The organism is Proteus faecis, from assembly GCF_003144395.1.
Taxonomy (GTDB): Bacteria; Pseudomonadota; Gammaproteobacteria; order Enterobacterales; family Enterobacteriaceae; genus Proteus; species Proteus faecis.
Genome location: NZ_PENZ01000042.1, coordinates 1 through 40957, shown reverse-complemented (window position 1 = coordinate 40957; position 40957 = coordinate 1). Strand labels below are relative to the sequence as shown.

General features: G+C 36.3%; 34 protein-coding genes. 23 read left to right on the top strand and 11 right to left on the bottom strand.

The window, feature by feature from the left end:
- Window positions 1–326 precede the first annotated feature (326 nt).
- The 10 genes from dnaX (at window position 327) to yjiA (ending at window position 12710) form a co-directional block, all read left to right on the top strand.
- Window positions 327–2300: a DNA polymerase III subunit gamma/tau gene (gene dnaX / locus DK858_RS13840; RefSeq protein ID WP_109397917.1), complete on the top strand. Its 1974-nt coding sequence runs from the start codon at window positions 327–329 to the stop codon at window positions 2298–2300.
- Between the two features lie 54 nt (window positions 2301–2354).
- A complete protein-coding gene (locus DK858_RS13835; RefSeq protein WP_023580840.1) occupies window positions 2355–2684 on the top strand; it encodes a YbaB/EbfC family nucleoid-associated protein in 330 nt (109 codons plus the stop codon).
- Window positions 2684–3289, top strand: coding sequence for a recombination mediator RecR (recR, locus tag DK858_RS13830; RefSeq protein WP_069368552.1), 606 nt, complete (start codon window positions 2684–2686; stop codon window positions 3287–3289). The genes DK858_RS13835 and recR overlap by 1 nt, the downstream gene beginning before the upstream one ends.
- 246 nt (window positions 3290–3535) lie before the next feature.
- Window positions 3536–4204: a vWA domain-containing protein gene (locus tag DK858_RS13825; RefSeq protein ID WP_196543904.1), complete on the top strand. Its 669-nt coding sequence runs from the start codon at window positions 3536–3538 to the stop codon at window positions 4202–4204.
- On the top strand, window positions 4204–4959 hold the full coding sequence (locus tag DK858_RS13820; RefSeq protein WP_109397916.1) for a PP2C family serine/threonine-protein phosphatase: 756 nt from the start codon (window positions 4204–4206) through the stop codon (window positions 4957–4959). Before DK858_RS13825 ends, DK858_RS13820 begins: the two co-directional genes overlap by 1 nt.
- Window positions 4953–6428, top strand: a complete 1476-nt coding sequence (locus tag DK858_RS13815; protein WP_109397915.1) for a DNA-binding protein — start codon at window positions 4953–4955, stop codon at window positions 6426–6428. Before DK858_RS13820 ends, DK858_RS13815 begins: the two co-directional genes overlap by 7 nt.
- Window positions 6429–6443: 15 nt before the next feature.
- Window positions 6444–8951 carry a TonB family protein gene (locus DK858_RS13810; RefSeq protein ID WP_109397914.1) on the top strand — a complete coding sequence of 836 codons (2508 nt, stop codon included), beginning with the start codon at window positions 6444–6446 and terminating at the stop codon, window positions 8949–8951.
- A gap of 338 nt (window positions 8952–9289) precedes the next feature.
- Complete coding sequence (locus tag DK858_RS13805; protein ID WP_109397913.1) at window positions 9290–11440, top strand: carbon starvation CstA family protein; 2151 nt, start codon at window positions 9290–9292, stop codon at window positions 11438–11440.
- A 60-nt stretch (window positions 11441–11500) separates the two neighbouring features.
- The gene (locus DK858_RS13800; protein WP_004245057.1) at window positions 11501–11707 is read left to right on the top strand and encodes a YbdD/YjiX family protein; all 207 of its coding nucleotides are present in this window, start codon (window positions 11501–11503) and stop codon (window positions 11705–11707) included.
- A 22-nt stretch (window positions 11708–11729) separates the two neighbouring features.
- Complete coding sequence (gene yjiA, locus DK858_RS13795) at window positions 11730–12710, top strand: GTPase (protein ID WP_109397912.1); 981 nt, start codon at window positions 11730–11732, stop codon at window positions 12708–12710.
- 170 nt (window positions 12711–12880) lie between these two features.
- Here yjiA and DK858_RS13790 read toward each other — a convergent pair whose 3' ends face one another.
- From DK858_RS13790 to pepT, 3 genes are all read right to left on the bottom strand, one after another.
- Window positions 12881–14203 (bottom strand): L-cysteine desulfidase family protein, encoded by a 1323-nt coding sequence (locus DK858_RS13790; RefSeq protein WP_109397911.1) that lies wholly within the window; start codon window positions 14201–14203, stop codon window positions 12881–12883.
- A gap of 692 nt (window positions 14204–14895) precedes the next feature.
- On the bottom strand, window positions 14896–16263 hold the full coding sequence (gene dcuC, locus DK858_RS13785) for a C4-dicarboxylate transporter DcuC (RefSeq protein ID WP_109397910.1): 1368 nt from the start codon (window positions 16261–16263) through the stop codon (window positions 14896–14898).
- Window positions 16260–17513: a peptidase T gene (pepT, locus tag DK858_RS13780; protein WP_109397909.1), complete on the bottom strand. Its 1254-nt coding sequence runs from the start codon at window positions 17511–17513 to the stop codon at window positions 16260–16262. The genes dcuC and pepT overlap by 4 nt, the downstream gene beginning before the upstream one ends.
- Window positions 17514–17954: 441 nt before the next feature.
- Between pepT and DK858_RS13775 the strand changes: the two genes are divergently transcribed.
- Entirely contained in the window at window positions 17955–19319 is a 1365-nt protein-coding gene (locus DK858_RS13775) for a hypothetical protein (protein ID WP_109397908.1), read from the top strand.
- Window positions 19320–19640: 321 nt separating this feature from the next.
- Here the strand turns inward: DK858_RS13775 and DK858_RS13770 are convergent, their stop codons facing one another.
- Window positions 19641–20981 carry an MATE family efflux transporter gene (locus DK858_RS13770; RefSeq protein WP_109397907.1) on the bottom strand — a complete coding sequence of 447 codons (1341 nt, stop codon included), beginning with the start codon at window positions 20979–20981 and terminating at the stop codon, window positions 19641–19643.
- Window positions 20982–21180: 199 nt separating this feature from the next.
- On the opposite strand from DK858_RS13770, the gene DK858_RS13765 reads away from it, so the two are divergent.
- Complete coding sequence (locus DK858_RS13765; RefSeq protein WP_109397906.1) at window positions 21181–22080, top strand: diaminopimelate dehydrogenase; 900 nt, start codon at window positions 21181–21183, stop codon at window positions 22078–22080.
- An 86-nt stretch (window positions 22081–22166) separates the two neighbouring features.
- On the opposite strand, the gene DK858_RS13760 is transcribed toward DK858_RS13765, so the two are convergent.
- A complete protein-coding gene (locus DK858_RS13760; protein ID WP_072063635.1) occupies window positions 22167–22994 on the bottom strand; it encodes a phosphoenolpyruvate hydrolase family protein in 828 nt (275 codons plus the stop codon).
- 16 nt (window positions 22995–23010) lie between these two features.
- The gene (locus tag DK858_RS13755; protein ID WP_109397905.1) at window positions 23011–24222 is read right to left on the bottom strand and encodes a Tm-1-like ATP-binding domain-containing protein; all 1212 of its coding nucleotides are present in this window, start codon (window positions 24220–24222) and stop codon (window positions 23011–23013) included.
- Window positions 24223–24454: 232 nt separating this feature from the next.
- Between DK858_RS13755 and DK858_RS13750 the strand changes: the two genes are divergently transcribed.
- The 4 genes from DK858_RS13750 to DK858_RS13735 all read left to right on the top strand — a co-directional run bounded on the left by DK858_RS13750 (window position 24455) and on the right by DK858_RS13735 (window position 29339).
- Window positions 24455–25087, top strand: a complete 633-nt coding sequence (locus DK858_RS13750) for a TetR/AcrR family transcriptional regulator (protein ID WP_109397904.1) — start codon at window positions 24455–24457, stop codon at window positions 25085–25087.
- 64 nt (window positions 25088–25151) lie between these two features.
- Window positions 25152–25784 (top strand): helix-turn-helix transcriptional regulator, encoded by a 633-nt coding sequence (locus tag DK858_RS13745; RefSeq protein WP_006535016.1) that lies wholly within the window; start codon window positions 25152–25154, stop codon window positions 25782–25784.
- 223 nt (window positions 25785–26007) lie between these two features.
- Window positions 26008–28083 (top strand): transcriptional regulator, encoded by a 2076-nt coding sequence (locus DK858_RS18370; RefSeq protein ID WP_109397903.1) that lies wholly within the window; start codon window positions 26008–26010, stop codon window positions 28081–28083.
- 74 nt (window positions 28084–28157) lie between these two features.
- On the top strand, window positions 28158–29339 hold the full coding sequence (locus tag DK858_RS13735) for a hypothetical protein (protein WP_109397902.1): 1182 nt from the start codon (window positions 28158–28160) through the stop codon (window positions 29337–29339).
- A gap of 143 nt (window positions 29340–29482) precedes the next feature.
- On the opposite strand, the gene DK858_RS13730 is transcribed toward DK858_RS13735, so the two are convergent.
- Window positions 29483–29821, bottom strand: coding sequence for a GNAT family N-acetyltransferase (locus DK858_RS13730; RefSeq protein ID WP_228407326.1), 339 nt, complete (start codon window positions 29819–29821; stop codon window positions 29483–29485).
- A gap of 113 nt (window positions 29822–29934) precedes the next feature.
- Between DK858_RS13730 and DK858_RS13725 the strand changes: the two genes are divergently transcribed.
- Entirely contained in the window at window positions 29935–30972 is a 1038-nt protein-coding gene (locus tag DK858_RS13725) for an AbrB family transcriptional regulator (RefSeq protein WP_109397901.1), read from the top strand.
- Window positions 30973–31085: 113 nt separating this feature from the next.
- Here DK858_RS13725 and DK858_RS13720 read toward each other — a convergent pair whose 3' ends face one another.
- Complete coding sequence (locus tag DK858_RS13720; protein ID WP_109397900.1) at window positions 31086–31436, bottom strand: YacC family pilotin-like protein; 351 nt, start codon at window positions 31434–31436, stop codon at window positions 31086–31088.
- Between the two features lie 213 nt (window positions 31437–31649).
- On the opposite strand from DK858_RS13720, the gene cueO reads away from it, so the two are divergent.
- Window positions 31650–33230, top strand: a complete 1581-nt coding sequence (cueO, locus tag DK858_RS13715; protein WP_109397899.1) for a multicopper oxidase CueO — start codon at window positions 31650–31652, stop codon at window positions 33228–33230.
- Window positions 33231–33389: 159 nt separating this feature from the next.
- Window positions 33390–33932 carry a hypoxanthine phosphoribosyltransferase gene (hpt, locus tag DK858_RS13710; protein WP_109397898.1) on the top strand — a complete coding sequence of 181 codons (543 nt, stop codon included), beginning with the start codon at window positions 33390–33392 and terminating at the stop codon, window positions 33930–33932.
- 103 nt (window positions 33933–34035) lie between these two features.
- Here hpt and can read toward each other — a convergent pair whose 3' ends face one another.
- On the bottom strand, window positions 34036–34689 hold the full coding sequence (can, locus tag DK858_RS13705; RefSeq protein ID WP_036932822.1) for a carbonate dehydratase: 654 nt from the start codon (window positions 34687–34689) through the stop codon (window positions 34036–34038).
- Window positions 34690–35475: 786 nt separating this feature from the next.
- Here can and DK858_RS13700 point away from each other — a divergent pair.
- The 4 genes from DK858_RS13700 to DK858_RS13685 all read left to right on the top strand — a co-directional run bounded on the left by DK858_RS13700 (window position 35476) and on the right by DK858_RS13685 (window position 38866).
- Complete coding sequence (locus tag DK858_RS13700) at window positions 35476–36411, top strand: ABC transporter ATP-binding protein (protein ID WP_109397897.1); 936 nt, start codon at window positions 35476–35478, stop codon at window positions 36409–36411.
- The gene (locus DK858_RS13695; protein WP_109397896.1) at window positions 36408–37178 is read left to right on the top strand and encodes an ABC transporter permease; all 771 of its coding nucleotides are present in this window, start codon (window positions 36408–36410) and stop codon (window positions 37176–37178) included. Before DK858_RS13700 ends, DK858_RS13695 begins: the two co-directional genes overlap by 4 nt.
- 186 nt (window positions 37179–37364) lie before the next feature.
- The gene (locus tag DK858_RS13690; RefSeq protein WP_109397895.1) at window positions 37365–38597 is read left to right on the top strand and encodes an MFS transporter; all 1233 of its coding nucleotides are present in this window, start codon (window positions 37365–37367) and stop codon (window positions 38595–38597) included.
- 86 nt (window positions 38598–38683) lie between these two features.
- A complete protein-coding gene (locus tag DK858_RS13685) occupies window positions 38684–38866 on the top strand; it encodes a DUF2526 family protein (RefSeq protein ID WP_109397894.1) in 183 nt (60 codons plus the stop codon).
- Between the two features lie 102 nt (window positions 38867–38968).
- On the opposite strand, the gene htpX is transcribed toward DK858_RS13685, so the two are convergent.
- Complete coding sequence (gene htpX, locus DK858_RS13680; RefSeq protein ID WP_109397893.1) at window positions 38969–39934, bottom strand: zinc metalloprotease HtpX; 966 nt, start codon at window positions 39932–39934, stop codon at window positions 38969–38971.
- A 76-nt stretch (window positions 39935–40010) separates the two neighbouring features.
- A complete protein-coding gene (locus DK858_RS13675; RefSeq protein ID WP_109397892.1) occupies window positions 40011–40571 on the bottom strand; it encodes a LemA family protein in 561 nt (186 codons plus the stop codon).
- Window positions 40572–40957: the final 386 nt, after the last annotated feature.

The window sequence follows — 40957 nt, the reverse complement described above, 5'->3', positions numbered from 1 at the left end:
GCCCATGGAGGCCAGCGTAAATCCGTCACACAGACGGTTGCGGTCTAAGAAGTGGGAAGCCTCGCCCGACAGGGCTGGGAGCAGTCACAGAAGGGCGAATTAAGCTCTTATCGTAAACACAAGTAAGAGTGCGGGTGTTTATATATCGTTTATAAGTTTTTCTATTTTTATAAATGTATATTGCCCGCACAATTGTTACCGTTTACCTTATCTTTAATTTCAGCGGGTTCTCTCATCAATATCTCATTTGTTTCTTACAGATCTCGCTCAATAGGTCGCCCCTGTGTTAGCATAGAGACAAATCTTGTTCAAATTTAGCGGAATCAATGAGCTATCAGGTACTTGCCCGTAAGTGGCGCCCACAAACTTTTAACGATGTTGTCGGTCAACGTCATGTGTTGACTGCTTTAGCTAATGGTCTTGATCATCAGCGACTTCATCACGCCTATCTTTTTTCTGGCACAAGAGGCGTCGGAAAAACGACGATTGCTCGCTTATTTGCCAAAGGGCTTAATTGTGAAACTGGTATTACGAGTAAACCTTGTGGTCAATGTGCAAATTGCCTTGAAATAGAACAAGGGCGTTTCGTTGATTTAATTGAAATCGATGCTGCATCTCGAACCAAGGTAGAAGATACTCGTGAATTGCTGGATAATGTGCAATATGCACCAGCTCGCGGACGTTTTAAGGTCTACTTGATTGACGAAGTTCACATGCTTTCTCGTCATAGCTTTAATGCGTTACTAAAAACATTAGAAGAGCCGCCCGAGCACGTTAAGTTCTTATTAGCGACGACTGATCCACAAAAATTACCTGTCACGATTTTATCACGTTGCTTGCAATTTCATTTGCGAGCATTAGATATTGATCAAATTGCGACGCAACTCGAAAAAGTGCTTTTAGCAGAACATATTGAAAATGATATAAGAGCACGTCAACTTATTGCACGCGCTGCTGATGGTAGTATGCGAGATGCGTTAAGTTTAACAGACCAAGCTATTGCAAGTGGTGAAGGTGTCGTCAGTACGGAAGTGGTTAGCCAAATGCTTGGCACTATTGATGACGCTCAACCTTTAGCACTGATTGAAGCCTTGGTAAAAGCGGATGGTCAACAGGTCATGTCGCTGGTGAATGAAGTTGCTTCAAGAGGGACTGACTGGGAAAATTTTCTGGTAGAAACCCTCTCATTATTGCATCAAATTGCTATGTTGCAGTTATTGCCTAGTGAAGAAAATCCTCAAGAACAATTTACTCAAGAACGTTTACGCTTATTGGCTAAGTCTGTTTCTCCACAAGATTTACAACTCTATTATCAAACCTTATTAGTTGGGCGAAAAGAACTGGCTTATGCACCAGATAGACGCATGGGGGTTGAAATGACTCTGCTACGTGCGCTTGCTTTTCATCCTAAAACAGTGGTTGATGAAATACCTTCAGCACCATTAGCACAAACACTACCTTCAGCATCCTTGCCTACGAATAGAATGTCTGAACATTATGCTCCGCAAACTGTGCAGACTCACTCGTCTAAAATGGTTAATCAATCTTCTTCACCCATAGAAAAGAGTGCGTCATTAGGTAATAGTCCGGCAGCACAACTTTTAAGAGCAAGGCAGGCAATCAAGGGGACGGAACAACAAACCCCGCCAAAAAAGTCTGAACCGGCGACGCCTAATCGGGCTAAGCCGGCTGCTAGTGCATTAGAGCGGCTAGCAGCCGTGAGTGAAAAACGTCAGCAAGTTGCCAAGCGTCAGACTAATGCGCCTGAAAAAAAGAAAAAAGAAGAGTATCAGTGGCGTCCGCAAAATCCTGAACTAATGTCAACGGAACAGGTTGTTTCTTCACCCAAAGAGATCAAAGAGGTTCTCGAATATGAAAAAACACCTGAATTAGCAGCGAAAATTGCTAAAGAGTCGCAAGAAAGAGATGCTTGGGCGGCTGAAATAAACAAAATGCCACTACCCAAATTAGTGCAACAATTGGCCTTAAATGCGTATAAAGAGACAGTAAGCGAAGAAAACGTTATTCTGCATTTACGAACTAAACAGAAACATTTAAATTCAGCAAATGCGTTACGCACGCTTACTAATGCGTTAAGTGAATTGCATGGAAAAGCAATTTCACTCACAATTATAGAAGATGATGATCCAGCGGTAAAAACACCGTTGGAGTGGCGACAAGCCATTTATGATGAAAAATTGGCGTTATCGCGTCAATCGATTATTACGGATAAAACGATTCAAACATTACAGCAATATTTTGATGCTGAATTGGATGAAGAGAGTATCCGACCTGTTTAATCGCAACATGTTGTATGACTTCATACTGTGTGGCTTTTACAAAGAGAGACAATTATGTTCGGAAAAGGTGGTTTGGGTAATCTGATGAAGCAAGCCCAACAAATGCAAGAAAAAATGCAACAAATGCAAGAAGAGATCGCAAACTTAGAAGTGACAGGTGAATCTGGCGCTGGCTTAGTTAAGATCACTATCAATGGTGCTCATAATTGCCGTCGTGTTGAAATCGATCCTAGCCTGCTAGAAGATGACAAAGAGATGCTAGAAGATTTGATTGCTGCTGCCTTTAATGATGCTGCACGTCGTATTGATGAAACACAAAAAGAAAGAATGGCTTCTGTTTCTAACGGTATGCAACTGCCACCAGGCTTTAAGATGCCATTCTAATGCAAACCAGCCCACTTCTTGAATCATTAATGGAAGCGTTGCGTTGTTTACCCGGCGTCGGGCCTAAATCAGCGCAACGGATGGCTTTCCAACTACTTCAACGCGATAGAAGCGGTGGTATGCGACTTGCACAAGCACTCACACGAGCAATGTCTGAAATTGGTCATTGCTGTGATTGTCGAACGTTTACTGAAGAAGAGCGTTGTACTATTTGTGCCAATGTTCGCCGTCAGCAAAATGGGCAAATTTGTGTTGTCGAAAGTCCTGCGGATATTCATGCTATCGAGCAGACAGGGCAGTTTGCGGGCCGATACTTTGTTTTAATGGGGCATTTATCCCCTTTAGATGGTATTGGGCCTATGGATATTGGTTTAGATAGACTTGAAGAGCGCTTAAGCCAAGAGACTATTTCAGAAGTGATCTTGGCGACAAACCCGACTGTTGAAGGTGAAGCAACAGCCAATTACATTGCTGAAATTTGTGCTCAGTATGATATTGCTGCCAGCCGAATTGCCCATGGCGTTCCTGTGGGCGGTGAGCTTGAAATGGTCGATGGTACAACGCTTTCACACTCTATTGCTGGACGCCAAAAAATCCACTATTAACATCATAAATAGTTTATTAAAAAGGTACCTCTTTACTTAATGTCATGAGGTGCCTTTTTTTTATCTTAACCTTCGAAAAAATTTGCCATTTTCGCTAAAAATTAGTCCATTAAGCTTTAAGACGGTTTTTTTTAAGAAATATCTTTTATCTTCACTTTATCGCTTTTTTCTTTCTGATGAATTTTGCGTCTTTATGTTACATTAACCATTATCATGAAAAATAATAACTGAATGATGGAGCATCTTATGATCCCTGACGTAGCCTTGGTTGATAATAGTGAACAAAGAACCCCTCTGATCTTAGTGTTAGATAGCTCTGGTAGTATGTATGGGCAGCCTATTCAACAACTTAATGAAGGCCTTAAGTTACTTGAACAAGAATTAAAAAATGACGTTATTGCGGCAAAGCGTGTGCGTATTTTAGTGATTGAATATGGCGGATATGACCAATGTACTATTCATGGTGATTGGAAAGATGCGATGGATTTTACGGCACCTGTTTTAGAGGCGAATGGCACAACGCCAATGGGACAAGCTATTACGCTAGCACTTGAAGAAATTGAAGCTGAAAAACAGCGTTTTAAACAAGCGGGTGTTGCTTATACTCGTCCTTGGCTATTTTTAATGTCTGATGGTGTTCCGACAGACCAATGGGAACAGGCCGCACAGCTTTGTCGTCAAGCAGAAGAAAGCCAAAAAACAGCGGTATTTCCTATCATGGTTGATGGTGCATCAGCAGAGGTAATGGGAAGCTTTAGCCGTAATGGTGTTAATGGGGTGAAAATGCTTAAAGGCCTACAATTTAAAGAGTTGTTCTTGTGGCTAAGTGCTAGCATGCAGGTGGTTTCTCAATCAACACCGGGCGGCACAGCACAATTACCTTCTACTGATTCTTGGGCGAGTGTACCTGTTTGATGAATGATTGGTTAGCTTATGGGGCATCTGTGACAGGTATTGCCCATCAAGAACGTCAAATTCCCTGTCAGGATGCTTATTTTATTCGCCGTAAAGGCGAATATCTTATCGCCGCTGTTTGTGATGGTGCTGGCTCCTCTCGTTATAGTGAACAAGGTGCTCAGCTTGTTGCTCGGTTATTTACGCTACGCATTACAGAGTGGCCAAACATTGATTTGTTAACCGAAAAACAGATAACACAAGGGGCTAAACAGCTTATTGAAGATATTCGCCACCAACTGGCTGAATATGCAGAAATAAAACAGTGTGCACTTAATGAATATGCATCAACACTGGTTGCCTGTTGGGTAGGTGATGATTGTGGTTATTTGTTCCATTTGGGTGATGGTATTGCGGTGGTGGAATATTGTGATGGCACCCGTTATGTATCACAGCCTGAAAATGGAGAATATGCGAATCAAACTTGGTTTGTGACGTCAGAAAATTGGGAAGCGCATTTACGCGTTATTCCCCTAAATAAACCGGTAAAACAAGTTATTTTGATGTCTGATGGTGTACAGCCTTTTGCCATGAATAAAGCGTGTGATGCACTTTATGAACCGTTTATCACTCCTGTGATCCGTTATTTAAAAACAGTATCAGAAGATAGCGGAAGTGAGGCATTAGCAGGGACTTTAGCTGATCCTCGAACGCATTCAATCACAGGCGATGATAAAACCTTAGTTATTTGCATCAGGGATGAAGAGTTGTGGTAAAAGCAAGAAAGAAAGGAATAGCTCAATCAGTATCTAGGCAATTACAAGATGAAAACGGTAAGATTTATCAAATAGGTAATTTGATAAAAAGCGGTGGTGCAGGTAGCGTTAGTCATATTAATAATGCCCCATCCCAAGTCTCAAAAGTTTATCATGATAAAATTGATAAAGCCTATTATCTGAAAAAAATCACGGCAATGCAGAAGTTAGAACCTGCATTAAAGCCCGTTTCTGTTAACGGTACGCCTATTATCCAACTCGCATGGCCTCAAGCACGTTTATATAATAGCCAAAAGCAATTTGTTGGCTTTGTGATGCCGGAACTTGATGTCAAAAATACTATTGAGTTGGAATACATTCTTCAAGAACGCCAAGCCAAAGCTCATGGTTTACCCACAGGGATGGGGGCGAAAGTGAGTCTTGCATATAACCTTTGCTCATTGATTGACGCTTTACATCAGCAAGGACACCGTATTATTGATATGAAACCGTTGAATTTGCGGTTTTATAAATCAAGCTTGTATATGTCTCTTCTTGATTGTGATGGATTTAGTATACAAGGAGAGAATACTCGTTATCCGGCAGGGCAATTTACCGTTGAATATTTAGCGCCAGAATTTCAAGCCAAGCAAACTATTCCAGAAACAGAAGAAGAGTGGCAAGACCGATTTGCTTTAGCGGTAATTATTTTTCAGTTGCTTAATTTTGGTATCCACCCTTTTAGTGGTCGCCCTAAAAATGACACGGTACCTACAGATATTCCAAGGCGTATTGCTGGGCGTTTTTATGGCTATGGCATAAAAGCACATAATTTAATTACACCCAGTGTGGCGAGTGGGCATAAACAATTACCTGATGCATTAAGAATACTCTTTGATAAAGCGTTTTCAGGAGCTCCTTCATTAAGACCCAGTGCTAAAACATGGGCTACAGCGCTTTATGAATATGCTCAACCTGAAAAACAGCAAATGTTGGTTTGCCAGAAAGACAAAAATCATCAGCATTTTGCGGGTAAAGCTTGTGCAGCATGTGCAAGGCAAGCTCAGTTACAGCAAGTAGCAACGACTCAAAAACAAAATCAAACGCAACAAGAACAGGTACGCCAAACAAGGGTACAAAATACTATTGCTAGACAAGCGACAATACGTACAGCGCCGTCTAAACCGATGCAACCTCCTGCAATTTTTGTTGCGATAAAACAAGCAATAAACAAAGTACCTAAAGTCATTTTACATACCGCTATTGCCATGATTGTTCCTGTGGTTTTGGGGTTATTACTGATGAACTTTATTCCACAAGGCGTCAGCGGTAGTTTAGGTTCTAGTTGGATCGCTGATTTAATCAAAGCGGATTATATTGAACAAATACTAATAACGATGTTGAGTGTGATGTTTTTAATGGTTTCAGCCATTATCTTGTTAGTTATTTTTGTTTTCCCTTCAATGCATATTTTGAAAAAAAAACCATAATTTAGGGAAAATAACATGAAAAAAAGAATAAAGCTGATCCTCATTATTATTGGCGTTATAACGTTACTGTTCCCTTTTTGGTTGCCAGCCTTCTTAGTTTCAACTTTTAGCTTGATTGATGGTTTTAATAGTAAAATTCTCCCCTCATCTGTTCGCTTTGATGAGCGTAATTTCTTACTGGGATTATGGCTAGGCTCTCTCATTATGACGATTGTAATGTTATTGCAATCATGGAGAGCTAAAAATATTTACTATTTGTTCGGCGGGGGGCTAGTGCTTTTAATGGCGCTGGGCGTGTCATTTTCAGTGATCCCAACGAATGAACTAGAAGATCGTCGTCGTTTTGTTTTACAAAACATCGAGCAGTCAGAATGGCAAAATTATCATTATTTTGTTGTTAATAGTGAAGATGATATTCGTAAAGTTATTCGGTCTAATCAAGCTAAAGCATTGGCATCGCTTAGCGCTATTGAAAAAGCACGAATAGCTTTACCAGGATTAGACTATTTTAGTGATGATGTGGCTGCTGCGACAAAAGCGAAAGACGCTTATTTAGTTCATGCAAAAGGAACACCAGAACGCGTAGACGCTTTAAAAACACTCAATTTTTATGGTGACTGGCTATTAAATCAACCTGAGATTATGGTTGCTCAGGCGTTAGCTTCCCTTTCAAATAGTCATGATGCTCAATTAACGCAATCTGGTATTAATGTTATTGCGGTTGCCCCCTTATCACCCGAGGCATGGCAAGTGTTAGCATTGACTTATATAGCTCATCGCTCTCCTGATGCTCAAGTTGAAAAAGCGATGTTAGCGTTAATGGTGGCCGATACGTTGAAACAGGCTAAGCAAAGTCATGATGATATTTCAGCACAACAATTGTTGAAAAAAGCGATTTCGGAGCTTACTGAAAACCAGCGTCAGATTTATCAGATATTACAAGCGCGTGTTATTGAAGATCGTTATTATCGACAAAATAGCTCTCCTCCTGAAGATGTCACAACGTTGGCAAATCAACGATTACCAGTGAGTAACGCAATAAATAGTGATTTAACCACTTATCTTGAAATGCAATCAATGATGGAAAAACAGTATCCCGGAGAAGTGATAGTTGAATCACCTCATGAAGTGAAAAACTTAACTGAGATCCGTTATCCAACAATCAGAAGATACATCCCTCAAGCAGAGGTTATTTTATCCATTGATGTCGATCCTCAAGGGCGCATTTCAGGACTTTGGGTACAAAACAGTAGTGGTGTTGATGCTTTTGATGATCAAGCTGTGAGTGCTGCTCGTCATTGGCGCTTTATGCCAAATAAAGACGGATATCGTCAACGTGTAACAGTGCGTTTTGAAAGTACTCGCCTTGGTTGGAAAGAGTATGCTGTTAAGTTGCAATCAACATTGATAAAACTGGTTAAAGCTTACGCAAGACAAGAAACTAAAGGGATAACACTTACCGAAAATATTTATTCAGAATTGAAAAAACAAGCGCCAGAATTAGACGATGAAAGAGAAGTCACTCGCTCTAGTTATGATCCTTATGCTTCGTATTACCCTAGACTATCGCAAAAACAGCAAGAAAAACGTGCGGCCTTACAAGCAATCTTAAAAGAGTTGCAGGCATTGCCTAATAGCGAGAATAATCATGAAAATTGGCATAACAGTATTCGCTTTTTAAATGAAAAGCTCGCTCTTCATCAAGATAATGCCGATATTGTGAGAACAGTGGCGCGTTTTGAATTGCAATATTACAACATAGGAACAAATAATTTAGCAACATCGCCTAATATTTATCCTCAAGAGAAAAAATATTGGCAAACCTTATTACTTAATGCGCGTACACATTTTGAACAGGCTATTGCATTAGATCCTGATCGTGAAGATGTTTGGTTAGGCTGGGGAATAACATGGCTTGATGAAGATCCTGAAATTGCAGCAGGTGCATTTGCCAAAGCCTCACAGCAGAAGTCGAAAGAAAGTATTGGCTCTCTTATGCAACTGTTAGAAATGCGTATGGTGATGGATACACTTGAGGGCGCGCGTTTAGAGCGTTATCAGACCTTGCGCGCAAGAATGGATATGCGTTACTTACCAGAAGATATCGAAATCAAGCCAGAAGATGATTATCTCAGTATTGATTTAACTCAGATTCAATTAGCTCAACGTGCAATACCAGCATCAGATCCGAATAGCAAAGTTGTTCGCTTACCATTGAATACCGATAAAATTGAGCAATCAAATCGGACATTTAGTATTGATTTCTCATCAGCCAATATCAATGACCGTGATCAGGTATTGCCGAAAGTGAAAGCACCTAATACAGCACCTAAAACAGGGGATATGATCTTACAACTTGATGTTGATCCCCAAGGTGTTCCTACTGTGGTGTTATTGAAATCTGGCAGTGGTGACATGAGCATAGATAATGCTGTTATTGATGCTGCATATCAATGGCGTTTTAATGGTTCACCAGCTCGAAAAGGTAGTGTGCTTTTGATATCAGTTCAATTTAGCCAATAATTACCATTTAATGAAATAATGTTATAAAAAACCGCCTTTTTTGTTAGTGAAAAGGTGGTTTTTTTTCTATTTAGTGATTTCCTAACTTATTGAAAGTCATAAATTTGTTACCTTGATCACAAAAAAATCATCATTTAAAAATAGCAGAACCACTTAACTGAGAAAACAGACCGCTTAATTCGTTATACAACCGCTAAGAGATTTAGTCACCCCATTCCTTTATAAGAATTCTTATTATGTAGCAGCGGGTAGTTATCTTTCAGATTCGCTCAAATAATTCTCTGTTGTCCCGCATTACTCTTTGGCTGTTCGGTCTTGCCTGAAAAAAAAGGTGTCTCATGAACAAAAATGCATTTTTAAAGCACGTACCTTGGGTGATCCTCGGGATTATCGGTGCTTTTTGTCTTTCAGTGGTTGCACTTCGCCGTGGTGAACACGTCAGTGCACTATGGATAGTTGTTGCTTCTGTTGCTGTCTACTTAGTTGCTTATCGTTACTATAGTCTTTATATCGCTCAAAAAGTAATGAAGTTAGATCCAACTCGAGCGACACCTTCTGTTGTCAACAATGACGGTTTGAACTACGTTCCAACTAACCGTTATGTTTTATTTGGTCACCACTTTGCAGCTATCGCGGGTGCGGGTCCTTTAGTTGGCCCCGTTCTTGCTGCTCAAATGGGGTACTTACCAGGTACACTTTGGCTATTAGCTGGGGTTGTGCTTGCTGGTGCTGTTCAAGACTTTATGGTGTTGTTTATTTCAACACGCCGTAATGGTAACTCACTAGGTGAGATGATAAAGAAAGAGATGGGTCCAGTTCCGGGTACTATCGCTTTATTCGGCTGTTTCCTTATCATGATCATCATTCTTGCTGTGCTTGCACTTATCGTTGTTAAAGCATTAGCAGAAAGCCCATGGGGTGTGTTTACTGTTTGTTCAACAGTGCCTATTGCCCTGTTTATGGGTATCTACATGCGCTATATCCGTCCAGGTCGTGTCGGTGAAGTCTCTGTTATCGGTATCGTTTTACTGATCGCGGCGATTTGGTTTGGTGGCGTTATTGCGAGTGACCCATATTGGGGTCCTGCATTAACCTTCAAAGATACCACAATCACTTTCGGCTTGATTGGTTATGCTTTTGTTTCGGCATTACTGCCAGTTTGGTTGATCCTTGCTCCTCGTGATTATTTAGCTACGTTCCTGAAAATTGGGGTTATCGTTGGTTTAGCTATCGGGATTGTTATCCTAAATCCTGAACTGAAAATGCCTGCGGTTACTCAATATGTCGATGGTACTGGTCCATTATGGAAAGGGGCTTTATTCCCATTCTTATTTATTACTATCGCTTGTGGTGCCGTTTCTGGTTTCCACGCACTGATTGCTTCAGGTACAACACCTAAACTTATCGCAAATGAAATGGATGCGCGTTTTATCGGTTATGGTGCAATGTTAATGGAGTCATTCGTTGCGATCATGGCGTTAGTGGCTGCATCTATCATTGAACCGGGTCTGTATTTTGCAATGAATACACCACCAGCAGGTTTAGGTATTACTATGCCAAACCTTCATGAATTAGGTGGTGAAAATACAGCTGTTATTATGGAGCAGTTAAGAGAAGTTACTGTACATACTGCTGCAACTGTGAGTTCATGGGGCTTTGTTATTTCACCAGAAGAAATTCTACAAACGGCGAAAGATATCGGTGAGCCTTCTGTCTTAAACCGTGCTGGTGGTGCGCCTACCTTAGCTGTTGGTATCGCGATGGTATTCCATAAAATCATTCCAGCTGCGGATATGGGCTTCTGGTATCACTTCGGTATCTTGTTTGAAGCGCTCTTTATTTTAACGGCGCTAGACGCAGGTACACGTTCTGGTCGCTTTATGTTCCAAGACTTGTTAGGTAACTTTATCCCTTATCTGAAGAAAACAAACTCGTTCATTCCAGGTGTGATTGGTACCGCGGGTTGCGTAGGATTATGGGGATATCTGTTATACCAAGGCGTTGTTGACCCATTAGGCGGTGTTAAGAGCTTGTGGCCACTGTTTGGTATTTCAAACCAAATGTTAGCGGCGGTTGCGCTGGTATTAGGTACGGTTATCTTAATTAAGATGAAACGTACTAAATATATCTGGGTGACAGTTGTTCCTGCAGTATGGTTATTAATTTGTACAACATGGGCATTAGGTCTGAAACTTCTCAGCGATGATCCACAAATGGAAGGTTTCTTCTACTTAGCAAATGAATACAAAGCTAAGATTTTAGCGGGTGGTGCCGACTTAACTGCGGCTGAAATTAACAATATGAATCATATTGTAATTAATAACTACACCAATGCTGGTTTAAGTATTCTATTCTTATTGGTTGTTTACAGCATCATTTTCTACGGTTTCCGTACCGCAATGAAAGCACGTAAAAATCCAGAAGAAACAGCACAAGAAACACCATATGTTCCTATGCCAAAAGATGTAAAAGTGTCCTCAGGTCACTAATTTAGGTAGATAGGTTAAACCCCCGCGCTGGCTTGCCGGTGCGGGGCTTAGGAGAAACTTATGTTTGGTAATTTAGGACAAGCTGGAAAATATCTAGGACAAGCAGCACGTATGCTAATAGGTATTCCTGATTACGATAATTATGTGCAACATATGAAAGATAACCATCCAGATAAGCCTGTTATGACCTATAACGAGTTTTTCCGTGAACGTCAGGAAGCCCGTTATGGCGGTGGTGATGGTAAAGGCGGTTTTCGCTGTTGCTAATGATCCGTAAAGGAGATAAATGATGGAACCTATTGCAGTGACAATACTGACCGGTTTTTTAGGTTCAGGTAAGACAACACTTTTACGTCATATGCTCAATGAAGAGCATGGATATAAAATTGCCGTTATTGAAAATGAATTTGGTGAAGTACCTATCGATGATGAAATCATTGGTGATAGAGCCACGCAAATTAAAACACTGACCAATGGTTGTATTTGTTGTAGTAAATCGAATGAATTAGAAAACACACTATTAGACTTATGTGACAGTCTAGATCGCGGTGAAATTAAGTTTGATAGATTAGTTATTGAATGTACTGGCATGGCAGATCCTGGTCCTATTAGCCAAACATTCTTTTCTCATGAAATCATCTGCCAGCGCTACTTATTAGATGGCATTATCACACTTGTTGATAATGTTCATGCTCAGCAACAACTGGATCAATTTACGATTGCACAATCACAAATTGGTTATGCTGACCGTATTTTGTTAACAAAAACAGATGTCACTCCAGCCTCTCCTGAATTAATGGCACGATTAAGACGTATAAATGCCAGAGCACCTGTACATACCGTTATTCATGGACAAATTGATTTAGGGTTATTGTTTAACGTAAAAGGTTTTATGTTGAACGATAATCTCGATGTCAAACAACCTCTGTTTCGTTATCAGGCAGAGAAGCAAGATGACATCAATTCGATTGTGTTAACTTTTGATTATCCCGTTGAGTTACAAGAAGTTTCAGACGTAATGGAAAAATTATTATTAAGCTTTGCTGATAATCTTTTACGTTATAAAGGGATATTAAATATTAAAGACCAACCTAATCGCTTGTTATTCCAAGGTGTACAACGTCTTTATAGTGCGGATTGGGATAGACCGTGGAATGAAGATGAAACTCGTCAAAGCACATTGGTCTTTATTGGTATTCAATTACCAGAAGAAGAGATAAGAGCTAATTTTGATGCATTAATGCCTAACACAGAAAAGAAGGCTCATTAACCTAATACCCTGTAGTGAGTGTTAGAAAGCAGTAAGAAGTAGAGTAGTAACCGTAAATAGCAGTAACGAATATTGATAAGCTCCTGACTTGAGGAGGATCCTGTTCCTAGGATCTTATGTTTCACCCCATAATAACCAACATTATGGGGTGTTTTTTTTAAACGTTCCAATTAGCCATTGGCAACAGCTTTATATTCCATGATCTCAATAATTTGAACATCGGTATGTTGCATTGCACGACTTGCTAGTGCACATAGATTTTCAATTGTAGAATCAACATCATGAGCGACAATACCGTCATTACCTGTCACGTAAGTGTTGTCTAGAGCCATTAACACAGCTTTATAAGCTGCACTCGCACCAGTTGAAACTTTCATCGCACAGCTATTTGAAGCGCCATCACAAATTACACCGCTGATATCACCAATCATGCTACTAATTGCCATAGCCATAGATTCGTAACGTTCATCCATTAACCATGCGATTGCGCCAGCCGCGCCCATTGATGCTGTTGTTGCTGCGCATAATGCAGATAGCGCAGGGAATTTATGGTGAATATAGATAGCCAGTAAATGAGAAAGCATTAATGCTCTTGCCATTTTCGCTTCGCCAACTTGTAAATATTCAGCAACCACTACAACAGGCATCGTTGCGGCAATCCCTTGGTTACCTGAGCCAGAGTTACTCATTGCAGGTAAAACGGCACCACCCATACGTGCATCAGACGCAGCAGAAGTGCGGATCATGATTTCTGATAATAAATCTTTTGCTAATAAACCACGCTGTTGCTGGCGTTGTAAAGTTTGCCCAATATGTAAACCATAAGTATTGTTCAAACCTTCCTTTGATAGAGCATCGTTTAAGTGTGCTGACTCAAGAATAAAAGAAATTTCTTCTACTGGCGTTTGGGTAACAAACTGGTAAATTTCTTGAGTATTGGTTTGGGTTAACGTTTCTTTTATTTCGCAAGGCGATGTAGACCGCTCTGAACCAGCACAAGTGTTATCAAGAACAACATGACCGTTATGAATAATTTTAACAATATGAGTGTGGTTACCCGCAATAATTACTGTTGCACTGTTTTCACCATCTTCTACAGTCACTTCGCTATATAGAACTTCTTGGCACGCTTTTTTAATCGAAACATTCACAATGCCAGCCGCTAATAGTGCTTTACTTTGCTCAATGTGCTCTGGTGTGGCATTCTTTAATACTTCAAGACCTGCTTTACAATCACCCCCCACAGCACCTAAGCTTGCGGCAATAGATAATCCCACCATACCTGTGCCCGGTACGGTTACGCCCATGCCATTCTTCATTAAATTAGGAGAGACTTCTGCATTAATGCGGGTAATAGCATGTTGTAAGTAACTTGCCGCTGTTGCTGCTGCTAATGCAAGTGAAATAGGCTCTGTACAACCTAAAGCGGGTTTTACTTGTTGTTTAACTGCTGCTATTAATATTTTCCAACGAGCAGATAATTGTTCTTTCATTGCATACATCCAATAAACAGTATGAGAATTCAAAGGGATATTCTATTTTTAATATCAACATCATACTGAATTTATTGGAGAAAGTTTTTTCTGAATTTACTATCACTATACAAAATTTTAGAAAATATTACCCTTTGTAGCTTCTATGTTGGTAATTTTTTCTACATAAAATGAAAGCAAACATTTTGGCTCTTTAATGTGATTTATCGCTACAGAGGTGATGCTTTTGTATTCAAATATATAAATGAGAGAGGATGAAAAAATGTAAATGAGAGAGGATGAAAAAATGTAAATAAGAGAGTTTAAGAAATTAACGGTGAAATTAAATAAAAATGCAATAGAACGAATACACAATTCTATTGCTAGTATAATCATCATACTTAATGTGGGCTAACTCAGGATTGCTAAAATAATGGGTGAATCATTTCAATATCACATTTTTATTTTAACAGAATAGATGATAATCTCATTTCTTTTGAGTGTATAAGAATAATGCTTTGTTATTTTGTTAATATTTTCATGATGATAGTTTTAATTTTTTATTTAAAAAATAAACAGTTAAATATTTATTTATAAAAATAGATATTCGTTTTTTTATTTATAAAGATTACAATAAAATATCTCTATTTATTTTTAATATGTTTATTATTTAAAAATAACCTGAAGCAAGAATATTGCTTCAGGTATATTTATCAATAATAGAAGATAGCAATAATAGCACTGTGGAATATAAAACCTACCATAAGCGGTATTGCAGTCCTTTTTACAACATCAAACGGTTGTAATTTTGCACCACTAGATACAGCAATGATAACACCAGCTACAGGAGACATACCTCGTCCCATATGTGAAGCTTGTTGCATTGGTAAAATCATCGCAATTGGGTTTACACCCATGCTATGAGCAATTTGTGGGATCAATTCAACGAATGCAAGGAAAGGTGCATTACCTGAACCCATAATAATCGCTGCCGCTAATGTTACGATAGCGAAGACCAATGCCATTGCAAATGGTGGTAGGCCAACAGATTCCGCCATAACGATCAGGCTGTCTATTGCACCACTCACTTTAATACCATGAGCAAAAACACCCGCAGCGACTAATAATCCAACAACATTACTAAATGCAGAACCCATGCCTTTTAAGAAATGCTGGAAGCCCGCACAGACCGATTTAAAATCACGTAAGCGTAATGTTTCAATCAGCATACAGATCGCCATTGAAATCAATACAATTGTGACTACATCAAGGTGAATGTCTTCAACAAATAGGCTTGATGAACTTACTGCCATAATGATAGGTAACATTGGCAGTAAGGCATAAAAGCCAGGCACATTTTTATCACTCTTTGCTTCTTCAGATATTTTACCTAATTGAGGCACAAATCCGGCCTTGCGGTCACAATGGCGTTGCCAGAAGATATGTGTAATACCAACCGCTAATACAGTTGCAATTGCTGCAGGCCCTTGGTAATAAAGCACATATTCAACAACTCCTAAGTCAACTGCTTTTGCACCACGTATGGCATCAATGGCAGTTGGTGTGTAAGCAACGCCTAATGAAGTTGCAATTACACCTGCAGCAGATGCTGGAGATAAGCCAAGCCCTATCATAATCGGGAACATCGTACCCATTAATAGAACAGCCAATCCTGTTGCTGAAGGAATAGCAAGTTGCAAAATACTCGCGAGTAAAAAAGAGAAAAATAGCAACACATAAGGTGAGCGCATATTCTTCAATGGACGAGTTGCAACACGCACAACGGCCTCATTGGCGCCAATATGATCCATATAATGTGCAAATCCCATTAGTGCCATGATCATCAAACCAAGATCAGCGGCACGACTACTAAAGAGATCACGCATAACTTCAAAAGGATCTAACCAACCAATACCTGTTGTTTTGACATTTTTAGGAAGAATATCTCCCCAGCCAAACATCATGGTTAGCACCATTAAGGCTAAACCAGCAACTAACAAAACAGGCTCAGCTTTATATCCTTTTAAGATCATTCTAGCGACAATAACAACGACAATTAAGACCGCAAGAATTTGGATCATGCTTTAGCTCCAGGTGCAAAGCGCTCTGCCGTGATCTTAACGACAGATTTTAAGACATCGCTGGCAGCGTAAAGTGATTTGACTGGTAGGTATTCATAAATAGAGTGGAAATTATGAGCACCAGTAAAGATATTAGGACAAGGCAGACCATTTTGAGAGAGTGCTGCACCATCATAGCCACCACGCATTGGAATTGGGCGAGGAGTAATGCCATTTGCTTCATAAGCGGCAACTGCAATATCGATAGGGTAGCGATTATCACCTTGTAGGCTATTAAAGACGTTGGCATAACGGTCAGCGAGTTTACAAGTAACAGAACCTTCGCCCCATAAACCTTCGCAATAATCTGAAAGTTGTTTTAAAAAAGCCATACGGTGGGCATAACCTTTTTCGGTGAAATCACGTACATCCATTTTTAATACGGTACGTGCGCTATTTCCGGCTAATTGTTTTACCCAATAATAACCTTCACGGCCTTCTGTATATTCAGGTGCTTCACCACCCGGTAACATAGCAACAAATTTATGTGCCATTAATAGCGAATTCTTTAATTTACCTTTTGCTGACATTGGATGAGCGGATGCACCTGTAAAGGTAATTTCCACATCACCTGCATTCCAGTTTTCATACACTAACTCACCAATACCACAACAATCTAAGGTATAGGCAAAATCAGCACCAAATTCTTTAGTATCAAAGGCTTTTGAACCACGTAAACCTTGTTCTTCATCGGGTACAAAACCAATTTTAACTGTTCCGTGTTTAACTTCAGGGTGCTGTTTAAAGTACTGCAACATATCCATAATAGAAGCGATAGCAGCTTTGTCATCAGCGCCTAATAAACTAGTACCATCGGTTACGATAATATCGTCACCAATATAGTTTTCTAATTCAGGGAATTCACTTTGACGTAAATAAATATCAAGTTCTTTATTTAAGCAAAGGTCACCACCTTTATAAGGTAGAATTTGCGCTTTCGTATCATTAGTTTGTTCTGCACTAGTGTCTAAATGACCAAAAAAGGCAACGGTTGGAACTTTATAATCAAGGTTTGAAGGAAGTGTTGCGGTAACAATTGCGGTATCACGAATTTTAATATCTTCAACACCTAACGCTTTTAACTCTTCAACCAATTGTAGTGCGAGCACGCGCTGACCTTCTGACGAAGGCATAATGCCAGCAGCGCCATTTTCCCTATTAGTGGTGGTGTTAACTTTTGTATAAGAAATAAACCGTTCAACGAGATTCATAACAAGACTCCATTGTGTTTGATTTTTTTGTATTCTCTCTATTAAAGCTTAGTTGTCTCATTTATTGGAAAGGGCAACACCTACTTGTATCATAAAAAAAACAATAGGGAATTATAGAAAAATTATTATTTTTACAAAAAAAATTTAATGTTGATTAATATTTAGTTTTTGGTTTTTTATTTATTAAAAAAAATTGTGTTTTGTGTTTGTAAGGTTATTTTTGTTACTTTACTGTTTCTGTTTTTATGGGGATAATCATAAAAAATCGTTTTATCTAAAGTTATATCTTTATCATAATTAATATATATTATTTAAAATGATTAGTGTCTTTTCTTAAAATTAAGGACATTTATTTAAAAAATAGAAAAGAAAAGTGATAGATGAGAAAAAAATAGAGAGTAAAATATTATTTATAAATAACCTAACGTAAATATTTAAAAAATGGATATTATTAATGAAGTCAGTAAAAAAACACGCTTTATTACTAATAAAGTAGGCTCTATAAATGAAAAAATAAAATTATCTATTTCTAAATTATCTATTAGAGTAAAGAACTCAATAAATGAATTCATTTATCAGAATAATTATCAAATTAGATTTGATAAAAATACTACATTTTTAAAGTCTAAAAATTTAAGCATTCGAAACAAAGGAGAAAATAATGTAAATAATGAAAAAGTAGAGGCTAAGATTACAAATGATAAAAAAAGTCCTTTAAAGGAAAAACAGAAAATTTTGAATAATATTGAACTTCCAAATGGAGATTTGATTTCAATTGACGAGGCTATTAATAACATTCATTTAAGTAAACAAGATAGTATATTAAAAAGTAAATTATCACTAATTGATTATATTACAGATAGACAGTTCAAATCATCAGCAAACAATAGCATCAAGTCATCGAGTGAATTCAATAGCCATTTTATTTCATCTAATTTAGATAATAAAAATGAATATAATTATGTAAAATTTGGTAGTTATGAAGACACATCTAATTTAGATAATAAGAATGAATATAATTATGTGAAATTTGGTAGTTATGAAAACACATCTAATTTAGATAATAAGAATGAATATAATTATGTAAAATTTGATGGTTATGAAGATACATCTAATTTAGATAATAAGAATGAATATAATTATGTGAAATTTGGTGGTTATGAAAACACATCTAATTTGAAATCTAATAGTATGAATGACGGTTATTTAATAATGACTAAGTCAAAAAGTATCAGTGAAAATATGGATGATAAATTTAATCCTAATGTCAGTAAAAATGTAATTCCTTCTGAAAAAGAAAGCTTTAAATCTTTCTTGCTTGACATTACAAAAAATATTTCATTGTTAGATCGGTTATCCGATGGAGAGAATAGTTATGGGTATGTGTTTCTTGCTAAAGTCGCTAATTATTTAGATGATTACAATAGAGATAAAGAACATAAAAAAACAGATTATTTTAATAAAGAAGATTATTTAAAAAAAATGGAAACCTCAGATTATTTTTTTAATTTAAATAAAAAAGTTAATAATATTATATATTTGCAATATTTAAAAAAAGAACAAAGTAATGATGAAAGTGGTGTTATAGACAAAATCACAGCCACAGATAACAGTAATTTAAATGAAGTTGAACATTTAAAAGAGGCAGAGAAACAGAAAGAAGTTTTTGATGGGCATGATAAATTAAATGAAAATAATGATGATTCATTTAATGAATTTTTAAGTGAAATCGATGAACAACTTAATATATCTAATGAAAATAAAAAATTTACACTAGATGAGTTGTTAAAAAAGATGAAAAAATAAGTGTGTGTTTTATAGTGATTAGATTGAATTTAATTGGTTATATAGTTTACTACAAATGAATTCCTTCAAGAAATAAAAGAAATATCATTAAAAGAGTTGATTTTTAGGAATGATAAGAAAAACTATTATTTGACGAATGTTTTTTATAAAATATTAAATGGCTACGAGAAAAATATAAATCTTTCAAAAGTTAACAATATAAAAAGAGTTAACGATATTTTAAATGCGATAATTAGTTTGGTTTTAGCTAAATATCATAAAGAAGGTTTAAGTAGAGATCTCTAGTTAAAGCCTGATAATGATTTATCAGGCTTTTTAAGATTAAATATCCAAACGTTTAGTTTGCCATTTCCGAGACCGCCAACGCCATGCGTTAGTTAATCCACGTAGCCATTCATCACAAAGGAAACCAATCCAGATACCAATTAGACCCATTTCCATTTTTATTCCAAGGAAATAGCCTACCGGAATAGCCACACCCCACATAAAGCAGATTGCCGTCATCAACGGGAATTTAGCGTCGCCTGCTGCACGCAAGGCATTCACCATCACAATATTAAAGGTGCGCCCTGGCTCTAAAAAGACCGACAAAATAAACAGAGGAATTAATTGGTCAATAATGCGTTGATCTTCTGTAATGGAATACAAAATAGGATCACGCATAAACCAATAGACAATAACCACCCCGATGGTAAATATTACACCCGTTTTTAAGCTTTTCCAGCCTCTAGTAAAAGCATCATCAAAACGTTTTGCACCAACTAAGTGACCCACTAATATTTCATTACCAATACTAATCGCAATACCAAAGAGCATTAAAAATAATGACAGTTGGAAATAGAGAGTCTGTGCTGCAAGAGGGACTTCGCCCATTAATCCAATAAAGGCTGATGCAGTCATATAATGTAAAATCCAAACCAAGTTTTCTCCCGCTGCGGGTAAACCGATATGTAGGATTTTCCCTAACATATTTTTAGACCACACGACGAGTTGTTTGGCTTCGAATTTAATACGCAAACCGTAGAACAGTAATCCACACAGTAAGATAACAGCAATAATACGGCCGACAACAGTTGACCAAGCAACGCCGACTAATCCGTATTGTGGTAAACCAAAAAAGCCATAAAGCACAATCATATTACCAATAACAGTAACAATATTGGCGATCAATGTGACATACATCGCTGCTTTAGATTTGCCATAAACTCTCAGACAAGCGGCAAGAATAATTGAAACAGCCTCAGGAATAAGGCAAATACCAATAATATGTAGGTAGTTGTAGCCATCTTGCACTAAATGCTCAGGCGTATTCATAATATGCAGAATATTGTAGCCAAAGAAAAGAATGATTAATGCACTACTAATGCCAAGTAACGCGTTAAAAGCGATAGAAATATGAATTGCTTGGCTGGCTTTTTCTTTTTTACCTGCACCTAAGTATTGGGCAATAACTACGCTACATCCCACACTAATAAAGCTAAAAATGGTGATAAAAAGATCAAAAACTTGGTTACCAACGCCCATAGCTGCTAAGTAAGCAGTGGAAACGTGGCTTACCATGTAAGTATTAATTAATAGTGTGGCTAGATGTAGAAAAATATCTATAAATATTGGCCAACTAAGGGAAAAAAGTGAGCGATCCGCTACATCAGACTGATGCATTGAAAACCTTCTTAAACACAGAGTGAAATCGATATTATTAATAAAACGCGTAGGAAGATGAGAGATTCTACAAGGTTTATTTATAAGGTAATAGTGTAAATAATGTTTATCTGGCAAAAAAGATATATATATGGTTTATTCATTGATAACTAATCATTATTATCATTAAGAGATGGTAACGTTAAAGTCAGGGGAATTAATGAATACTAAAATAAAAGTGGCTATTGTTGGCTATGGCAATATTGGTCGATTTGCATTAGAAGCAGTTCAAGCTGCTCAAGATTTTGAATTAATGGGGGTTGTTCGTCGTGATATCAATAATGTACCAGAAGAACTGCAAAATATTACCGTGACTAACGATATTAAAACATTAGGTAATGTTGATGTTGCTCTCTTATGTTCACCGACTCGTGCAATTAAAGAATTAGCTAAATCTATTCTAAGTTTAGGTATTAATACAGTAGATAGTTTTGATGTTCACAGTGAAATTGTGTCATTAAAAACAGAACTAGATGAAGTTGCAAAAAAACACGACCGTGTAGCGGTTATTTCTGCGGGTTGGGACCCTGGTTCAGATTCTATTATTCGTACGTTAATGTTAGCCATGGCACCAAAAGGGCTCACTTATACTAACTTTGGTCCTGGTATGAGCATGGGGCATAGTGTAGCAGCTAAAACGATTGATGGCGTAAAAGATGCGCTTTCCATGACTATTCCATTAGGGACGGGGGTTCATCGTCGTATGGTTTACGTGGAGTTGGATGCCGGGGCGAATTTTAATCAAGTAGAGCAGGCCATTAAAGCTGATAGCTATTTTTCTTCTGATGAAACTCATGTGAAACAAGTGGATTGTGTCGATAGCTTAAAAGATGTGGGACATGGCGTTCAGATGATCCATAAAGGCGTGTCAGGTAAAACACATAACCAATTATTTGAATATTCAATGCATATTAACAATCCTGCATTGACGTCTCAATTTATGGTATCTGCCGCAAGAGCAAGTATGAAACAACGTGCAGGTGCTTATACGGTTATTGAGATCCCACCTGTTGATTTTTTAGCAGGGGATTTGAATACATTAATTGCAAAATTGGTTTAATTGTAATTAGTACACTCTGCATAAAATATTGCCCACATTATGTGGGCAATATAGATTAACGCTTAGGCAAACTTGATGATTTTGAATTAGCGTTTAATATTTTTAAATTCTTTGGTTGTTGCGGTTAATGCCACTTCTGTCGGTAAGCGTTCCATTGAACTAGCACCATAGAAGCCGTGACAATCTGGGCAATTATCTAAGATATATTGTGCATCTTCTGGCGTTGCAATTGGACCACCATGACAAAGCACAATGACATCAGAACGTACAGCTTTTGCCGCTTTGGCCCAGTCATTAATTAAAGGCACACAGTCTGCTAATGTTAATGCTGTTTCAGCACCAATATTACCACCCGTTGTTAATCCCATATGAGGTACAATAATATCTGCGCCAGCCTCAGTCATTGCAATCGCATCTTCACGGCTAAAGACATAAGGTGTGGTTAATAGATCTTTCTCATGAGCTTGACGGATCATATCCACTTCAAGGCCATAACCCATACCTGTTTCTTCTAGATTAGCGCGGAAATTTCCATCAATCAGGCCTACTGTTGGGAAATTCTGTACACCAGCAAAGCCTGTTGCTTTAACTTCATCTAAGAATTTATCAAAGTTACAGAAAGGATCTGTACCATTAACACCAGCAAGTACAGGTGTGTGTTTAACAACAGGTAATACTTCTTTTGCCATATCCATAACAATTTCATTAGCGTTACCATAAGCTAATAAACCCGCTAAAGAGCCACGGCCAGCCATACGATAACGCCCAGAGTTATAAATCACAATAAGGTCAATACCACCGGCTTCTTCACACTTAGCTGAAAGCCCTGTGCCTGCACCACCGCCAATAATTGGTTCGTGGCGTGCAATCATTTCATTGAATTTTTTTAGTAATGTTTCACGTGAATGAGTCATTCTTCTTTCTCCGTGGTTAACAAATAAGTTCCTGGTGTAAATCATAAATTTGCTGAGTAAACTCAGCAGAGTTTATGTGATAAGGACTGATGACTAACTGACGAGTCTCTGTCTCTTTAAATGTTGTTATAAATGCATCAAAAAAAGCTTGGTTTGCTTGAGGATCCCAGAAAGGGGCTCCCTCAATATCCAGAGCTGAAAAACCGCCCTGTGGTAATACAAACCGCAATGGACCTTCACACTGATTGAGTTTTTCAGCGATCCAGATACCTAATTGACGGTTTTCCTCTGGTGTTGTACGCATCAAGGTGACTTGCGCATTGTGATGATAAAATTGACGCCCTTTATATTTCTCCGGAACACTCGATGGGCGACCAAAGTTCACCATATCTAATGCACCACAAGAACCTATATAAGGGATTTTGGTACGGGCGATTGCACCAAAACGGTCTTCATCACAAGCAAGTACACCGTCAAACAAGTAATCACACACTTCTGTTGTTGTAAGATCGAGCACGCTATGAAGTAAGTGACTGTCTACCAGTTTTTCCATGGCTTTACCGCCACTTCCTGTTGCGTGAAAAACAAGGCAGTCATAATTATTTTCAAGTTTTTGAGTAAGTTGCTGTACACAAGGTGTAGTGACACCAAACATCGTTAATGCGACAGCTGGTTTATCAACAACTTGTTCTTCTTGGTAAAAATAAACAGCACCAGCTATTTGGTTCGCCGCATTTCTTAGGACTTTACGAGAAATGCGATTTAAGCCGGATACATCTGTGACGGAGTACATCATTGAAATATCACTTGCACCGATATAGCCTGAAATATCGCCAGACGCCATCGTTGATACCATCAATTTAGGTACGCCAATTGGCAGAGATTGCATTGCTGGTGTAATCAGTGCCGTTCCGCCAGAACCGCCTAGCCCAAGAATGGCTAAGACATCATCAGACTGAGTTAAATAGCGTTCAAATGCGATTGACATCGCTTCTATTGCTTTCCCTCTATCGCCACAAAACACGGCTTCTGGGCCATTAGGGTGAAAACGTGCAACTTCTGTTGCGGTGATATCGGCTTCTCTTGCTAATGCCGTGGGTTTGGTTGTCAAGTCAACGGTTTTAACAGGAAGGCCTGCTTTTTTAATTAAATCACTGACATAAAAAATTTCAGCACTTTTAGTATCAAGCGTTGTGGCAATATAGATAGAGCCAGAATACTGTTTCATAAGCCTTCCCATACCTTTTATGATTATCGACGGATAGATTATAATCACAATGAGACTTGAGTTTCATTTATAATAGCACTGTTTTGAGACTGTTGTCTCATTATTTTTATTTTTTATCTATTAAAAGTCGATAAGGTGCAATTAATCACCTAAAGTAAGCGTTAAGTGTTGTGAGTATTTAGCTTAAGATAAGTCAGACACATAAAAGTGTAGAAATAACGAAGGATTTTCTATGAGTTACAGTGATGAAACGGATGCAATGTCCGGTACACGAAAAAGAACCCATCAATTATTGGTGACAACAGCATTGGGGCTTTTTGAGCAAGGAATGTTACCGACTGTGTCGGAATTAGCGGCACATGCAGGTGTTTCGAGAGCAACCGCATATCGTTATTTTCCCACACAAAGTGATTTAATTAGTGCCACAGTTGACGCAAGTTTAGCACCGATCATTGCATGGAGCCCCACACCTGAAGATAATACACAACAACGCATTACTGAATTGCTCAATCTTGCCTATCCACAAATGTTTAAACATGAAGGCGCGCTGCGTGGTGCATTACAAGTCTCATTACAGCAATGGGCAAAAGAGAGACAATCAAGTGAATATGCAGAAAAACGGTTTATTCGCGGTCACCGTAAAGAGATTTTACTCAAAGTTATTGAACCATTAAAAGCACATTATCCTGAAGAAATGTGGGATAAGGTGATTAAATCGTTCTCTTTAATTTATGGGTCTGAAGTCTTTTTAGTAATGAAAGATATCTGGAAAATGGATGATCAACAGGTCATTGATATGACTCAATGGATGGCAAAAGCTATTTTAAATCAGGCAAAATCTGATTATCCTGCAGATAACGATTAATTATTTGAATAAATCAGTTAAAATTGTATAAATCATTTACGTTTTAGCTATTGCAGGGATCGTTATGTCACATAAAACAGAAGACCAAGAGTGGCTGGTAGAACAACTACAATTTATTGCACAAGGCATTGGTAAAACATTATCGCCTTTTTGTGAAGTTGTACTTCATGATCTAACCGATAGTGAAAATACCATTATGGTCATTGAAAATAATCTATCAGGTCGAAAAGTAGGGGATAGAGCAACAGAATTGGGAATGGCACGTATTGAATCGTCGGACTTTCCTCAGATTGTGGCAAATTACCCGAATCAGTTTCCAGATGGAAGAACAGCAAAAAGTACCTCTATTGGTATTAAAGACAAACAAGGCAATTATGTTGCAGCGTTATGCTTGAATATTGATATTTCAATGATCAAAGGATTACAAATGGTGCTTAACCAATTTGCAACCCTTGAAGAAGGTAATGACATTATTGAAACCTTTAGTTCAGTGACTGAAGATTCGCTGAAAAAACGTATTGATGAGTTTTCTGCGACTTATTCAGTCACACCAAGAGCACTAAAACCGCATCAAAGGCGCGAGTTGTTACTCTGTTTACAGGATGAAGGTTATCTTTCACTGCGTAAAGCAATGGAAATTACCGCACAATACCTCGGTGTTTCAAGAGCTACGGTGTATAATGATTTAAAAGAATGATTAAGAAATAAATTATTTTTAAATTCCAGCGGAATATAAATTAGTAAACTAAAAAAAGATATCACTTGTTGATATCTTTTTTTATTTCTATGTTTAATTATAAATTATATATGCTTCTTTTATTAAATTGAGTTGATTGATTACTATTGTGCGATTTTTTATAAACTTAAAAAAATAAGAGTAATAGACTATCTATAATTATTCTTAAATAAGGTGTTAAAAAATGATTATTTCTGAAATAACAAGAGAAATTAATACTAATATCAGTAATTCAAAGACTAACTTCAATGAGAAATGGACTAATTTAAAAAATTTAAAATCTATTAAGAATACAAATTTACCAATCAATTATAGTTATAATAATAAAGATCAACATATACCTTTATCATCTATTGGTGAATATATAAAAACATGTGCTAATTTATTAAATAATAGTCGGGATAGTACATTAGTTTCTAAAGATAATACTCCTGATGCAGTATCTAAAGGTAATACTTCTGATGCAGTATCTAAAGGTAATACTTCTGATGCAGTATCTAAAGGTAATACTGCTGATGCAGTATCTAAAGGTAATACGCCTGATGCAGTATTTAAAGGTAATACTCCTGATGCAGTATCTAAAGGTAATCCTTCTGATGCAGTATCTAAAGGTAATACTGCTGATGCAGTATCTAAAGGTAATACGCCTGATGCAGTATTTAAAGGTAATACTCCTGATGCAGTATCTAAAGGTAATCCTTCTGATGCAGTATCTAAAGGTAATACTCCTGATGCAGTATTTAAAGGTAATACTCCTGATGCAGTATCTAAAGGTAATACTCCTGATGCAGTATCTAAAGATAATTATTCTAATGTAGTATCAAATAATTTAAATAACGAAGAAGTTACCAAACAAGGAAATAATTTTATTGAATTGGATGATTTAATTAAAGAATTGCAAAAATTAGCTAGTGATAGTGATAATGATATTTTAAATGAAAATGTGAGTGTTGATCATAATACTGATAATACACAAAATAAAACCATTGAAAGAGAAGAAAATAAACTCTCTGATAGTATTCCTAACTTAGAAAAAAAAGAAAATAAACTCCCTGATTGGATTACTAACTCAGGAAAAAAAGAGCTAAATACAAATCAAAAACTTTATTTTAAAACAGAGAAGACAAGAAGTTTTAAAAACTTATTAATCTTTTTTATTTCCCCATTTAAATTTATAAATAGATCATTATTACCTGTAAGAATAAATCTTCAAAATAAAGGTGTAAATAAAGCATTACAAGAATTTAAATTTGACAATGTATTAAATAATAAAGAAGTTTTTAAAAAATTTTCTAATAAATTAGATTTTTTAAATCAAACATTTACTGATAATGTTAATCAGGTAATAACTAAAAAAACAAATAGCAATAATAAAATAGATATTATGATTAAATATCAAACTTTAGAAAAGGCTTTGGAGTGTAAGCTTATTAATGATATTAAATTGATAAAAGATGAATTAAAAGCTGATTTAGCTAAGAATAAATTCCAAGAAAACTATTCTGATCTACCTAATAAAATAGTGAATGAATTAAATTCTATTTCTGATTCAAATATAGATGAATTGTTTTCTTCTAATAAAATTGATGATATAAAAAAATTAATAAAAGAAAAAGTTAATAGTCATGATAATGGTGTAAAACTTGGAGCTTTTTTTGATAATATTGTTGATTCTATTTTTAATGAAAAAAATAAATTAGAAATTATTAAAAATTCCCATGGTAATTTAGAAGATGCTAAAAAAGAATTGTCTTTAAATATAACGAAAGAGTTATTTAACTACTTATCAAAAGATGAAGAATTTATTGGTGAAGAAAAGTCTATTTCTAAGGTAGACAACTTAATAAGAATGGTAAGTAAAGATATTTATAAAAATATGGGAGAGCCAACAGAGAAAATAATAAACTCTCTCAATAATAGTTTTTATGAAAATATAAAGAAAAATGATAATGGAAATAATCTTTTTTCTCGATTATTTAAAAATTCAAGTAATAACATTAATTACAAGTGGGCACAGGATGCTATTATTTTATTAATTAGCTATGAAACTTTTGAAAATAAAAAAAATGTAACAACGGAGTACTATAATCAAGGTGTAGTGACACAGGGGGGGAATGGTACTATTAATACACAGAGTACAGTTATAGAAAACAAACTAAAAGGTATTTTTAGTCGACTAGGGTTAAGTATTGATGATTTAGATAAATCGAAAGATGAAGTGCTTAGAAAATATTTTTCAAATTATTTTGAACATATATGATTCTTTTATTAAATCATTTTTTATTTTCATGGTTAATAATTAATTTGTATATAACTTATATAGGCGAATAATTTATGATTATTAAAAAAAATACATTTGAACCAAATATTTTATTTTTAAATAAACAAAATTCGTTTCCAAAAAAGGAATGTTATATTTTTACAAAAAATATAAGCGGGATAAAAAATACCCCTGTTGCACCTTCTTTTACCAAGAAGTTTATTCAAGGGGTAATTTTTTTATTCCATAAAATAGAGATTTTCTTTCTTATAAAGGATATAAAGAATAATAAACTTTCTGATGTTGTTGATATAAAAAAACATAGCAAAGCCTTTGATAAAATAAATGTAATTGAAGATAAAACAATAATTAACAATCTAAATACTGTAAAAAATATAATTTCTCATGCAAATGATAAATTTGATTTTTATAGTTATTGTAACTATTTAAATGAAGTAAAAAGAGCTAAGGATTTTTTTTCATCACTCAATAATGAGGGAGATGAGGGGGGCAAAAATAAGTTAATTGTCGATGTATTAAATGAAATTATAAAAAATCGAATAAATGCATTGGATGATAAAAGCATAAAAAATATTTTAAAATTAATATTTTTAAAATTTAAATTTGAAAATATTCATTTAAATGAAAAATATGATTTTATGAGTAACTTTTCAACGGAAAAAGAAAGGGGGGATTTTATAAAATTAATGAGTTTTTTACTTATAAGTATTGAAGAAGTTCAATTGTTTGATAAGTTTGATAATAATATAAAAAATGAAGTGGAAAATAAATTATCAGCTATTATGATGATAGCGCTTAATAAAAACAGTGATAGTAAATATTCCTTTGATAGCTTAATGCAAGAATGGAAAGAGAAATATTTTAATTTGATAAAAATAAATATGACTGAACATACAGATAAACCAGTACAGATAGATACACAAATACAGAAATATTCATCTAATTATGTGAATGAAGAAAATAATTTAGATCTTGAACTGGGTGATAATAATTTATGCAGTAATATTTCAATCAAGAAAATAAAAGAAATTATTTTTCATATAGATGAATTATCGGATAAAATAAATTATGAATCATGGTGTGAAATATATAAGAAATTATTGGGTGAAATAAATGATGACTTATTGGATAAAATATATAATAAATTATTATATGAAATAAATTATGAATTAGAATATGAATTAGAATATGAATTAGAATATGAATTAGAATCAACTCAACTCAACTCAATATAAATGAGAACGGACGTTTATTCGAATTTAGATAAAAATAAGATACTAGTAAAATAAATGAAACTAGCAAAAAACTATAAATCTTTTCTTAAATAATACTTCTTATCACTAAAGGGATAATTTTCTAGCATGCCAAATATTTCAAATCATTGCTTTTGATAAAAAGGCAGGGCTTGAAAGCTAAAAGTATCCACTTCTGCATATTTGGCACCTTTCTCTTTTGCTGCAAGTTCCATTGTTTGCAGTAATTCTGTTCCTATATCTTTTCCACGATAGGCTTTATCTACCCATAAATAACGAATGCGTAGCCAATTTCCTAAAATATCTCCTGTGATCCCGTCTATTTTTTTACTGCTCTCTTCCTTAAAAACGGCAAGTGGTGTGTATTGTTCCATCTGAATATAGTGAAGATTGTGGATTAGCAATCCTTTATAAATCTCATTGATCTCATTCGATGTTGGATTTGTGGTGATCTGTAACGACATATTCGGCTCTTAATATTAATAAAAATAATAATTACATTATCACTATTTGGTTATTAAATATTTATACAAATGCTAGGATGGAAACAATAATTAAAAAAGCTGGATAACACAACATGTCGTTTTTCAAAACTCTACCAGGTATTTTATTCTGTGCATTAATCGGTGGTGTTCTTACTCTTTCAGGTTTGCCTATGGCACTGATGTTTGGGCCAATTCTTGTCGTTATCATTGCTTACCGTTTTAAATGGGAGCTTGCCGTTCCTAAACATACATTGACGTTTATTCAGCTAACTTTAGGCACTTCGGTTGGTTTAATGTTTAACCAAGTTCATTTAGGGAGTGCTGATAACTTACTCATTCTATTACTCACCCTTGTTGTGTGTTTAGCCATTCAGTTTTTTGTGAGCTATTTTTGGTTTCATCGCCATATTGGTTGGACGAAAGAAGAGTCAATGCTTGGGGCGGTACCTGGGGCGATGGCGGCTATTTTAGCATTAACTGATCATACGAAAACGCCACCTCAAAAAATTGTGATTTCTCATACCATTCGTTTAATGGTGCTGATTATTATGGCGGGTTTTATTGTGGGTTCAGATAAAGCTAATATGCCAGAATTTTCTATACCCGAAATGACCTTTATTTCATTGTTGTGGTTATTATTGATTGCTGCTTTAGGGTTGGGCTCTGGACTTTTATTGCAGAAAATTCGATTTCCTGCACCCTTTATGTTGACCTCATTAGGTAGTGCGATACTGGTTCAATCGTTTGTTAGCGAATCTATTGTTTTTCCCATGTTACTTAATGAATTGAGCATGGTGTTAATTGGTATGAACATTGGTGCTCACTTTGTGGTTTTTCCGCTTTCATCACTAATTAAAAATGCCTTTTCTTCTGTACAAGTGGTGATTATTAATGTGATTTTAACCGTAATTGTTGCCTATGGTGCGGCTTATTTAACGGGGGTTCCTTGGGCTACATTAGTATTGGCTTGGGCGCCGGGAAGTATGGAAGCAATGACATTTGCAGCGATAACGATGAATGTAGATGCGGCGTTTGTTATGTCGAATCATATTTTTCGAATGTTGATTATTCAAAGTATTCCATCAGTTGCTTTGTATTGGAATGAATATAGACAGAAGAAAAATAATTAGCATAAAGAAAGGTAGAAAAATCTTTTGATAACCTCTATCAGTCATTTTATATCTCGACGGTATTTAAAGAGGTTATCCCGCTTTATTTATCCAATAGTGAGTTAACACAAGTATTAATAATTTAATAAACTTAGCGATTTATTGGCTAATAGCTGACATTTTTTACTGTGTGTCACTTTAATGCCTTTTAAATCATTGTAACTATCTTCATTCAATTGACCCATTGGCAATGTCGAGTAATTACTGACATCCCATTGCTGTGAGCGAGAAAAGATCAATAGCGCTCTTTCAATTTTAGGTTTTGATATCTGCTCATAACCACAATCTTTATTTAAAAAAAGGTAGATGGCGGTTAAATCTGCCAAGTCTTCTGCTTGTGTGTAAGTTAACGCTTTTGTACTCGAAGAAAAGATCAGAGTAAAAGAAAACGTTAGTGTGCAGAACAAGGCGAACATTTTTTTCATTAGGTGTGCTGTTCCTTTGTGTGATGATTTAGCAAGTTTTGTTATTTGGCTTAATGTAGTTAAAAGTTTTGCAAAGACCCTCTGTTTTGTTGGGTTTTAAATTGACCTTCCAGTAAGGGGAAACTTTAGCATTGGTAATAGATTAAAAAACATCTTTATTCATCTTATTTCGATAAATACATAATAACTTGTTTTTATTCAAAGGAATATATTATGCAACGTCGCGAATTTTTAAAATTAGGCGCCACATTAAGTGCTGTTACATTATTACCGAGCTGGAGCCGTTTTGCGTTTGCCCAAAGTAACACGCCTTCATTGGCTATTCCACCTCAAATTACCCCTGATGCTCAACAAAAGATTGTTCTTAATATTCAACAAGGTGTTTCTCAATTTATTCCGACGGCAAGTACAACAACTTGGGGTTATAACGGCAGTTTATTAGGGCCAGCATTGAAATTAAAACGTGGTCAATCAGTCACTATCAATATTAATAACCAGCTTCCCGAAACGACAACCGTTCACTGGCATGGGCTTGAAATTAGTGGTGAAGAAGACGGCGGTCCACAAGCAATGATTGAGCCTGGAAAATCTCGTACTGTTACTTTTACACCCAATCAAGTTGAATCAACGTGCTGGTTCCATCCTCATACTCATGGTGTTACTGGGAAACAAGTCGCAATGGGATTAGGCGGATTAGTGATTATTGAAGATGAGGAAACTGCAAGCGGTAAATTACCTAATCGCTGGGGTGTTGATGATTTACCCGTTATTTTGCAAGATAAACGTTTAGACAGTGAAGGACAAATTGATTATCAACTCGATGTGATGAGTGCGGCGATTGGCTGGTTTGGCGATATGATGTTGACCAATGGGGCGATCCAACCACAGCATATTGTACCGAAAGGTTGGGTAAGATTACGTTTCTTAAATGGTTGTAATGCTCGCAGCTTAAACCTTGCCACTAGTGATGGCAGACCCATGTATGTGATAGCGAGTGATGGTGGGTTATTAGCGGAACCCGTAAAAGTAACAGAACTTCCTATTTTAATGGGAGAGCGTTTTGAGGTTTTAGTCGATACCTCAGATGGTCGTGATTTTGATATTGTTACTTTACCTGTACGTCAAATGGGCATGGTGTTAGCACCGTTTGATAATGTATTACCTGTGTTACGTTTATTACCGTCAGCGGAAAAAGCACAAGGTACTTTACCTGATCAATTAGCATTAATTCCGGCATTACCAACACTCAGTAACATTGCAACTCGTACATTACATTTACGTATGGATATGCGTTTAGATATGCAAGGCATGATGCTATTAACAGAACGTTATGGTGATAAAGCATTAGCGGGTATTCATCATGGAATGAGTCATATGCGCCAAGGAAACGGTAGTGGCATGATGGGCGGCGGAATGAATTGTGGTCATGGTGGTGTGGATCTTGATATCTATAATGCTAATAGTATCAATGGTATTCCATTCTCAATGACTGAACCCGCATTTGATGTAAAACAAGGCACTTATGAGCGTTGGGTTGTCTCCGGTCGTGGTGACATGATGTTACATCCATTCCATGTTCATGGTACACAATTTCGCATTTTATCTGAAAATGGTAGAACACCAGAGAAGCATCGCCAAGGCTGGAAAGATATTGTGAAAGTTGAAGGACAATTTAGCGAAATTTTAGTGAAGTTCGATCATTTAGCGACAAAAGCACATCCGTTTATGGCACACTGCCACTTATTGGAGCATGAAGATACCGGAATGATGGCGGGTTTCACTGTTAGTAAATAATCAATCACTGTAAAAGCTATCAATATCAGTGAGATAAATTAATAAATGGCATGAAATGGATATTTTGTGCCTTTATTTTCATTAAATCAGATCATCGCATGATGAAGGAAGTTCTGGTACAATCGTTTGCTTTCCCCGTTAACCCAATCGAAATAAATCATGAAACATATTGTTGATGTCATGATCTCTGAAGAAGAGATCAAACAGCGTATTGCTGAGCTAGGGCGTGAAATCTCAGAACATTACCGTCCACGTCAAGATCAACATGATCTTGTCTTAATCGGCTTATTAAAAGGTTCTTTTATTTTTATGGCTGATTTATGCCGTGAAATTGATGTGAACCATGAAGTCGATTTTATGACAGTATCAAGTTACGGTAATGGTATGACGTCAACGCGTGACGTCAAAATCATTAAAGATCTCGATGAAGATATTCGTGGCAAAGATGTTCTGATTGTTGAAGATATTATCGACTCAGGTAACACCTTAAATCGTGTTAAAGAGATTTTAAGCTTACGTGAGCCTGCTTCTATTTCTATCTGTACTTTATTGGATAAACCCTCTCGCCGTGAAGTTAATGTTCCTGTTGAGTGGATTGGTTATTCCATCGAAGATAAGTTTGTTATTGGTTACGGTATCGATTATGCACAGCGTTACCGTCACCTGCCTTATATTGGGCATGTAACGTTATTAGATGAGTAATTTATTTACTTAAAATAGAAACGGAAAACCCGCTTAACAAACGTGTCCAGTTTTATAGAGCACTTCATTAGGCGGGTTTTTTTATTTAATAGAACGTATTTTATTAACGTGGATGACTCAATTTAGCCATTGCTTGACGATAAGAGAGTTCAAGTTTTTCTCGGCTATCTGAAGTGACATCAAGATCGTGTAGCTCACCATTATTTAAACCGTAAACCCAACCGTGGATCATCACTTTTTGTCCACGTTTCCACGCTGCTTGCATAATTGTTGAGTGGCCAAGATTGTACACTTGTTCGATAACGTTTAGCTCACAAAGTAGGTTTAATCTATCTTGTGGCGCAAGTTCACCCAACATTGAACTGTGTTTGTACCAGATATCGCGGATATGTAGTAACCAGTTATTGATAAGACCTAATTCGGTGCCTTCAATAGCTGCTTCAATACCACCACAACCATAGTGACCACAGACAATAATGTGTTCAACTTGTAATACATCAACAGCATACTGGATCACAGAAAGACAATTTAAGTCAGTGTGGATAACCAAGTTTGCTACATTACGGTGAACAAATAAGTCCCCCGGTGCCGCGTTAATTAATTTTTCTGCTGGAACGCGACTGTCAGAGCAGCCAATCCATAAAAAGTGAGGTTTTTGTCCTTTGCAGAGATCTTTAAAAAACTGAGGATTCTCTTCAGTAACAGATTCTGACCATTGCTTGTTATTGGCTAACAGCTCTTCAATCTTTCTCATCATGATGTGACTGCCTGTAAATTCGGTTTCCCACCATTTGCGCTGACAGTACGCCAACACGAAATAGCTCTTGTGTTAATGTTAGATGCGAAGATCCATTAAGAAAGGGTATTTTTATACCATTACTTTTGAATTTATCAGAAGGCTTTTTAAAGCCAAGTGACAGATAATTGCTTGTAATTTTTCGCTTTCAAATAAGATAGAACTTTTTATAGCATTTGTTTAATGAATTTATCAATACATTCTTTGATGTAAATCAAATACACAAAAAGATAACTATTTGTTAAATCGAATATTGTATTATTCCAAAATAGACACTTATAAATATTATATAAATAAAACTAATAATTATGATTGTTAGTTTTATTTATATACTGAAAGCGAGAAGGGTAAAAAAATAAAAGACATTATTGATTTGAGGAGATAAATGGCTAGATGATATTCATCAGTAAACTCGAGAAACAAAGGCAATAATTTTATTGGTATCAATTAGGCTAAATGATTGCACTAAGGGATAAAATGATTACAGCATCAGAATATTGGTAAGAAATAAAAGAATATTGCACCTTGATGGCTAATTTACTTTCTCTTTATCTTTTATTTTTTATTCTTGTAATAGTTAAAAAATATTTATTTATTCGTTTGTGTCATAAGCCCTAAAACGGTTTATTTGCCACGGAATATTCTCTAGAATACCTTATTCCATTCTGTTCTTTGAACTAAGCTTATTTTCTGATTTCAGCTCAGTCAATGCTGAATAATGCAGTTGATAAAAGGTAATTCCCACTTATGACGTATGCATTGGAGTTAACGGAGTTAACGAAAACTTATCACAATGGCGTAAAAGCGCTAAAAGGAATTAATCTCACCGTTGAGGCTGGCGATTTTTATGCTTTATTAGGCCCTAATGGCGCTGGCAAATCGACCACGATTGGTATTATTAGCTCTTTAGTTAATAAGAGTAGCGGTAAAGTCAAAGTATTTGGTTATGACACCGATACCGATATGGTTAATGCAAAACGTCAATTAGGATTAGTGCCACAAGAATTCAATTTCAACCCTTTTGAAACCGTATTACAAATTGTTCTCAATCAAGCGGGTTATTATGGTGTGCCTCGTAAATTAGCGTTAGAACGTGCTGAAATTTATTTGACCCAGCTTGATTTATGGGAAAAACGTGACGATAGAGCGCGTTTTTTATCTGGGGGGATGAAACGCCGCTTAATGATTGCGCGTGCATTGATGCACCAACCTAAACTACTTATTCTTGATGAACCAACCGCAGGTGTTGATATTGAATTACGTCGCTCAATGTGGACGTTTTTAAAACAATTAAATGCTGAAGGTACTACCATTATTCTAACCACACACTATTTGGAAGAAGCCGAAATGCTGTGTCGGAATATTGGTATTATTCAACGTGGTGAACTGGTTGAAAATACCAGTATGAAAGGGCTATTAAGTAAATTAGAGTCTGAAACCTTTATTTTAGATTTAGCGCCGAAAAGCCCACTACCTGAATTACAAAATTATCAATATCGCTTGGTTGATACATCAACATTAGAAGTTGATGTTAAAAGAGAGCAAGGACTAAATAGTGTATTTGCTCAACTTAATGCACAAGGTATTCAAGTGTTAAGTATGAGAAATAAAGCCAACCGACTTGAAGAATTATTTGTTCACTTAGTTAATGAAGAGCATACAGTAGAAGGAGAGAGGGAATGATTCAGCTGTATTGGGTAGCCCTCAAAACAATTTGGATTAAAGAAGTCACCCGATTTGGTCGTATTTGGGTACAAACATTAATTCCACCAGTGATAACGATGTCTCTCTATTTCGTTATTTTCGGTAACCTGATTGGTAAACGAATTGGCGATATGGGCGGTGTCGATTATATGCAGTTTATTGTTCCTGGCCTGATTATGATGGCAGTTATAACAAACTCTTATGCGAATGTTTCTTCTTCTTTTTTCGGTGCTAAATTTCAACGTAGTATAGAAGAATTATTAGTTTCACCCGTTCCAACGCATGTTGTTATTGCTGGGTTTGTTGGCGGTGGTATTGCTCGTGGTATTTGTGTTGGTATCTTAGTGACTTTAGTTTCACTATTTTTTGTACCTCTAGAAATACATTCTTGGACAATGGTTGTGGTGACATTACTGATGACCTCAATTGTGTTTTCTCTCGCCGGGTTATTGAATGCGATTTTTGCGAAAACCTTTGATGATATTAGTATTATTCCAACTTTTGTTTTAACGCCATTAACCTATTTAGGTGGTGTGTTTTATTCACTGTCACTCTTACCTGAATTTTGGCAAGGTGTGTCTAAATTAAACCCTATTGTGTATATGATCAGCGGCTTCCGTTACGGTTTTCTGGGTATTACGGATGTCTCTTTAACGGTGACGATTAGTGTTCTGTGTCTTTTCATTACTGTGTTTTACGTTATCGCATGGTATTTAATTGAAAAAGGTCGCGGTTTAAGAAGCTAATCAAAAAAATCAAAGAAAAAGTGATAAAAGTTTAAATCGGTATCTTAATTAGAGATACCGGTTTTTTTTAACTATTTTTTCTGCATGAATGTTAATTTTTATTTAAATTCTCACTAAGGTATTAACAAAATGATTTTTCTTGTTTAGTATACTAAACACTTTGGTAGGGGATAAAAAGGATATGTAATGACAACGGCAAGCCAAACAGGTAAAAAACCTGAGGCAATCTCTCGTAATAAGCTTTTATGTATTGCAGGCATGGGATGGACTTTTGATGCAATGGATGTGGGATTACTAGCATTCTTACTCACGGCATTAAAAGAAGATTGGGGATTAACGGCATCACAATTAGGTTGGATTGGTAGTATAAACTCAATTGGAATGGCTGTCGGCGCGTTTGTATTTGGCATTATGGCTGATAGAAAAGGGCGCAAACCTGTCTTTATCTTTACTTTGTTACTATTTAGTTTAGGTTGTGGATTAACAGCATTTGCAAGCTCTTTGATGGTCGTGCTTGTTTTACGTTTTTTTATTGGCATGGGATTAGGAGGGGAATTACCTGTTGCCTCCACACTGGTTAGTGAAAGTGTGGAAACCCATGAACGAGGGCGCATTGTCGTTTTATTAGAAAGTTTTTGGGCTGTCGGTTGGCTGATCGCGGCTTTGATTGCTTATTTTATTATTCCCGATTATGGTTGGCGTATGGCTATGCTATTAAGCGCCTTACCTGCAGTATATGCTCTCTATTTGCGTTCAAAATTACCTGAACCTCCCTCATCGCATATTTTACAGAGAAAAACACGTTTATCGATTCGTCAATCAATGGCATTAATTTGGTCGCCGCAATATCGTCGCTCAACGTTAATGTTGTGGATCTTATGGTTTTGTGTGGTTTTCTCTTATTACGGTATTTTCTTGTGGTTACCAAGTGTTGCCATGTTAAAAGGCTTTAGTTTAATTAAGAGCTTTCAATATGTACTTATTATGACATTAGCGCAGTTGCCTGGTTATTTTACGGCGGCTTGGTTAATTGAGCGATATGGGCGAAAGTTTGTTTTAGTGACTTATTTAGCGGGTACTGCCATTAGTGCTTATTATTTTAGTGTGGCTGATTCTACTGCGACATTGCTTATTTTCGGTATGTTGTTATCGTTCTTTAATTTGGGTGCTTGGGGGGCTTTATATGCTTATACCCCAGAACAATATCCCGATGGAATTCGGACAACAGGTGCAGGAACAGCAACTGCAATAGGGCGTATTGGTGGAATACTAGGGCCTTTAATGGTGGGATACTTGGTTCAGTATCAATTTGAAATAAGCTCAATATTTTTGATTTTTAGTTTTTCGATTGTGATTGGAATTTTAGCGGTGATGTTATTGGGGCAAGAGACAAAAAATAAGCCACTTAATTCAATTTAGTCATGCTTTGTGTGACTAAAAATATAGAATTTCTCTTTCTTGTAATATGATAGCAGTTAAGATTTTTATGAGAAAAGGAGATCATGATGTCTCATTATGATGAAATAGTTAAGCAAGTTGATGATGCTATTGCCACAACTAGTATTCAAACAATGAACGAGCTTTTAGTTGAATTAGGCAAAGATAAAACGATTGATTTTCCACTGCGTTATGAGCAACAAGAGCGCCTACGTACAGCTATTTTCCATCACGGTGAAAAGCAACGTTAAATCAGTCTATTTTAGATCATATGAATTAAAAAAAGCGTTTGCGCCATATTGATAAACTGGTGCTAACGCTTTTTTATTTTTACTGTATTGTTTCAATACGACTTAAAACGTTTTTCGACCTTCTAGCACTGCGATCCTATTTTCAATTGAGGGATGTGTTGAGAAAAATGAATCTCCTTTATTAAAAATAAAGGCCGCTTTACGATAAGCGCGTCCCGTCGAACCATCTTCAAAATTTTCATCATCATGCTGCGCTGAAATTTTCTTTAATGCATTAATCATCGCTTGATTATCTTGGGTTAAATCCACAGCGGTAGCATCTGCCATATATTCACGGGTGCGGGATAAATAGAAATAGAGCACCTGTGTAATGATCGGCAAAACCAAGTTTAGAATGATTAAAATGAGTCGCGCTTTGCTTGCTGCATCATTACTTTTACCACCACGGTTACTAGAGGCAATATATAAGCGACTACCAAAGATATTTGTTACGGTCAAAATAACGTTAGCTAATATGCCAACATATAATGTCAGTCGTGAATCACCATGAATAATATGCCCTGTTTCATGGGCTAATACAGCTTGTACTTCTTGGCGATTAAGACGATTTAGTAAGCCTGTTGTTACACCAATAAAGGCATTTTTCTCAGACCAACCGGCTGCAAAGGCATTCGCTTCAGGTGTATCAAGAAGATAGAGTTTAGGAATGTAGCCAAGAGTGGCACTTAAGCTAAGTTCTTCAACGATATTAAGGAGTTGGCGCTCTTGTGCATTTAAGGTGTCATCAGGACTAATTAATCGTGCATTCATTCCCGTTAGCATGATTTTATGCCCTTTAAAATGAATAAAGATAAGCAATAAAATAGAGATAGCGAGAATAATTAATGTCGCAATGGGAAGAGAGTGAAACGTCAGAAATGCCAACATATTATCGCTAAGATCTAAATAAGGATTGGCACCAATCGCCGTATCCACCAGCAAACCGATCATAAGCATTAAGAGTAAATAGGTTGCTATAACAAAACGAGTTCGAATAGCATTTTTTCGTAGAACATTTCTGAAATCCATTAGTGACTCCAAACAGCACGGTAAAGTGCTGTTTTTATCAATCTAGAAGTAATAAATACCTTTTATTACGATAAAATTAGTCAAAATTAATGCGGCGCGCTTCTTCTGCTTTAATGGTTCCTTCATCAAGGCGCCAGTACTCTTTATCAATCACTAGGCTTGGGAAAATTTTAACGATAAATACCGCTGGAATAGAGGCGATGAAAGCTCGGTATTGCTCTAAAGTACGGTTGAAACCGCGCTTTGCAAAAGAGAGTTTATTTTCGGTTGAAACAATCTCTTCTTGTAAATTTGCCATAATAGTATCGGATTTTAATTCAGGGTAATTTTCAACGGCAACATTAATGGCACCACTTGAGACAATTTTTGATAACTCATCTTCAGCTACTTTGGCTTCTTTGCTATTTGCGCTTTGAGCTTGCGTTCTTAATTCTGTGATTTTAGTAAATACTTCAGACTCATGGCTAAGGTATTTTTTAACAGTGGCTAATAAACTATCAAATACTTTGCCACGACGATCTAATTGCACTGAAATTTCAGTTTCACTTGAGATAACTGCTTCACGCATAGAGATAATACGGTTGTAATAATAAAAAATAAGACCCAATAACGCGATGGTAATAATTAATCCAGTCATGCGAGGCGCTCTCTTTTCTAATAGTAAACAGGGAATTGAGCTAAATCATTGATGTTAATTTTGCCTATTATTGATAAAGATAGCCAGATGATTATTTCATCAAAGATCAAATGAGTGCTGATAAAGCAAAATCAATAATATGGGTGAGATAAAAAATACCCCGAATAAATTCGAGGTAAAATGAAAGCTAATGTTAAGGTAAATAGAATTATCAAATGAAACATAGGGGATGAAAACTAGGTTAAATAAGCAAGCTAACTAAACCATTAAATGCAGTTATTTAACCTAGGGAAATAACACGCTTAGCGAAAAGCCCGCAGGGCTTTAAAGATCAATCAGACGTTGACTGACTCTGAACGTAGGCTCTGAACGTTTCAATCGTTGCC

What these genes read in the sequence shown, in the direction of transcription:
- DK858_RS13760 (WP_072063635.1), bottom strand. Translation starts at nt 22,994, where the DNA reads ATGACTCATTCACGTGAAACATTACTAAAAAAATTCAATGAAATGATT.
- DK858_RS13725 (WP_109397901.1), top strand. Translation starts at nt 29,935, where the DNA reads ATGTCGTTTTTCAAAACTCTACCAGGTATTTTATTCTGTGCATTAATC.
- DK858_RS13820 (WP_109397916.1), top strand. Translation starts at nt 4,204, where the DNA reads ATGAATGATTGGTTAGCTTATGGGGCATCTGTGACAGGTATTGCCCAT.
- DK858_RS13700 (WP_109397897.1), top strand. Translation starts at nt 35,476, where the DNA reads ATGACGTATGCATTGGAGTTAACGGAGTTAACGAAAACTTATCACAAT.
- DK858_RS13735 (WP_109397902.1), top strand. Translation starts at nt 28,158, where the DNA reads ATGATTATTAAAAAAAATACATTTGAACCAAATATTTTATTTTTAAAT.
- DK858_RS13800 (WP_004245057.1), top strand. Translation starts at nt 11,501, where the DNA reads ATGTTTGGTAATTTAGGACAAGCTGGAAAATATCTAGGACAAGCAGCA.
- recR (WP_069368552.1), top strand. Translation starts at nt 2,684, where the DNA reads ATGCAAACCAGCCCACTTCTTGAATCATTAATGGAAGCGTTGCGTTGT.
- DK858_RS13685 (WP_109397894.1), top strand. Translation starts at nt 38,684, where the DNA reads ATGTCTCATTATGATGAAATAGTTAAGCAAGTTGATGATGCTATTGCC.
- DK858_RS13745 (WP_006535016.1), top strand. Translation starts at nt 25,152, where the DNA reads ATGTCACATAAAACAGAAGACCAAGAGTGGCTGGTAGAACAACTACAA.
- htpX (WP_109397893.1), bottom strand. Translation starts at nt 39,934, where the DNA reads ATGGATTTCAGAAATGTTCTACGAAAAAATGCTATTCGAACTCGTTTT.
- DK858_RS13825 (WP_196543904.1), top strand. Translation starts at nt 3,536, where the DNA reads ATGATCCCTGACGTAGCCTTGGTTGATAATAGTGAACAAAGAACCCCT.
- DK858_RS13755 (WP_109397905.1), bottom strand. Translation starts at nt 24,222, where the DNA reads ATGAAACAGTATTCTGGCTCTATCTATATTGCCACAACGCTTGATACT.
- DK858_RS13690 (WP_109397895.1), top strand. Translation starts at nt 37,365, where the DNA reads ATGACAACGGCAAGCCAAACAGGTAAAAAACCTGAGGCAATCTCTCGT.
- DK858_RS13765 (WP_109397906.1), top strand. Translation starts at nt 21,181, where the DNA reads ATGAATACTAAAATAAAAGTGGCTATTGTTGGCTATGGCAATATTGGT.
- DK858_RS13835 (WP_023580840.1), top strand. Translation starts at nt 2,355, where the DNA reads ATGTTCGGAAAAGGTGGTTTGGGTAATCTGATGAAGCAAGCCCAACAA.
- DK858_RS13730 (WP_228407326.1), bottom strand. Translation starts at nt 29,821, where the DNA reads ATGTCGTTACAGATCACCACAAATCCAACATCGAATGAGATCAATGAG.
- DK858_RS13720 (WP_109397900.1), bottom strand. Translation starts at nt 31,436, where the DNA reads ATGAAAAAAATGTTCGCCTTGTTCTGCACACTAACGTTTTCTTTTACT.
- DK858_RS13790 (WP_109397911.1), bottom strand. Translation starts at nt 14,203, where the DNA reads ATGAAAGAACAATTATCTGCTCGTTGGAAAATATTAATAGCAGCAGTT.
- dcuC (WP_109397910.1), bottom strand. Translation starts at nt 16,263, where the DNA reads ATGATCCAAATTCTTGCGGTCTTAATTGTCGTTGTTATTGTCGCTAGA.
- DK858_RS13770 (WP_109397907.1), bottom strand. Translation starts at nt 20,981, where the DNA reads ATGCATCAGTCTGATGTAGCGGATCGCTCACTTTTTTCCCTTAGTTGG.
- DK858_RS13775 (WP_109397908.1), top strand. Translation starts at nt 17,955, where the DNA reads ATGGATATTATTAATGAAGTCAGTAAAAAAACACGCTTTATTACTAAT.
- DK858_RS13805 (WP_109397913.1), top strand. Translation starts at nt 9,290, where the DNA reads ATGAACAAAAATGCATTTTTAAAGCACGTACCTTGGGTGATCCTCGGG.
- dnaX (WP_109397917.1), top strand. Translation starts at nt 327, where the DNA reads ATGAGCTATCAGGTACTTGCCCGTAAGTGGCGCCCACAAACTTTTAAC.
- can (WP_036932822.1), bottom strand. Translation starts at nt 34,689, where the DNA reads ATGATGAGAAAGATTGAAGAGCTGTTAGCCAATAACAAGCAATGGTCA.
- pepT (WP_109397909.1), bottom strand. Translation starts at nt 17,513, where the DNA reads ATGAATCTCGTTGAACGGTTTATTTCTTATACAAAAGTTAACACCACC.
- hpt (WP_109397898.1), top strand. Translation starts at nt 33,390, where the DNA reads ATGAAACATATTGTTGATGTCATGATCTCTGAAGAAGAGATCAAACAG.
- DK858_RS18370 (WP_109397903.1), top strand. Translation starts at nt 26,008, where the DNA reads ATGATTATTTCTGAAATAACAAGAGAAATTAATACTAATATCAGTAAT.
- DK858_RS13675 (WP_109397892.1), bottom strand. Translation starts at nt 40,571, where the DNA reads ATGACTGGATTAATTATTACCATCGCGTTATTGGGTCTTATTTTTTAT.
- DK858_RS13810 (WP_109397914.1), top strand. Translation starts at nt 6,444, where the DNA reads ATGAAAAAAAGAATAAAGCTGATCCTCATTATTATTGGCGTTATAACG.
- yjiA (WP_109397912.1), top strand. Translation starts at nt 11,730, where the DNA reads ATGGAACCTATTGCAGTGACAATACTGACCGGTTTTTTAGGTTCAGGT.
- DK858_RS13750 (WP_109397904.1), top strand. Translation starts at nt 24,455, where the DNA reads ATGAGTTACAGTGATGAAACGGATGCAATGTCCGGTACACGAAAAAGA.
- cueO (WP_109397899.1), top strand. Translation starts at nt 31,650, where the DNA reads ATGCAACGTCGCGAATTTTTAAAATTAGGCGCCACATTAAGTGCTGTT.
- DK858_RS13695 (WP_109397896.1), top strand. Translation starts at nt 36,408, where the DNA reads ATGATTCAGCTGTATTGGGTAGCCCTCAAAACAATTTGGATTAAAGAA.